At 45.7% G+C, this 57,671-nt stretch carries 57 protein-coding genes and 3 pseudogenes (2 of these 60 running past the window's edge); 17 read left to right on the forward strand and 43 right to left on the reverse strand.

From position 1 onward, the window contains the following. Positions 1-273: the 3' end of an amino acid permease gene (locus LWH95_RS03165; protein WP_032732283.1), read on the forward strand. The gene continues 1,068 nt to the left of window position 1, outside the view; the window shows 273 of its 1,341 coding nt (coding positions 1,069-1,341); its start codon lies off the left edge, out of view; it ends in the stop codon at positions 271-273. Position 274: 1 nt separating this feature from the next. On the opposite strand, the gene LWH95_RS03170 is transcribed toward LWH95_RS03165, so the two are convergent. The 3 genes from LWH95_RS03170 to LWH95_RS03180 form a co-directional block, all read right to left on the reverse strand. Continuing rightward, on the reverse strand, positions 275-1,036 hold the full coding sequence (locus tag LWH95_RS03170) for a YqcI/YcgG family protein (protein ID WP_232918938.1): 762 nt from the start codon (positions 1,034-1,036) through the stop codon (positions 275-277). A gap of 69 nt (positions 1,037-1,105) precedes the next feature. Continuing rightward, positions 1,106-1,735, reverse strand: a complete 630-nt coding sequence (locus LWH95_RS03175) for a LysE family translocator (protein ID WP_003241196.1) — start codon at positions 1,733-1,735, stop codon at positions 1,106-1,108. A gap of 73 nt (positions 1,736-1,808) precedes the next feature. Then, complete coding sequence (locus tag LWH95_RS03180) at positions 1,809-2,273, reverse strand: MarR family transcriptional regulator (RefSeq protein ID WP_232918939.1); 465 nt, start codon at positions 2,271-2,273, stop codon at positions 1,809-1,811. Between the two features lie 112 nt (positions 2,274-2,385). Here LWH95_RS03180 and bmr3 point away from each other — a divergent pair, with 112 nt between their 5' ends. Next, a complete protein-coding gene (bmr3, locus tag LWH95_RS03185) occupies positions 2,386-3,924 on the forward strand; it encodes a multidrug efflux MFS transporter Bmr3 (RefSeq protein WP_232918940.1) in 1,539 nt (512 codons plus the stop codon). A gap of 41 nt (positions 3,925-3,965) precedes the next feature. Here bmr3 and LWH95_RS03190 read toward each other — a convergent pair whose 3' ends face one another. The 5 genes from LWH95_RS03190 to LWH95_RS03210 all read right to left on the reverse strand — a co-directional run bounded on the left by LWH95_RS03190 (position 3,966) and on the right by LWH95_RS03210 (position 11,042). Next, on the reverse strand, positions 3,966-5,591 hold the full coding sequence (locus LWH95_RS03190) for an L-lactate permease (RefSeq protein ID WP_232918941.1): 1,626 nt from the start codon (positions 5,589-5,591) through the stop codon (positions 3,966-3,968). Positions 5,592-5,622: 31 nt separating this feature from the next. Next, positions 5,623-6,588 carry an L-lactate dehydrogenase gene (locus LWH95_RS03195; protein WP_232918942.1) on the reverse strand — a complete coding sequence of 322 codons (966 nt, stop codon included), beginning with the start codon at positions 6,586-6,588 and terminating at the stop codon, positions 5,623-5,625. Positions 6,589-6,762: 174 nt separating this feature from the next. After that, on the reverse strand, positions 6,763-8,742 hold the full coding sequence (gene amyE, locus LWH95_RS03200) for an alpha-amylase (protein ID WP_232918943.1): 1,980 nt from the start codon (positions 8,740-8,742) through the stop codon (positions 6,763-6,765). Positions 8,743-9,001: 259 nt separating this feature from the next. Then, positions 9,002-9,493, reverse strand: a complete 492-nt coding sequence (locus LWH95_RS03205) for a DUF6773 family protein (RefSeq protein ID WP_044453429.1) — start codon at positions 9,491-9,493, stop codon at positions 9,002-9,004. A gap of 115 nt (positions 9,494-9,608) precedes the next feature. Beyond that, on the reverse strand, positions 9,609-11,042 hold the full coding sequence (locus LWH95_RS03210; protein ID WP_232918944.1) for a YfcC family protein: 1,434 nt from the start codon (positions 11,040-11,042) through the stop codon (positions 9,609-9,611). Positions 11,043-11,190: 148 nt separating this feature from the next. Here LWH95_RS03210 and LWH95_RS03215 point away from each other — a divergent pair, with 148 nt between their 5' ends. Continuing rightward, positions 11,191-12,342 carry a M20 peptidase aminoacylase family protein gene (locus LWH95_RS03215; protein WP_232918945.1) on the forward strand — a complete coding sequence of 384 codons (1,152 nt, stop codon included), beginning with the start codon at positions 11,191-11,193 and terminating at the stop codon, positions 12,340-12,342. A gap of 40 nt (positions 12,343-12,382) precedes the next feature. Here LWH95_RS03215 and opuAC read toward each other — a convergent pair whose 3' ends face one another. Genes opuAC through opuAA form a run of 3 tightly spaced genes read right to left on the reverse strand, consistent with a single transcriptional unit; the run spans position 12,383 to position 15,370 of the window. After that, complete coding sequence (gene opuAC, locus LWH95_RS03220; RefSeq protein ID WP_119913362.1) at positions 12,383-13,264, reverse strand: glycine/proline betaine ABC transporter substrate-binding protein OpuAC; 882 nt, start codon at positions 13,262-13,264, stop codon at positions 12,383-12,385. Then, positions 13,264-14,112, reverse strand: coding sequence for a glycine/proline betaine ABC transporter permease subunit OpuAB (gene opuAB / locus LWH95_RS03225; protein ID WP_003234703.1), 849 nt, complete (start codon positions 14,110-14,112; stop codon positions 13,264-13,266). Before opuAB ends, opuAC begins: the two co-directional genes overlap by 1 nt. Before the next feature lies 1 nt (position 14,113). Beyond that, complete coding sequence (gene opuAA / locus LWH95_RS03230) at positions 14,114-15,370, reverse strand: glycine/proline betaine ABC transporter ATP-binding protein OpuAA (protein ID WP_019257400.1); 1,257 nt, start codon at positions 15,368-15,370, stop codon at positions 14,114-14,116. A gap of 289 nt (positions 15,371-15,659) precedes the next feature. Between opuAA and LWH95_RS03235 the strand changes: the two genes are divergently transcribed. Both LWH95_RS03235 and LWH95_RS03240 read left to right on the forward strand, forming a co-directional pair. After that, on the forward strand, positions 15,660-15,962 hold the full coding sequence (locus LWH95_RS03235) for an ArsR/SmtB family transcription factor (RefSeq protein WP_080010733.1): 303 nt from the start codon (positions 15,660-15,662) through the stop codon (positions 15,960-15,962). A gap of 68 nt (positions 15,963-16,030) precedes the next feature. After that, a pseudogene (locus tag LWH95_RS03240) lies at positions 16,031-17,196 on the forward strand (MFS transporter). A gap of 29 nt (positions 17,197-17,225) precedes the next feature. Here the strand turns inward: LWH95_RS03240 and niaP are convergent. The 7 genes from niaP to LWH95_RS03275 form a co-directional block, all read right to left on the reverse strand. After that, complete coding sequence (gene niaP / locus LWH95_RS03245) at positions 17,226-18,428, reverse strand: niacin permease NiaP (protein WP_003241231.1); 1,203 nt, start codon at positions 18,426-18,428, stop codon at positions 17,226-17,228. A 121-nt stretch (positions 18,429-18,549) separates the two neighbouring features. Next, positions 18,550-19,641, reverse strand: coding sequence for a toxic anion resistance protein (locus LWH95_RS03250; RefSeq protein ID WP_119913360.1), 1,092 nt, complete (start codon positions 19,639-19,641; stop codon positions 18,550-18,552). Between the two features lie 15 nt (positions 19,642-19,656). Then, positions 19,657-21,270: a YceG family protein gene (locus tag LWH95_RS03255; RefSeq protein ID WP_232919012.1), complete on the reverse strand. Its 1,614-nt coding sequence runs from the start codon at positions 21,268-21,270 to the stop codon at positions 19,657-19,659. Positions 21,271-21,353: 83 nt separating this feature from the next. Next, on the reverse strand, positions 21,354-22,127 hold the full coding sequence (locus tag LWH95_RS03260) for a TerC family protein (protein ID WP_003241239.1): 774 nt from the start codon (positions 22,125-22,127) through the stop codon (positions 21,354-21,356). Between the two features lie 51 nt (positions 22,128-22,178). After that, positions 22,179-22,757, reverse strand: a complete 579-nt coding sequence (locus LWH95_RS03265) for a TerD family protein (RefSeq protein WP_003241242.1) — start codon at positions 22,755-22,757, stop codon at positions 22,179-22,181. 35 nt (positions 22,758-22,792) lie between these two features. After that, positions 22,793-23,374, reverse strand: coding sequence for a TerD family protein (locus LWH95_RS03270; RefSeq protein ID WP_003241245.1), 582 nt, complete (start codon positions 23,372-23,374; stop codon positions 22,793-22,795). 24 nt (positions 23,375-23,398) lie between these two features. Next, complete coding sequence (locus tag LWH95_RS03275; RefSeq protein ID WP_003241247.1) at positions 23,399-23,998, reverse strand: TerD family protein; 600 nt, start codon at positions 23,996-23,998, stop codon at positions 23,399-23,401. A gap of 283 nt (positions 23,999-24,281) precedes the next feature. Here LWH95_RS03275 and LWH95_RS03280 point away from each other — a divergent pair, with 283 nt between their 5' ends. Then, positions 24,282-25,277, forward strand: coding sequence for an LLM class flavin-dependent oxidoreductase (locus LWH95_RS03280; protein ID WP_232918946.1), 996 nt, complete (start codon positions 24,282-24,284; stop codon positions 25,275-25,277). A 37-nt stretch (positions 25,278-25,314) separates the two neighbouring features. Here the strand turns inward: LWH95_RS03280 and znuB are convergent, their stop codons facing one another. From znuB to rapJ, 6 genes are all read right to left on the reverse strand, one after another. Continuing rightward, positions 25,315-26,157, reverse strand: a complete 843-nt coding sequence (znuB, locus tag LWH95_RS03285) for a zinc ABC transporter permease ZnuB (protein WP_003241251.1) — start codon at positions 26,155-26,157, stop codon at positions 25,315-25,317. After that, the gene (znuC, locus tag LWH95_RS03290) at positions 26,115-26,810 is read right to left on the reverse strand and encodes a zinc ABC transporter ATP-binding protein ZnuC (RefSeq protein ID WP_003241253.1); all 696 of its coding nucleotides are present in this window, start codon (positions 26,808-26,810) and stop codon (positions 26,115-26,117) included. Before znuC ends, znuB begins: the two co-directional genes overlap by 43 nt. Before the next feature lie 54 nt (positions 26,811-26,864). Next, entirely contained in the window at positions 26,865-27,833 is a 969-nt protein-coding gene (locus LWH95_RS03295; RefSeq protein WP_232918947.1) for a metal ABC transporter substrate-binding protein, read from the reverse strand. 182 nt (positions 27,834-28,015) lie between these two features. Continuing rightward, positions 28,016-29,707: a glycoside hydrolase family 13 protein gene (locus tag LWH95_RS03300; protein ID WP_232918948.1), complete on the reverse strand. Its 1,692-nt coding sequence runs from the start codon at positions 29,705-29,707 to the stop codon at positions 28,016-28,018. Between the two features lie 24 nt (positions 29,708-29,731). After that, complete coding sequence (locus LWH95_RS03305; protein ID WP_232918949.1) at positions 29,732-30,508, reverse strand: SDR family oxidoreductase; 777 nt, start codon at positions 30,506-30,508, stop codon at positions 29,732-29,734. Between the two features lie 107 nt (positions 30,509-30,615). After that, positions 30,616-31,737, reverse strand: a complete 1,122-nt coding sequence (rapJ, locus tag LWH95_RS03310; RefSeq protein ID WP_232918950.1) for a response regulator aspartate phosphatase — start codon at positions 31,735-31,737, stop codon at positions 30,616-30,618. A 122-nt stretch (positions 31,738-31,859) separates the two neighbouring features. Between rapJ and cwlK the strand changes: the two genes are divergently transcribed. Next, positions 31,860-32,363, forward strand: a complete 504-nt coding sequence (cwlK, locus tag LWH95_RS03315; protein WP_003241264.1) for a peptidoglycan L-alanyl-D-glutamate endopeptidase CwlK — start codon at positions 31,860-31,862, stop codon at positions 32,361-32,363. A gap of 6 nt (positions 32,364-32,369) precedes the next feature. On the opposite strand, the gene LWH95_RS03320 is transcribed toward cwlK, so the two are convergent. Together LWH95_RS03320 and LWH95_RS03325 are read right to left on the reverse strand one after the other, a co-directional pair. Continuing rightward, positions 32,370-33,731, reverse strand: coding sequence for a YcdB/YcdC domain-containing protein (locus LWH95_RS03320; protein ID WP_232918951.1), 1,362 nt, complete (start codon positions 33,729-33,731; stop codon positions 32,370-32,372). A gap of 185 nt (positions 33,732-33,916) precedes the next feature. Beyond that, positions 33,917-35,332: a YcdB/YcdC domain-containing protein gene (locus LWH95_RS03325; RefSeq protein ID WP_232918952.1), complete on the reverse strand. Its 1,416-nt coding sequence runs from the start codon at positions 35,330-35,332 to the stop codon at positions 33,917-33,919. A gap of 173 nt (positions 35,333-35,505) precedes the next feature. Between LWH95_RS03325 and LWH95_RS03330 the strand changes: the two genes are divergently transcribed. After that, complete coding sequence (locus tag LWH95_RS03330; RefSeq protein WP_119913350.1) at positions 35,506-35,613, forward strand: hypothetical protein; 108 nt, start codon at positions 35,506-35,508, stop codon at positions 35,611-35,613. A 45-nt stretch (positions 35,614-35,658) separates the two neighbouring features. After that, positions 35,659-36,723, forward strand: coding sequence for a DUF4352 domain-containing protein (locus LWH95_RS03335; RefSeq protein WP_019257388.1), 1,065 nt, complete (start codon positions 35,659-35,661; stop codon positions 36,721-36,723). A 39-nt stretch (positions 36,724-36,762) separates the two neighbouring features. Here LWH95_RS03335 and LWH95_RS03340 read toward each other — a convergent pair whose 3' ends face one another. From LWH95_RS03340 to natA, 3 genes are all read right to left on the reverse strand, one after another. Continuing rightward, positions 36,763-37,695 (reverse strand): aldo/keto reductase, encoded by a 933-nt coding sequence (locus tag LWH95_RS03340; protein ID WP_003241274.1) that lies wholly within the window; start codon positions 37,693-37,695, stop codon positions 36,763-36,765. A gap of 135 nt (positions 37,696-37,830) precedes the next feature. After that, positions 37,831-38,991: a sodium ABC transporter permease NatB gene (gene natB, locus LWH95_RS03345; protein ID WP_232918953.1), complete on the reverse strand. Its 1,161-nt coding sequence runs from the start codon at positions 38,989-38,991 to the stop codon at positions 37,831-37,833. Further along, on the reverse strand, positions 38,992-39,732 hold the full coding sequence (gene natA, locus LWH95_RS03350) for a sodium ABC transporter ATP-binding protein NatA (protein WP_064815247.1): 741 nt from the start codon (positions 39,730-39,732) through the stop codon (positions 38,992-38,994). It lies immediately after the preceding gene. Between the two features lie 143 nt (positions 39,733-39,875). On the opposite strand from natA, the gene natR reads away from it, so the two are divergent. Together natR and LWH95_RS03360 are read left to right on the forward strand one after the other, a co-directional pair. After that, positions 39,876-40,577, forward strand: a complete 702-nt coding sequence (gene natR, locus LWH95_RS03355) for a two-component system response regulator NatR (protein WP_003241280.1) — start codon at positions 39,876-39,878, stop codon at positions 40,575-40,577. 12 nt (positions 40,578-40,589) lie between these two features. Beyond that, positions 40,590-41,546, forward strand: a complete 957-nt coding sequence (locus tag LWH95_RS03360; RefSeq protein WP_232918954.1) for a sensor histidine kinase — start codon at positions 40,590-40,592, stop codon at positions 41,544-41,546. 39 nt (positions 41,547-41,585) lie between these two features. Here the strand turns inward: LWH95_RS03360 and LWH95_RS03365 are convergent, their stop codons facing one another. After that, the gene (locus LWH95_RS03365) at positions 41,586-42,665 is read right to left on the reverse strand and encodes a helix-turn-helix domain-containing protein (RefSeq protein ID WP_232918955.1); all 1,080 of its coding nucleotides are present in this window, start codon (positions 42,663-42,665) and stop codon (positions 41,586-41,588) included. A gap of 233 nt (positions 42,666-42,898) precedes the next feature. On the opposite strand from LWH95_RS03365, the gene LWH95_RS03370 reads away from it, so the two are divergent. After that, complete coding sequence (locus LWH95_RS03370; protein ID WP_225516534.1) at positions 42,899-43,282, forward strand: RDD family protein; 384 nt, start codon at positions 42,899-42,901, stop codon at positions 43,280-43,282. 37 nt (positions 43,283-43,319) lie between these two features. Here the strand turns inward: LWH95_RS03370 and lipA are convergent, their stop codons facing one another. Together lipA and LWH95_RS03380 are read right to left on the reverse strand one after the other, a co-directional pair. Next, complete coding sequence (gene lipA / locus LWH95_RS03375) at positions 43,320-43,958, reverse strand: lipase LipA (RefSeq protein ID WP_003241287.1); 639 nt, start codon at positions 43,956-43,958, stop codon at positions 43,320-43,322. Positions 43,959-44,129: 171 nt separating this feature from the next. Further along, positions 44,130-45,263: a type II asparaginase gene (locus tag LWH95_RS03380; protein WP_232918956.1), complete on the reverse strand. Its 1,134-nt coding sequence runs from the start codon at positions 45,261-45,263 to the stop codon at positions 44,130-44,132. A 218-nt stretch (positions 45,264-45,481) separates the two neighbouring features. Here LWH95_RS03380 and LWH95_RS03385 point away from each other — a divergent pair, with 218 nt between their 5' ends. Both LWH95_RS03385 and lmr(B) read left to right on the forward strand, forming a co-directional pair. Further along, entirely contained in the window at positions 45,482-46,048 is a 567-nt protein-coding gene (locus tag LWH95_RS03385; protein WP_232918957.1) for a TetR/AcrR family transcriptional regulator, read from the forward strand. Positions 46,049-46,102: 54 nt separating this feature from the next. Continuing rightward, the gene (gene lmr(B) / locus LWH95_RS03390) at positions 46,103-47,542 is read left to right on the forward strand and encodes a lincomycin efflux MFS transporter Lmr(B) (protein WP_080010729.1); all 1,440 of its coding nucleotides are present in this window, start codon (positions 46,103-46,105) and stop codon (positions 47,540-47,542) included. A 59-nt stretch (positions 47,543-47,601) separates the two neighbouring features. Here the strand turns inward: lmr(B) and LWH95_RS03395 are convergent, their stop codons facing one another. Beyond that, positions 47,602-48,714, reverse strand: a complete 1,113-nt coding sequence (locus tag LWH95_RS03395; RefSeq protein ID WP_232918958.1) for an aminotransferase class V-fold PLP-dependent enzyme — start codon at positions 48,712-48,714, stop codon at positions 47,602-47,604. An 80-nt stretch (positions 48,715-48,794) separates the two neighbouring features. Between LWH95_RS03395 and pcp the strand changes: the two genes are divergently transcribed. Next, positions 48,795-49,442, forward strand: coding sequence for a pyroglutamyl-peptidase I (gene pcp / locus LWH95_RS03400; protein WP_232918959.1), 648 nt, complete (start codon positions 48,795-48,797; stop codon positions 49,440-49,442). Here pcp and tatC read toward each other — a convergent pair. The 7 genes and pseudogenes from tatC to LWH95_RS03435 all read right to left on the reverse strand — a co-directional run bounded on the left by tatC (position 49,439) and on the right by LWH95_RS03435 (position 55,041). Next, on the reverse strand, positions 49,439-50,164 hold the full coding sequence (gene tatC / locus LWH95_RS03405) for a twin-arginine translocase subunit TatC (protein ID WP_019257374.1): 726 nt from the start codon (positions 50,162-50,164) through the stop codon (positions 49,439-49,441). The genes pcp and tatC overlap by 4 nt on opposite strands. 60 nt (positions 50,165-50,224) lie before the next feature. Continuing rightward, positions 50,225-50,437, reverse strand: a complete 213-nt coding sequence (gene tatAD, locus LWH95_RS03410; protein ID WP_003223835.1) for a sec-independent protein translocase protein TatAD — start codon at positions 50,435-50,437, stop codon at positions 50,225-50,227. 13 nt (positions 50,438-50,450) lie between these two features. Then, the gene (phoD, locus tag LWH95_RS03415) at positions 50,451-52,202 is read right to left on the reverse strand and encodes an alkaline phosphatase PhoD (RefSeq protein WP_133488614.1); all 1,752 of its coding nucleotides are present in this window, start codon (positions 52,200-52,202) and stop codon (positions 50,451-50,453) included. An 18-nt stretch (positions 52,203-52,220) separates the two neighbouring features. After that, positions 52,221-52,397 (reverse strand): annotated as a pseudogene (locus LWH95_RS03420) (hypothetical protein). 79 nt (positions 52,398-52,476) lie between these two features. Continuing rightward, positions 52,477-53,208, reverse strand: coding sequence for a vWA domain-containing protein (locus LWH95_RS03425; RefSeq protein WP_232918960.1), 732 nt, complete (start codon positions 53,206-53,208; stop codon positions 52,477-52,479). Positions 53,209-53,291: 83 nt separating this feature from the next. Further along, on the reverse strand, positions 53,292-53,720 hold the full coding sequence (cwlJ, locus tag LWH95_RS03430; protein ID WP_003241308.1) for a cell wall hydrolase CwlJ: 429 nt from the start codon (positions 53,718-53,720) through the stop codon (positions 53,292-53,294). 82 nt (positions 53,721-53,802) lie between these two features. Next, complete coding sequence (locus LWH95_RS03435) at positions 53,803-55,041, reverse strand: serpin family protein (RefSeq protein ID WP_232918961.1); 1,239 nt, start codon at positions 55,039-55,041, stop codon at positions 53,803-53,805. A 112-nt stretch (positions 55,042-55,153) separates the two neighbouring features. Here LWH95_RS03435 and LWH95_RS03440 point away from each other — a divergent pair, with 112 nt between their 5' ends. Further along, positions 55,154-55,540 carry a YndM family protein gene (locus tag LWH95_RS03440; RefSeq protein WP_003241312.1) on the forward strand — a complete coding sequence of 129 codons (387 nt, stop codon included), beginning with the start codon at positions 55,154-55,156 and terminating at the stop codon, positions 55,538-55,540. Continuing rightward, positions 55,500-55,633 (forward strand): annotated as a pseudogene (locus tag LWH95_RS03445) (hypothetical protein). Before LWH95_RS03440 ends, LWH95_RS03445 begins: the two are co-directional and overlap by 41 nt. Here the strand turns inward: LWH95_RS03445 and LWH95_RS03450 are convergent. The 3 genes from LWH95_RS03450 to LWH95_RS03460 form a co-directional block, all read right to left on the reverse strand. Then, complete coding sequence (locus tag LWH95_RS03450; RefSeq protein WP_148982914.1) at positions 55,594-56,280, reverse strand: ABC transporter permease; 687 nt, start codon at positions 56,278-56,280, stop codon at positions 55,594-55,596. The pseudogene LWH95_RS03445 and the gene LWH95_RS03450 overlap by 40 nt on opposite strands. 18 nt (positions 56,281-56,298) lie before the next feature. Then, positions 56,299-57,222 (reverse strand): ABC transporter ATP-binding protein, encoded by a 924-nt coding sequence (locus LWH95_RS03455; protein WP_232918962.1) that lies wholly within the window; start codon positions 57,220-57,222, stop codon positions 56,299-56,301. Positions 57,223-57,316: 94 nt separating this feature from the next. Then, a protein-coding gene (locus LWH95_RS03460; protein ID WP_232918963.1) for a HAMP domain-containing histidine kinase crosses the window boundary here: on the reverse strand, positions 57,317-57,671 show its 3' end. Its footprint extends 581 nt past the window's final position; the window shows 355 of its 936 coding nt (coding positions 582-936); the start codon falls outside the window, past its right edge — the gene reads right to left on this strand; the stop codon is at positions 57,317-57,319.

Genomic DNA, 57,671 nt, shown 5'->3' on the forward strand with positions numbered 1-57,671 from the left:
GAGCACATGACGACAGCAGCGGGGCTTATGCTTTTATACACTTGGCTGTTTATCCTGTTCTCCAGCAAAAAGCTGACTGATCCTGAGGGAATGGGCAAAACGCAAATTTATTTAGCGATGATTCTGATTGCTGCGGCTGTGTCAGGTACATTGTTTGAAAAATCAAGCCGGCCCGGTTTTTTTGTGAGCATAGGTTTTCTCGCGATTATTGCCGTCGTTACCATGATCTATCAAAAAAAGCAGGGACATAAAGACCGCCCTGCCAGCTCGTGATTTATTTCATTTTGTTGAACATGTTCTTTAAATAAGAAAACGGACACTTTGATACCTGTTTTTCGTCGTCACGGAGGAAATACTGTTTCCATTCGCGATTATCCTTTCCTCCGTACCAGCCTAATTGCGGGTGAATCGGAGCTTGATCGTAGGCCTTTAAACGGGATCGGATCATTCTGCTCATGTTGCGGCCGGATACAGTTGAACCATTTAGGTCATCAAACACCCACCTTGGCTGAAACGCGATCATAAAATAGGGAAAGCTCCGGCTTCTTCTCGCCTCGTGCCCCGGTGTAGCGCACAGAATAAAGTATGGCTCACCGTCAAAACAAAACTCCCATTTATAATGCTCGGGATCGGCCGGAATGTCTTCCGGCCACTCTTTTTCATCTTGATGACTCAGTCTATTTAAAAAGCTCCAAAACAGCTCTTCATACGCTTCAATCGAATAGTGCTCAGCCAAATCTTCCGGTGTATCAAACAACACAACGAGAGATGCATACTTTCCAGTGTCCCGCGATATCTTTCCGTACTCCGCAAGCAATGGAGCCAGTTCCTCCGCCGTTCGGTTTTCCCGCGGATCTCCGGCAAAAGCAATGCGAAGCTGATCATTCAGAAATGACTGGCGTCCGGGAATGCATGGAAACGTATCCGCGTCATCCGCCACAGTTTCTGCCAGCAGCTCAAAAGCGATTCTTTGCCATTCAGGAAGCTCATCTTGATTACGTTCCAGAAAACTTTTGGTGTAAATCCCATTCACCATTGATCCACCTCCAGTATCATCTGGATACTATATTAAAACTGGAGGCGGCAGGTGACTGTCCTTCATGAATCAGCCCAGTAACTGTTTGATGCCCTGATAACCGAAGTAAAAGCCAAATACAAGGAGGGATACACCAGCGATTCCGGTCAATCCCCTCAATAGCTTTTCATGAAGCAGATTTCTGAACATGCTGGCTGTGATAGCCATGCAAAAATCCCAGATTAAAATGCCGATCATGATGCCGGAGCTATAGATAAGAAGCTGATTCATATTGTAGGCCTCTGCTGTTTTCGCAAGTATGCTTCCGTAAATCCCAAGCCAAAAAAGGATGCTCAATGGATTTGACAGTGAAATGAGAAAACCCGAAGCGAACGTTTTCCTGTATGACGCTTTTCCCCGTGAGCTTCGCACATTCATCGGTTCTCTGACATTTTTCAGTGTTTCAATTCCGGTATAGGTCAGAACAAAAAAGCCGAAGAGCCACAAAAACGTTTTCACAAACGGAGCAGTCAAAAACTGCGACAGCCCGAAATAGATAAAAAGCATGTACAGTCCGTCCGCTGTCATGGCGCCTAAACCAAAAATCCATGCATGCCAAAAACCGTTTTTAATTCCTTTGTCTATTTGCGCCGCATTTACTGGTCCCACAGGCGCAGACAAGGACAGTCCCAGCACAATATAGCTCAAAAAAATGTTCACCGGCCCGTACTCCCTTCTCTTACGTAACTTGTACAATTTATTCGGGAACGGGCCAAGCTATGCACAATTTCGCTTACTGTTTCAGACGTTCAAGCTCTTCCTCCATAATATCGGCAGCTTTGCCTACGAAGCTGAAAATGAGTTCCAGTTCCTCTTCCGTATACTCGCGGCACAAATCTATCGTCGACTCTGACAGAGAGCGGAACAAATCCTTTACATGTTTTTTCGAAGCGGTCAAAGGGACGATCATGACTCTTCTGCGGTCGTTCGGGTCCTTTTCACGAGCCACATACCCCGCTTTTTCTAACCGATCAACAAGCGCTGTGACAGAACCTGTGCTGAGGCCTGTCTTTTTCCCCAGCTCTCCGGCCGTCATCGGTCCCGCTTCATTTAAGATGTCAGCTGATTTCAAATCGGTGGGAAACAGACCGAGAGCCTGAGCGGCTGCCTGATGAAACAGAACCGTTCTTGTGCCCAATTTCCGAAAAAGCTGAACGGCAGTCTTTTCCAACTCACTTCTGGAATTTCTTGTTGACAACTGACAGTCCTCCCTATAGAATCGAATTTATCTTGATAATCGAGATATTCAATGATCAAACTATTATCATGATATCAGAACTTACATAGAAAAGTAAGAGGAGGTAGAACAAATGGACACAACATCAGCAAAACAGGCTTCCACCAAATTTGTGGTCCTCGGTCTCCTGCTGGGCATCTTGATGTCTGCAATGGACAATACGATTGTTGCGACGGCGATGGGCAGCATCGTAGCGGATCTTGGAAGCTTTGATAAATTCGCTTGGGTGACGGCATCCTATATGGTGGCGGTCATGGCTGGAATGCCGATTTACGGCAAGCTTTCCGATATGTACGGCCGAAAACGCTTTTTCCTGTTTGGACTTATTTTTTTCTTAATCGGGTCGGCTTTATGCGGAATTGCACAGACGATGAATCAGCTGATCATTTACCGGGCCATTCAAGGGATTGGAGGCGGCGCGCTCCTGCCGATTGCCTTTACCATTATCTTTGATTTGTTTCCGCCGGAAAAACGCGGAAAAATGTCCGGCATGTTCGGTGCTGTATTCGGATTATCCAGTGTTCTTGGGCCGCTGTTAGGCGCGATCATTACAGATTCGATCAGCTGGCACTGGGTGTTTTACATCAATGTGCCGATCGGCGCATTGTCATTGTTTTTCATTATTCGCTACTACAAAGAATCTCTGGAGCCCAGAAAGCAGAAAATTGACTGGGGCGGCGCGGTTACCTTAGTCGTATCCATTGTATGCCTGATGTTCGCCCTTGAGCTTGGCGGCAAAACATACGATTGGAATTCCATTCAGATCATTGGCCTGTTTATTGTATTCGCTGTTTTCTTCATTGCCTTTTTTATTGTGGAGAGAAAAGCGGAAGAGCCGATCATTTCTTTCTGGATGTTTAAAAACCGTTTGTTTGCCACAGCACAGATTCTCGCTTTCCTGTATGGCGGAACATTCATTATTTTAGCGGTATTTATTCCGATTTTCGTTCAGGCGGTATACGGCAGCTCAGCGACAAGCGCGGGCTTTATTCTGACGCCGATGATGATTGGATCAGTCATCGGGAGCATGATCGGCGGGATCTTCCAAACGAAGGTCAGCTTCCGCAATTTGATGCTGATATCTGTTATCGCTTTCTTTATCGGCATGCTGCTTCTTTCCAATATGACGCCTGACACAGCACGGGTATGGCTGACCGTCTTTATGATGATTTCAGGATTTGGTGTAGGCTTTAACTTCTCCCTGCTGCCGGCGGCTTCTATGAATGATCTTGAGCCTCGTTTTCGGGGAACGGCCAACTCTACAAATTCATTTTTGCGGTCATTCGGCATGACCTTGGGCGTCACCATTTTCGGAACGGTGCAAACAAACGTATTCACAAACAAGCTGAGCGACGGCTTCAGCGGCATGAAAGGCTCAGCGGGCTCAGGCGCCGCGCAAAATATCGGCGACCCGCAGGAGATTTTCCAAGCAGGAACACGTTCCCAAATTCCTGAGGCGATTCTGAATCGCATTATTGACGCGATGTCATCAAGTATCACATATGTCTTTTTGCTCGCTTTGATTCCAATTGTCCTCGCGGCGGTTACCGTTTTGTTTATGGGAAAAGCCAGAGTGAAAACAACAGCGGAAATGGCGAAGAAAGCAAATTAACAAAAAAGCAGTACATGGCTGACATGTACTGCTTTTTTCGATTACAATCCTAATCTTGCAAGAATAAACGTCCATATACAAATGATCAATAACAGAATCAGACTGTACGCCACTGTACGCTTAAACAGTTTAGATTCCTTGCCAGTCTGGCCGACCGCTGCGGCGGCAATGGCGATAGACTGAGGAGAAACGAGTTTCGCCATCACCCCGCCCGCCGTATTTGCAGCTAACAGCAAATCAGAACCCGCACCGATCTGCGCTCCGGTGACAACCTGCAAATGTCCGAACAGAGCGTTATTGCTGACAACAGAACCGGTAATGAACACGCCGATCCAGCCGAGAACAGGACTGACAAACGGGAACAAATCTCCTGTTTTCGCCAGTGCCAACCCAATTGAAGAGCTGAGCCCTGCGAAGTTGGCCAGATTGGCAAACCCCATTACGAAGCAGATCGTGATAATCGGCACCCACAGCTCTTTTCCTGTCTCCTTCAAGGAAGCAAAGGCATCCCGATAAGAGAAATTTTTGCTGAACAGCCCTGTCACGATGACTGCCGCTAAAATCGCTGTACCAGTCGCTGACAGCAGATCGACTTTAAAGACTGCATCTAACGGCATGGCAGATGGCGCAATCGGCGGCATTTTCATAATTTCCTGATGTAGAAAAGGCATTTTCAATAATAGTGTTGTCTGATATAACAGCCCGCCTTCTTGGAATAGCGCTTTGAAGGCAGGAAGGCTCCAGATTGTGATCGCCGCAGTTAAAATGTAGAAAGGGGACCATGCTTTCGCAATGTCAGCGGCACTGTATGCCTTTTTCTCACCAGTCTCGCCGGCTCCTTCCTCCCGGTAAATCTCTTTCGGCTGCCATTTGCGGAGGAAGAGCGCAAGCCCGCCCATGCTGAATAAGGCCGCCAAAATGTTTGCTAATTCCGGTCCAAGCACCGCCATTGTCAGTGTCTGAACCGCTGTATACACACCGCTCACAACCAACAGGGCAGGCCATGTCTGTTTGATTCCCTTCATTCGATCTAATAGGAATACAAGCAGAAACGGAATCAAAAATGAGATCATCGGCAGTGTCCACATCAATGTCCGTGACAGCTCAAGAGCAGACAAATCACCAATCTGTGCCCCTGTGATTACAGGAATTCCAATCGCACCAAAGGCTCCAGAGGCTGCGTTCGCAATCAAACAGAGCGCCGCCGCTTTTAACGGTTTAAAACCAAGTTCGACGAGCAACGCCGCACTAATCGCAATCGGAACACCAAAACCGGCCGCGCCTTCCAAAAACGCGTTAAAACAAAAACCAATTAATAATAGCTGTATTCTTTGGTCAGGCGAAATGCCGGCTATGCTGGAACGAATAATGGTAAATTTCCCGGTTTTCACTGCAATTTTATACAGCCACACCGCCATCAGAACGATGTAGCCAATCGGCCACAAACCGCTCCCGATTCCTAGTAAAATAGAAGAAATTGCTTTTTCAACCGGCATATGAAATGCCAAAACGGAGACGAAGAAACTGACGGCTAGGGTAAGAAATGCCGCAAGAATGCCTTTCATTTTAAAAACGGTTAAAGCCAAGAGAAAAAAGAGAATCGGAGTGAGCGCCACAAGTGCGCTCACATACTCGTTTCCAAACGGATCATACAACTGCTCCCACATTGACAATCAGCCCTTTACTCTATAGTTGCGATTAGTTGATCTTTTGTTCTGCAAAATGCGGTTTTAAGATGTTTTTAAGGACGCCGGCGCTGTGAAGGAACTGTTCTTTTTCTTTCTCATTTAAGTTCAGCTCAGTGATGCCTGCAACTCCTCCGCGGTTTACGACAGCCGGAACGCCGATGTACACGTCATCTGCGCCGTATTGTCCGTCCAAATATGTGCTGACAGTTAAAATGCTGTTTTCATTATGAAGAATGGCTTTTGTAATGCGGGCAAGGCTCATCGCAACGCCGTAATAAGTCGCACCTTTTTTCTCAATGATATGGTAAGCGGCGTTTTTCACGTCATCTACGATCTGGTCAAGCTCCTCTTGTTTGTACGCATCGTTATTCTCAACGAGTTCACTGATTGGCACTCCGCCGACATTTGCGTGACTCCAGACAGGAAGCTCTGTGTCGCCGTGTTCTCCGATAATATGCGCGTGCACGTTTTGAGGGGCTGCGCCAAAGTATTCGCTCAGCATGTAACGGAATCTCGCAGAATCTAGTGTTGTGCCGCTTCCGATCACCCGCTCTTTTGGCAGGCCGCTGAATTTCCATGTAGCGTAAGTCAGAATATCAACCGGATTTGTCGCGATTAAGAAAATGCCGTCAAATCCGCTCGCCATGACTTCACTGACGATGCCTTTGAAAATCTTTAAGTTCTTTTCTACTAATTCTAGGCGTGTCTCACCAGGTTTTTGGTTTGCTCCGGCGCAGATGCAGACAATATCAGCATCCTTGCAGTCTTCATATGTTCCGTAAGATGTTTTGACCGGTTGCGGCGCAAACGCCTTTCCGTGGTTTAAATCCATTACATCGCCCATTGCTTTTTCTTTATTTAAATCAATGACCACAAGCTCATCTGTGATCGCTTGGTTAATTAACGCAAATGCATAACTGCTACCAACAAAACCCGCTCCGATTAAAGCTACTTTATTTACATGTTTATTCATCATTAATCATCCTTCCAGGGTATGTTTTTCTTCGATGTCTGTTTGTGAAGTATTTCACATTTATATTGTGCAACATTTCACAAACTATTGCAAGAGAAAAGTTTTGTCTGATTTATGAACAAAAATAGAAACCATCTAGGATGGTTTCTTGGGGATTTTTCCTCTGATCGCTTGCCCTCAATGAGGCAGAGAACCGCTTAAGCCAGAGTCGTTATATAAACCATTTTGCACGTAATCAAAGCCAGGCTGGTTCTGTCCAGGCACTTGGGCGCTGCCATTATTAAAAATCACTTTGGCGTTGGTTGTATCCGTATCCGCCGGCAGCGTCAGCGTGTAAATTCCATCTGCATTCTTAGTCATTGCTTTTCCCGGCCAAGATCCGGTCAATTCTATTGCCCGGCCTCCATCATGTTTATAGATATAAGCATTTACTTGGCCCCAATGATTCGGATTTTGATAGCCAATTGTTTTGGCCGCAGACGGGTCTCTTTTTACAAAGCTGTACTCTTGGGCCCTCGTTACACCATCACTGTTCGTTCCTGTTAACGTGATGTCGTATGTTGTGCCAAATGGATCTCCTTTTCCGATCGTTAATTGGTCTCCATCCTTAAACGCTGTCTCTTGCCCATTATTGATTTGATACACGGCTTTTGCTGTATTCGCATCTGCACGCAGGGTGATCGTCAATTGATCATTGAAAGAATGGGTTACCCCTGTTTTGACATTCTCAAGGAAGACATGAGGCGCATTTTCAATATCGTCAGGATAAAGAACAACCACTGATCTGGCATTGATCGTGCCTGTCAGTTTACCGTCCGTTACTTGAAATGAACCATCCCCAGCTTTATTAGCATAGCTGCCATCAGGTAATTTCGTTAAAGCATTGATGGTGACAGAAGATGAACCTGCATTTGCCAACACAACGCCATGTGAGCCGCGCTGATTCATGAATATCTGGTTATTTCCATTCGGATTCGAGAGTTCCTCAGGCTGTCCAGCCATTACATTGTGAAATGTATTGACCGCAGCGATAGCCTGATCTTCAAATAAAGCACTTCCGCGGTCGCCTATTTGGCTTTTCCCTGGGAATCTCACACCATTTCCGCCGCCCTCAGGTCTGGAAAAGAAGAGAGGCGTACTGCCTGAGCGAGAAGCAATCATTGCCCAGCCTAAACGAATATCGTCATCACTCATCCATGTAGACTCTTGATCATCATTGGCATACGTATCATGCGATTCCACCCATGTGACTAACTTGTCCGCAGCCACATCAGATGCATAATGGGAGATATTCGACACGCTCAGATTACGATTCTTTAAAGCGGACCTTATGGAATGTCCATAGTTAGATGCTGTCACATTCATATAATTCGCATATGCGGCATCTCTGGAGGCACTATCTTGCAGGATTTCTCCGTATTGGAACTCCGCAGATGTATTTGTGATATTCGGCCAAAATTGACTGCCGTAATTCCCTTCATCCGGAAGTTCTATATGTTTGGCGGCATCAAATCGAAATCCGTCTGCCCCGTCATTCAATGCTCTTTCTAAGAAACGTTTCAGATAGGACTGTACTTGTGTATTCTGTGTATTCCAATCATACAGCCCGAGCAATGAATTCTGCGTGACATCCCATCGATCTGACCAGTTTTTAATTTGTGTGTTTCCATGGGTCCAGTTTGGAATACTCTTAATCTCATTGGAAATCGCAGCATAGTCACTGGTGGTATGATTGATGACCGCGTCAACAATGACCTTTACGCCATATTCTTCAGCGGCTGCACACATTTCTTTAAATTCTTGTTCAGTACCTAAGTAACGATTGCCAATTTGGTACGATGTCGGCTGATACAGCCAGTACCAGTTTGACATGCTTTTATCTCCTTGATTCCCTTCCTTTACTTGGTTAATCGGAGACGTCTGAATGGCTGTATATCCTGCATCATGAATATCCTTCATATTATGTTTTAGCGTATTGAACGACCAATTCCATGCATGAAGAATGGTTCCGCTTTTGATCGACGGTGCTGTAAGCTCATTCGATTTGTTCGCCGTTTCAGCACTCGCAGCCGCCGGTCCTGCCAGAACCAAATGAAACAGCAATAAAAATCCAGCGAATAACGGCAGTAAAGAGGTTTTGAATCGTTTTTCAAACATTCTTGACACTCCTTATTTAGTTTTTGAAGACTTACTGCGGAGTCAAAAATCCCTCTTACTTCATCCTTCCGCTTCCTCCTTTCAAACGAATGTGAAGACTGGAGAATTTTGTTAACGCTTACATTTCAAATTATCACATTCACCCTATCAAAACAACTTGATAGAGAGAATTCAAATCTATATTCCTATCCTAATAAAAATGCTGCCCCGAACTGTGAGCCATTCCCCTCACTTTACAAACAAAAAAAGAAACCATCTATCAAGATGATTTCTTTTCTACTTCTTCTTTTATCGCTCTTCTGTAAGCCAGCTTCACAATCACGTATCGAAGCAGAAACAAAGCGCCGCCGCAGACGATAAAAAGAAGGACCATTTTCAGCCAAGCGAAGAATGTATGGGGAATCCCCCTGTCGTACATCGTAAGCACCACTACCGCAAAGGCGACCGCAATTGACTCTATTCGCTGCTGCTTCACCCGTTTTTGCAGTTCTTCTTCGGTGTCTATTCTCGGCATGAGCATCCCAGATGCTGCTGCCCTGATGCAGTAATATAAGATGATGATGAACAAAAACACAAGGCTTGCAGCCCATTCTTTAAACGGAAATTCAAACATAATGCCTCGAATGATCACATCAAGAAGCGCAAAAGCACCCGCTATTATCCCAATCTCCGACCAGATTTTTTGTTCATTTTCTTTTACTCTCTTATTTTTCCCATTCACGCCTGAAAGTCTATTACGCAGATTATTCATGACCTTCCTCCCGCACTTTTACGAATGGCTTATGGCTTACATGTTACAATAACAGCCTGCGCTTCTGCAATGATTAACTCAAAAGCCCGCCGTACAAGCCGGCGGGCAGCAATCGTTAAAACGGCCCCCAATTGATCATGACGCCGATCACAATAAAGACAAGCCCGATCAAAAACCAAATCAAAGCAAGCGGCACCATAAACCGCAGCCACTTGATATACGGAATGCCGCTAGCGGCAAGCACCGCCATAAGGACGCCGGATGTCGGATTCACACAGTTGACGACTCCTTCTCCAAGCATAACCGCCTCCACTGCAACCTGTCTCGTAATTCCCATCAAATCAGCGAGCGGCGCCAGAATTGGAATAAATACAACGGCCTCTCCAGACCCTGAAGAGATGAGAAAGTGAAGAAGCGCACTGGCGATATACATACCGATCGCGCCGGCAATCGGGCTGAATCCGTCCAAAAGCGAAGCCAAGGCATTGACGACTGTATCGAGGAGCTTTCCATTTTCAAGAATGACGGAAATACTTCGTGCCATCCCGACAATCAGCGCCCCGTATACAAGGCTTTGGCAGCCCGTAATGAAGGTTTTAGCAATATCGTTTGCCGCAAGCCCGCCTATTAAACCGGCAAGGACAGAAATAAAAATAAACGTCGCAGCCATTTGGGAATCAGACCAGCCCAGCTTTAAAGCGCCGTACAAAAATCCGATCAGCGACAGTCCCGCCACAGCCAAAATCAGCTTATGGCGAACGGTAAACGGCATTGACTGATCTTCTTCTTTACCCGCTTCACCCATTCCTGCCGCCGGGAACCAATTTGTTCCTAACACACTGGCATCCTTTGATTTTTTTAATTTTCTCGTATACAGATAGATATAAATAATAGAAGAAAGCAAAAAGCATATGTATATCACAATACGCAGGCCGATCCCCGAAAAGAGCGGCAGCTCCGCGATTGATTGCGATAAACCGAGCGGGGACGGTGATAAAATAGTAGAGTTAAATCCAGCGTAGCAGCCGATGTAAATAACAGCGGCGCCCGCAACAGCGTCCCATTTTAAGGATCGTGCGACTATGAGGCCGATGGGGATAAATCCGATAACTGAATTTACGACAATTCCGGTTGTTCCGAGAATGGAGAACAACGCGCCGACAATACAAATAAATACTAATTGCTTTGTGCGGAATTTGCTGATGACATTGTAAATCAGACCGTTGATGGCGCCCGTTTTTTCTAAAATGGCAATGGTACCGCCTGTGAACAAAATCAGAAAGATGATTGGTGCTGATCCGACCATTCCATCTTGAAGAGAAGTAAAAAAGCTGATCAGGCTGACCGGAGACTGTTCAATTGAATGATAGCTTCCCGGAACAGCAGTCGTGACATCTCCCTTTGTCACGCGGTCAAATTCTCCCGCCGGCACAATATACGAAGCAATGGCGCAAATGAAAGCAATCATAAATAAGAGGACATAGGCGTCAGGCATTTTAAATGTCGTTCGTTTTTTCTTAGGTTGTGTTTCGGCCGCTGGCATACTCATATTTCGATTCATCCCCTCTGTTTGAAAATATTAATTATTCTGAAAAGTAGCAATATGTGCTATATTATATACAGCCTATCTTCCTGTTTCAATATAAATAAAGTAAAGAAGGTAAAATTCATTTTGATAGAAGGAGGTACTTCTTCCCATGCAAAGGCTTTCCGAAGACATGAAACAAACCGTTATGGATATCTTCGAGCATCTGCATGCGAACCCTGAAGTCAGCTGGAAGGAATATGAGACAACTGCATTTCTCAAACAAAAGCTTGAGGATTTGGGATGCCGGACGCGCACTTTTTCAGACTGCACCGGGGTTGTTGGCGAGATCGGTTCGGGCTCGCCGGTTGTAGCTGTTCGCGCTGACATTGATGCGCTATGGCAGGAGGTCAACGGCACATTCCGCGCCAACCATTCCTGCGGCCACGATTCACATATGACAATGGCGCTGGGCACGTTAATGCTGCTGAAAAAACAGCCCGAGCTTCCAAAGGGCACGATCCGTTTTATCTTTCAGCCGGCTGAGGAAAAAGGCGGCGGCGCCTTGAAAATGATAGAAGAAGGCGTGCTTGATGATGTCGACTATTTGTACGGCGTTCACGTCCGTCCGATTCAGGAAACACAGAACGGGCGCTGTGCCCCTTCCATCCTGCATGGGTCAAGCCAGCATATTGAGGGAACGATTATCGGAGAGGAGGCCCATGGCGCCCGCCCGCATCTCGGGAAAAACACCATTGAAATTGCGGCATTTCTCGTACATAAGCTCGGACTCATTCATATTGACCCGAAAATTCCGCATACCGTTAAAATGACAAAACTTCAAGCCGGCGGTGAAAGCTCTAACATCATTCCAGGAAAAGCGTCGTTCAGCCTTGATTTGCGCGCTCAGACCAATGAAGCCATGGAGACGTTAATCGCCGAAACAGAAAGAGCCTGCGAAGCGGCCGCCGCGGCATTCGGCGCGAAGATCGAACTGCAAAAGGAACACAGCCTTCCTGCAGCAACACAAAACAAAGAAGCTGAAGCGATCATGGCAGAAGCAATTACAGATATCATCGGGGCTGAGCAGCTTGATGAACCGCTTGTCACAACCGGCGGTGAGGATTTCCATTTTTATGCGGTGAAAGTGCCGAACCTGAAAACAACCATGCTCGGACTCGGCTGCGGACTTCAGCCGGGACTCCATCATCCCCATATGACCTTTGACCGAAACGCGATGTTCAACGGCATTCATATTTTAGCGAATGCCGTACTCAAAACGTTTCAGAAGGCGGAATCACCCGCTGCCGCTAACGCTTCTTAACAAATAAAAAAAGCAGCCTGGCTACAGGCTGCTTTCTTCATTATTTCTTCAAATCTTCAATTGAGTTGACGTTTTTCATATATTGAGGCACAACAAGACCCATCTTCACGCCAGTCATACTGGTGCCTATATCGTCATATTTGCCTTTGTATTTAGCGGCGTATGCTTTATGGGTATTCGGCAGCCATGCGGAAAGGGATGCGTCGGCGCTTCCCGTCGCAACCGCGGTCCACATTGGACCGGCCTCTACCTGAGTAAGCGTGACGTCATAGCCCAAGTCTTCTAAGACTTTGCCAACCACGTTTGTACTTGCAATCTCACTGTCCCACGCCACATAGGCAAGGTTGATTTTGTCACCCTTCACCTTTTGAACGCCTTTTGTCCACTCCGCAATCTGATCTTTGTGTTTCTTCACATACTCAGCTGCGGCTTTGGCAGGTTTTTCGCCTTCTTCCACCTTGATCATGACTTCGCCCATGTCGTCTTGCGACCATTTAAACTGGCTCAGTAGCTTTACGGCATTCGGCTGTTCTTTGCTGAAGCCTTTGCGCGTGATCGTATGGATTTCCTCTGCGCTGCCATAAGATTGTTTCGGATCATCGAGATATTTCAGCTTATATCTGGAGAACATCCAGTGCGGTGTCCATCCTGTAATGATGATCGGTTTCTTACGATCGTATGACTTTTTAAGCGTTGCAGTCATCGCGGCGCTTGACGCCGAAATCAATGTCCAGTCTTTCAGGTCATAATCCTTCATCGCTTTATCGGTCAGGGCCATAATCCCTGAACCGGGGTCAATCCCGATGATGGTCTTATTCACCTGTTCAGCCGCGGTTGCATTTTCATCGCTTTCCGACCCGCAAGCCGCAAGTGAGAGCGCCAGCATGGCGGAAACGCCGATACCGATGATTTTTTTAAGCATCAGGCATTCCCCCTGCTTTTCTTCTTCACTTTAATATTTTGAGTAATGCGGTCCAGCGTAATGGCAACGATAACGATGGCGATACCGGCCTCTACGCCGACCCCGGTTTTCAGCTGTGTAACGGCACTGTATACTTCAGAACCAAGTCCAGGCGCACCGACCATTGCGGCGATAACAACCATTGATAACGCAAGCATGATGCTTTGGTTGATTCCGGCCAGAATGGTTTTTGTCGCAAGCGGAAGCTGAACTTTAAACAATCGCTGAGCTGTTGTAGAACCGAACGCCTCAGTCGCTTCAATCAGATCCGCCGGCACTTGTTTAATACCGAGAACAGTCATGCGGATTGTCGGCGGCATCGCGAAGATAACAGATGCAACAACACCCGGCACAACACCGATGTTGAAGAAGAAAATCGCCGGCAATAGATATACGAAAGCAGGCATTGTCTGCATTAAATCAAGAATAGGCGTTACAATACGGCGAACTGTTTCTTTCTGGGACGCCCAAATTCCGATCGGAACCCCGACCACAATCGAAATAATCACAGATGTCAAAACAAGCGCCAATGTTTGCAGCATTGGGTCCCAATATCCTAAATAATCAATCAGGAGGAATCCAATCAATGTAAATAACGCAATTCCCCTCGTACTGATCCACCACGCAAGTGCGGCGAAAATAATCGTTAACAAAATAGATGGGATAAATCCAAGTCCGGTGACAATTCCATTTACAAAAGCGGCCAATCCGTTTGCGATTCCGTCGAAGAATCCGCCAAATGTCATCGTAATCCAGTCAACAAAACGGTCAATGATATCTGCTAAAGGTATTCTAGGCAGTCTATCCATCTTACTTCACCTCCTGTACAGAAGGATCTTGTGTTTGTTCGTCAGTGCCTTCAGCATTGATATACTCGTTATTGCCGGCAAGCGCGCCAATCAGTGCGCCTTTTACGACAATCCCTTTCATTCTTTGCTTCTCATCTACAACCGCAATTGGAATATTCGCGTCAGAAACAACGTCAAAAATCTCTGTCAAATACGTATCCTCTGGTACAGTCGTAAATTCTGTATTCAAGATATCTTGAAGTGACAAATCAGATTCAGCCGCTTTTTTCGCATCAGACGCATAGATAACACCTAACAATTTCTTTTGTTTATCCACTGCGTAAATTGAAGAAATTCCAAGGTTTTTCATCAGCGTCAATGCCACGCGAGGCCCTTTATCAATCCGCACTGTTTCAGCGCGCTTCATAATGTGGCCTGCTGTGAGGACTTTAGATAAATCAACATCCTCGACGAATTTCTCAACATATTCGTTAGATGGATTCATCAGGATTTCTTCAGGCGTGCCGATTTGAACGATGTTACCGTCCTTCATCAAAACAATTCTGTCGCCGATCCGCAACGCTTCGTCCAAGTCATGCGTAATAAAGATAATCGTTTTTCCGACATTATCGTGAAGATCAAGAAGTTCATCCTGCATATCTTTACGAATCAATGGATCGAGCGCACTGAACGCTTCATCCATCAGAAGAATGTCCGGATCATTTGTCAACGCGCGGGCAAGGCCGACACGCTGCTGCATCCCGCCGGAAAGCTGGTCAGGATATTGGTGTTCAAACCCTTCAAGTCCGACGAGCTTTAAGGACTCAAGCGCTTTTTGCTGACGCTCTTGTTTGTCTACACCTTGAAGTTCCAGTCCGTATTCTGTATTTTCAAGTATCGTTCTATGCGGGAACAGAGCGAACTTTTGGAAGACCATGCTGATTTTCTTCCGGCGGACTTCCCGGAGCTGGTCTTTAGACATATTTGTTATCATGTCACCATCAATGTAAATATTTCCGGCAGTCGGTTCAATAAGCCGGTTTAACATCCGTACTAAAGTTGATTTACCGCTCCCTGATAGACCCATGATGACAAATATCTCACCATCATATACATCAAAATCAGCCTGATTTACCCCAACGGTTGATCCAGTCGCTTTCAGGATCTCTTTTTTTGTCTTTCCGTTGGCAAGCATTTGAACTGCTTTCTTTGTTTGTTTCCCAAAAATTTTAGAGACTTTCTCGACTTTTATCTTAATTGGTTTCTCATCTACACTCATATTTTCCCTCCATATTAAGCAATCTTTATTACCGTAACATTTATGTAACATCCCACACAAACAGCATATTCTCTTTTATTCTGTACCATTTCTTTATAAACATCCATGTAACGGCATGACCTTATTTATGCTTCTAAATGCTCTGTAATCCTCCTTTATGATTGTATTTTACGGGTGATATTTCGCCCATCTTTAGTTGAAAACGCTTTTACTGCATATGAATTCCTCCTTCCTTTTATGACTTCCTGCTCCTTTACTGGAAAAATAAGTTGCTTTTCCAACCCTGATTTTGTATTATAGTTTCATGACTATGAAACAAACAGATGATCAAATCAGAGCCCAAATTTTTAAAGCCCTGTCTGATGAATCGAGGCTTGCCATTATTCGTACGCTTTATTACAGCGGAAAAGAACTCAGCTGCGGTGAAGTAGGTGAAAAATGCAATATTGTCAAAACCACAGCATCTTATCATTTTAAAACGCTGCGTGAAGCGGGGTTGACGGCAACCCGGAAAGATTCGCGGACAAAATATGTCAGCCTGCGTGAAGACACATTTCAAACATACCTCCCAGGCTTTTTGGAAACCCTCTAAAACAGGGTTTTCTCTATACATATCTGTTTCATAGTTTCAAACTTATAAAACTATAGGAGTGACAAAATTTGAAACATATTTGGCTTTTTTTCAGTGTGATGTTTGTCATTGGCACGGATACCTTTTTGCTTTCGCCGCTTCTCCCGCTTTTACAGGAACAGTTTCATGTCTCTACCGATTTGTCAGGCTGGATGGTCAGTGCTTATGCGCTCGGTTATACGCTGTTCGCTTTGGTTGCGGGCCCGATCTCAGACCGGCTTAACAGGAAAACAGTCATGCTGTGGGGACTTGCAGGCTTTATCGTATCCACGTTTTTATGCGGCATCGCTCCCTCTTTTGCCGCCATGTGCCTGTTCCGTTTTGCCGCAGGCGTTAGTGCTGCGTTTGTGACGCCTCAAATTTGGGCGTCCGTCCCTGTCATCGTCCCGCCTTCTCAGATCATAAAAAGCATGGGGATTGCGACAGCAGGATTGGCCGCTTCACAAATGCTGGGACTTCCCATCGGAGGGTTTTTCGCTTCCTTTACATGGCATACGCCATTTTTCGTTCTGTCAGCTTGCTCGCTTGTTCTTCTATTGATTCTGGCGGCGGCCATGCCTGATATTCGTCCTTCTTCACCCCGTCCGTCAATATTGAATCCATATCGGGAGCTGTTTTCACTGCCGAAAACAACGGTCATCCTGCTTGCCTATTTTCTCTTTCAAACCGGAAATTTCGCTTCGTTCAGCTTTCTAGGCACTTGGCTTTCTGCGGATTATCATTTAACCGTTTCACAAATTGGCGCTGCTATGCTTGTACTCGGGCTGGGGAATATGCTCGGAAGTCTTATCGGCAGCCGAATCTCAGCAAAGCTGGGCATGATCAGACATTGATCGGCGGCATGCTGCTGATGGGGGCTCTCTATTTCTGTCTCCCTTTCTTTCCTCACTTATTTTTAGTGGAAATGAGCTTTTTTCTCACTTTCTTTACAGCTGGCATTATCTTTCCGTTAATGATGGGTGTCTTTCAATCCATTTCACCAAACGCTCGAGGAACCATTGCTTCCCTTTCCAATGCCGCTATGTATGCAGGAACCACTGTCGGCACATGTGTTGCAGGTTTTTTGTATCAAAGCACACAGCATTTCGGAGCCGTCACAGGATTTACTGCCATTCTGTTCATACTGTCTATGACGCTCTACCAGACAATCAGAAAAACCGGAAAACGCCAAACTGAAGCCAGAGTGCAGATGTAAAAAAGCACCTCATTCACGAGGTGCTTTTCCTATTCAAGCTCCGTTTGTTTTGTTTCTTTTCCCATAATCAAAATACAAACAACCGCGAGCAAGATTGCGATGCAAAAGATTGAAAAGATGACTGAAAATGAAATATGACGGGCTGCGAGCGTTCCGACGAGCAGAGGCCCGAAGATGCCGCCGATTCTTCCGAACGCCGCTGTCGTTCCTGAACCTGTTGCGCGAATCGCTGTCGGGTATTGCTCCGGTGTATAGGCATACAGCACGCCCCACGCCCCAAGATTGAAAAACGATAACAGCATTCCAGCTGTAAGCAGAAGGCCTAAGGAATCCGCCGTTCCAAAGAAATAGGCGCTACCCGCTGTACCAATCAGGTAAATGACGAGTATCCACTTCCGGCCCGCTTTTTCGATCAGCCAGGCGGCAGAAAAATAGCCCGGAAGCTGAGCAAGCGTCATCAGCAGGACATATTCAAAGCTTTGAATCATGCTGAAGCCTTTTAGCAGCATGACACTCGGAAGCCACAGGAACATGCCGTAATAAGAAAACACCACGCAGAACCAAACGATCGACAGCATCACTGTCGCCCGTATATACTGTCTTGCCCAGACGCTTTTTACATTCTCCCACACCGATTTCTTTTTGGCAGAAAGCGACTCATATTTCGGTGAATCAGGCAGACTCGTCCGCAAGTACAGAGCGTAAAAAGCAGTCAGCGCGGTTAACAGCAAGGCAGCCTGCCAGCCGAAGCTCGGGATCACAAAGTAAGAAATCAGTGCCGCTACGAGCCAGCCAACAGCCCAAAAGCTTTCCAGAAGCACAATCACTCTGCCCCTCTTTTCAGGCACAACCGCTTCCGAAACGAGTGTTGAAGCGACTGGAAGCTCGCCGCCAAGCCCCATTCCGATCACGAAACGAAGAATAAGAAATGCCGATAAGCTCGTCACAAAAGCTGAAATGCCGCTTCCGATCGAAAAACACAAAAGGGTAATGATAAACACTTTTTTCCGGCCGATTCGATCAGCCAGCAGACCAAACAAAAACGCACCCGCAGCCATGCCGATGGAATTGACGCTTCCGATCCATTTCATTTCTTCGGGCGACAGATTCCACTCCACATGGAGCGCGGCGATAATAAACGATAATATTCCGACATCCATTGCATCAAACAGCCACCCCAAGCCGGCGACGCCCAGCAGTTTACGCTGGGATATAGGCTGTTGTTTTCCCATTGCCAACACCTCTGATATGCAAAATAATTACCGTTTAAGTTTACACCTGTCTTTACACATTGTCATTAACTAAATGATGTAAATGAAAAACCCCGCTTATGTTTCACAAGCGGGGGGTTTTTTATTGCTGCAATGCTGCTTTTTTAATATTATCCTGCAGCTGGGCAATACGTCTTGCGCCGTCTTCGCGAAGGCGTTTGTTTTCTTCTTCGATTTGTTTTGTTTCCTGCATGCCGCTGACGATCGTGTTCCAAGACGATTCGATCGTTTCAATATCTATGCTCGGTCTGCCGGCCATTCTGGCAATTTCAACACTTTGGCTCGAGATGTTTTCAGCATTTCGTCTCAGCATCTCGTTTGTCCGGCGGTCAAGCTCGCTCATGGAGTCAGCCACAAGCTTTTGGCGTTTCACGGTAACGGCCTGAATAATGCCGTTTTTGAAAATCGGAATGGTGATGATGAACGCGGAGTTGATCTTCCCGATCAGCTTTGCATTTCCGCGCTGCAGGAGACGGATTTGAGGTGCCGTTTGAAGAGCCACCATCCGTGCCATATCCAGATCATACACCCGTTCCTCAAGCGCCTGAATGCCGTTTCGAAGTGTATCGAGCTGCATTTGCGCCAGCTGATTTCCGCTTGCCGCTTTTTCTTCATATGAAGGAAGGATCGACTGCATCTCTTCCAGCTTCATTTGTCCGGCAACGACGTATTTTTCAAGCTCCATATAGTATTTGATATTGTTTTCATACATTTCATCGAGCGTGTAGTTCGTCTTCGTCATCTCATCTTTGTATTTCGAAATCTCAACGTTGATTTTTTCAATCTCTCCGCCAAGCGTCTGGTACTTTTTAAAGATTTTTTCAATCATGCTGCCGCCGCGTTTGAAAATTTTCGCCATCAATCCCTTTGGCTCATCAAAATCATTTTTGTCAAAGCGGTCCATGATTTTCCCAAGCTGAGTCAGCATTGTGCCGGAGTCTGTCACGCTTGTTGTTTTCATCATCCCTAAGATGCGGTCAGAGAACTTGGAAATTTCAACGGCCGGCTCCTTTCCGTACTCAAGCAGCTCCATTTGGTTTTTGACGTCAATTTGCTGTGCAAGCCGCTTCACCTCTGGTTCTTGACGGAGCTGGAGACGGATATCGTCAGCTTTTTGCTGGGAAATTTCTTCGTTTTTATCGAGAACAAGCGGGTTTTGATTTTCTGTTGTCATGCTTTTCTTCTCTCCTTACTTTTGTGTAATCGTTCTGAACAGCCTTCTCACAAGCGAAGGCTCTTTATAGTCCTGCTGAAACACCATGTCGTCCAGCCAGTGGATATCATACTGATCCTCTTCAATAAACGGCTCAATGTCTTGATGGCCGGGTGGGTTATAAATGATGATATCGATTCCGATTTCATTCAGGAACAGCAGGGCTGCAGCATCTGAACGCGTGAGTCCGCCGCTCATTTCCGTATGATATAAAACGAGTTTCGGAACGGTTTGCGCATAATCGAACATTTGAATCAATTTCAGCAGTTTAGCAGGCAGGTTTGTTGTTTGTTTAAACAAGTAAATTTGAACATCCTTGACTTGCTCCTGATGCAAAGCCTTAAGCCGCGGGTGCCTGCACATTCTCGAAATCGTTTTGGCAATGGCAGTCTGAACGCCCGCCGGAAGCTGCTTGTACTGCCATACATTGCTTGCCATCAGCTTGTCAGGGTCAATGTTCCCCTCATGGTCAAGCGCGTGGCTGTAATGAAATTGATAGTTTGACTTTATTTCTTCTGTAAACGGAAAGCTTCTTACCATTTCTGTTTCCTGATAATCTGCTAATGTATGAAGCCTGTTCCAATATTCTTTATTGTCTTTCGACACACCCATTACCTTAGCAAATACATTCGGAATCTCGATGGAATGTTTTTCAGCTTTGAAATTCGGCCGAATAAAGGCACGCTCTTTCGTGATTAAAAACAGTTCATCATAGGTCGTTTTCAGCGTAACAGACATCGGCGTGTGATCTCTAAATTGCCATGGCTTGTACAGCATGGATTCCTCATGATTCAGCATATGTTCAATTTCCTTTGTTGAGCGGTAGGCCACTGTTGATTTCCGGTCCGGTTTTTCTTTCGGAAACGGCTGAAGCTCCGAAACATCCGGGAGTTTTTCCGTAAAACTGAGCTCCTGCATCGGTTCGACAAGCGCCAGCTGATCGGTTCCCGCCGGATGGAACAGCAGAACATCGCAGCCGACTAACATCAGATAATATAAGAAATAGAGCTGGCTTTTCGTCGCATCTCCGTACCAAACAACCTTTGGCATCTCCCGCTCTATATCGGTTTTTTCCAGCCAAGGATTCAGGTGATTCAAAGAAAACTTCGAGACATCAAGCAGCACTCTGCGAAAATCAGGATGATTCAACCCCTGCTCATGACTGTCTGCAAAGGTATGTAAAAGCGTCATCAGCGCTTTTCTTAAATGGCGTTGCATCAAGGGTTTCGAGTGCTTCGCAATCAGCCTTTCCCCGTCCAGAAAGGCAACAAAGCGGCTGACCGACAGCCCTTTTTCCTGCTGGTTGATGGAATGAATATGCTGGAGCTTTTGAAATGTTTCCGGCTCGATGGTTTTATCAAGCGTTTCACTCAGAATGGTAATGCGATCGTTTACAGACAGCTCATACAGCTCGTTATAGTAGTCCGTCTCATCAATAGGCGTACCCAATATCTGCCCGGCAAGACGAGAAAAAGAAAGGCCTTGTTCTGTTTCATAGTGATCCCGCTCGGGCAATGGCTGAAACAGCAGGCTTTTCCAATCCCCATCAGCCGGGACCGCTTTATGAATGGTTAGTTCTTCTTGTCTCATCATATCCTCCTTTCCGGTTTGTCATCGGACGATATTTCTGTAACAAAAAAGGAAGGATATTGAACCTCCCTCCTTGTTTTGTTTTATTCTTCTTTTGAAGCGGCTGTTTGTTCACGCACCTGCTTTTGTTTGTTGATGTAGTGAATGATAAAGGTTACCGCAAATGCAGCGATAATGATAATGAAGAATACAGAGTGCGGCATTTCGTAATGGAAAGCACTTGCCGCCATTTTCAGCGCGATAATTCCGATTAACACGAATGCTGTGTTTTCGAGCTCAGGAATTTTATCAATCAGGACAAGGAATACTTTTGCCACTGTACGCATCATTAGAATACCAAGCATACCGCCGATCAGAAGCACCCATACTTTTTCAGACACCGCAAATGCGGCCAGGATGCTGTCCACAGAGAAGGCAAGGTCCATCAATTCAACTGAAATAACAGTTGCCCAGAAGATACCGAATGTGCGGACCATCCAAGAGTTTTTCTTAATGCCGTCCGCTTCCTCTTCTTTTTCGCCGATCCAGAAGTGCTTAATGACGAGCCAAGCGAGATAAAGCGCGCCAAGCACCTTGATCCACCAGAATTTAATGAGGAGCATACCGAGCCCGATGAAAATAAACCTGAAAATATAAGCTCCAAACAAACCATACGTTAACGCTTTTTTCCGCTGTTTTTCCGGCAGGTGTTTGACCATCACCGCAAGAACAAGCGCGTTATCGGCCGATAAAAGGCCTTCCAGAACAACAAGGGAACCGATCAGACCCCAGGAAACAGGATCAGACAATACCTCTCCCCACATTTTCCAATCGAAAAATGAAGCATACGTAGACATGATATGATGTAAAAAGTCCAAGTTTTTTCCTCCTATTAATTTAAAACGGTGACTTCTCTATTTGTCACTCGCTTACACTTGCAAACCGTAGTTCCGGCACAATGCAGCCAGCCCGCCCGAAAAACCGCTGCCAATCGCATTGAATTTCCACTCGCCGCCGTGTCTGTAAAGCTCACAAACGACAACAGCTGTTTCAATGGAGAAGTCTTCTCCCAAGTCGAAGCGAAGAAGCTCATTCTGCGTCTCTTCGTCCACAACGCGCACAAACGCATTGGAAACTTGTCCAAAGTTTTGGCTGCGTGCTTCTGCGTCGTGAATGGTCACTGTGATGCCGATTTTCTCAATGTGAGCAGGGATTTTCGAAAAATCAACGATAATCTGCTCATCATCTCCGTCGCCCTCACCCGTGCGGTTGTCACCCGTATGGATGACACCGCCGCTCGGATGTTCAAGGTTATTATAGAAGACGAAATCGAGATCATTCACGCAGTTATCATGCGCATCAACTAAAAAGGCTGAAGCATCCAGGTCAAAATCGTGCCCGCCGGAGTACTTGTTTGTATCCCAGCCTAAGCCGATCACCGCTTTTGTGAGTCCCGGATTTGTTTTCGTTAAATCAATGCGCTGTCCTTTTGATAATTGAATGGCCATACTGCCTCTCTCCTTTCTGCTCTTCGTAATTGGTCTTAACCGACTTGCAAACCGTAGTCTGTTGCGATGCGGGCAAGACCGCCTTGGTAGCCTGAGCCGATAGCGGAGAATTTCCACTCGCCGTTATGTCTGTAAAGCTCCCCTGCAATGATTGCCGTTTCAATAGAGAAATCTTCCGCAAGGTCATAACGGATGAGCTCTTCATTTGTTTCTTCATTTACGATGCGAACGAACGCGTTTGATACTTGTCCAAAGTTTTGGCTGCGTGCTTCCGCTTCGTGAATTGTGATAACAAATGAGATTTTATCAATGTTAGCCGGCACAGCGCTGAGATTCACCTTTACATTCTCATCGTCGCCTTCGCCTAAGCCTGTCAGGTTATCGCCTGAGTGGACGACTGAACCGTTGCCGCCTTCAAGCTGATTGTAGAAAATGAAATCGTTTGGAGACGCGCATTTCCCTGCTGCATCTAACAGAAATACACTTGAGTCAAGGTCAAAGTCGTGCCCGCCGTCATACTTATTCGTATCCCAGCCTAAACCGACAACAACCTTTGAAAGACCCGGATTTGTTTTTGTCAAATCTACTTTTTGTCCTTTTGCCAATGAAATTGCCATGTTCCATCCACTCCTTTTTTTCTTTTACGCGTATCGGCTGATAATATCTTCTAATCTCGTATCATTTGTGCCTTCACCGATCGCCGCAAACTTCCACTCGCTGCCGCTGCGGTAGATTTCTGCTGTAATCAAGCTTGTTCTGCCGGCATAATTGTCTCTCAAATTGTATTTGAGCATTTCTTCATGATTCGATTGATCAACCACACGGATAAACGCATTTTGAATCATGCCAAAATCTTGTTTTCTTCTGACACAATCATAAATATTAACAACAAATACAAGCTTATCGATGTTTGCAGGCACTTTTTCCAAATCTATCATAATTTGCTCGTCATCGCCTGCACCGTCGCCTGTCAGGTTGTCGCCTGTGTGCTTTACACTGCCACAGCGGCTTTTCAGATTGCCGAAATAAATGACATTCTTTTTATCGGTGAATTTTCCGTTTTCCAGCATCAGTACTGAAGCGTCACAGTCGATATTTGCACCGCCTCCGCCAAGCAGTTTGCTGAAAAACCCTCCGCCTGAAGAAACCGGGTCCCAGCCGAGACCGACCATCAATTTTGACAGACCGGCTTTTCCTTTTGTTAAATCAATTCGCTGACCTTTTTCTAAAGAAATTGCCACACGATTCACTCCTACTCATCGAAATGTGAATATAGTCACATTTATTTTTAAGCTCACATGGAAAATAAGCCGTAAATTATTAATATATACGTTTGTTATTATATCAAAGTTTCGTTAAAGTTAAGAATAATTGACGAAAATCCTCGAAAAAAACCTTCCATATTTGCTATATGTTTTGCAAATGCTATGAAGTACACATCTTAAACAAACCATTTGACGTGAGCGAGTCATTTTGCCTATTCTTGTGTCACATTCTAAAAACAGACAGAAAGGAAGCGGCCTTTTGATTCATTTAAGCATACTTGATCAGGCACCTGTTTCTAAAGGAAAAAGCCCTGTGACGACTCTTCAGCATTCGGTTGAGCTAGCCCAATTAAGCGAACAGTGGGGCTATAAACGTTATTGGTTTGCTGAACATCACAGCACGAAAGGACTGGCAAGCACAGCGCCTGAAATCATGATCGCCCGCATCGCAGCACAGACAAGCACGATTCGGGTCGGGTCAGGCGGCGTGCTGCTGCCACAATACAGCCCGTTTAAGGTGGCCGAAACCTTTCGCCAGCTTGAGGCCCTGTATCCAAACCGGATTGACCTTGGCGTCGGGCGTTCCCCCGGCGGCACGACAAAAACCCGTCTTGCCTTAACGGACGGGGTGAAAAAAAGCTTAACCGATTTTAACAGACAGCTGCAGGATGTCTCTTATTTTCTCACGGATTCGCTTCCTGCCAGGCATCCGTATGCCGGAATCAAAGCGGCGCCCCTTATTGACACTGCACCGGAGCTGTGGGTGCTCGGTCTCGGTGAAAACAGCGCAAGACGCGCGGCGCACCAGGGCATTGGGTATGTGTTTGGGCATTTCATTAACCCCGAACGAGGAGAAAATGCGTTTCGCGTCTACAGGGAAAGCTTTCAGCCATCAGCCCATTTCTCGTCCCCGTCCGCCTTGTTTACGATTTTTGTCATTTGCGCAAAAACAGATGAAGAGGCAGAAGAGCTCGCATTAAGCCAGGATTTATGGCTTCTTCGCGTCGGAAAAGGCTTGGACAGCCGCGTGCCGAGTATCGAGGAAGCAAAAGCGCATCCCTACACAGAGTCCGATAAAAAACTTATAGAGGAAAACAGAAAGCGGATGGTGATCGGTTCTCCAAACACTGTCAAACAGCAGCTTTTAGAGCTCACAGACCACTATGAAACAAATGAAATTATGGTTCTGTGCAATGTGTTTGATTTTGAGGTGAAAAAAGAATCTTATGAACGTCTTGCTGAATTGTTTCTATAAAAAAAGCAGTTTTCCCTAGGGAAAACTGCTTTTCATGTTACTGGCGCCCTTTTTTACGCTGGGCTTCTTTTTTGATAAACATCCAAACTCCCTGAACCACAAATCCGATCAGCAGGAGAACGATCAAAAGCAGGGTAATGGACGGCCCTGGCGGCGTTCCGAGCTGATAAGATGATGTCAGTCCCATAAATACGCTGAATAACGAAATGAGTATGGCTGTGATAAATACCATGTTAAAGCCCTTAGCAATTCTGATGGCGAATGCTGCCGGCAATACGAGCAGGGCTGATACAAGAAGAACCCCGATGATCGGAATAATGACCGAGATCGCAAGGCCTGTGACGATACTGAATGACATCGACAGAACGTTTGTGTTTATTCCGGATGTTTTTGCTGTTGCTTCATCAAACGTCAGCAGGTAGAGCGGTCTTTTCAGTACGATAAAGTAAAGCAAAATCAGCAACGTAATGATGCCGATAATATACACCTGCTGCTGGTTTACTGTCACGAGCGAACCAAATAGATATTGATCGATGCTCATATTGGCGGTGCCTTTTGAAAGGCTGATTAAAAACATCGCGAAGGACAAACCAGCCGCCATTAAGATGGCAATGGATACTTCTGAATACGTCCGATATGCCCGCCGCATGTATTCAATCCCGATTGCGCCGATGGTCACGACGACTATGCTCGCCGCGGTAATATTGGTGCTGAGGAAAAAGCCGATGGCAACACCCGACAATGAAATATGCGAAAGTGTGTCAGCCATTAAGGCCTGTCTTCTGAGAACGAGATACACCCCTAAAATCGGGGCCATGATGGCAATCATGCCGCCTGCTAGAAAAGCTCGTCGCATGAATTCCAAGTCAAACATTTCCATCCGCCTTTTTCTCCTCTCTCTAATCGAATCACTTTATCTAAAAATTGCTGTACTTCATTTTGTTCGTGAGTAACCATCACAACTGTGCGGTTGTGATTTTTCACGAGATGGTGCATAAATTCGTAAAATCCTTTTCTGCTGTCATAGTCAACGGCTGTTGTCGGTTCGTCCAGCATTAAGAGGTCCGGATTGCTGGCAAGCATTCTGGCGATACAGATTTTCTGCTTCTGTCCGCCTGATAAGTCGCCGATTTTCCGATGGCGAAGCTCCCACATTTCCACCATTTTCAGCGCTTTTTCCACTTCGATATGATCTTCTTCATTTAAACGTTTAAACCATTTCCCTTTTGTATAGCGGCCTGACTGAACAAGCTCCAGCACCGTACTCGGAAAGCCGGCGTTAAATGAAGAAATTTGCTGCGGGACGTACCCTATTGTCAGGCGTTTTCCTTCTGTATTCCTTTTACTGATCGTCACCGTGCCTTCCCACGGTTTCAGCATGCCAAGCATCACCTTCATGAGCGTCGATTTAGAGGCGCCGTTTGGTCCCGTGATGCCGACAAACTCACCGCTTTCAATATCAAGTGATACTTTATCCAAAACAGGCGTGTGGGAATAGCCGAAAACGATATCTTTCAATGAGACGAGATTCATGTCAATCTTCCTTTCTCACAAAGAAATAGTGTGCACCCTCCGGCGCACACTATCTTATGATTTAACCAATAGTGAATCTTTCAGGGCATCGAGGTTTTGTTTCATAATGTCGATATACCCTAAACCTTTATCCTGTTCTTCTTTGCTTAAGCCTTCCAGTGTATTAAGCACTTCTGTCTTCGCGCCGATTTCACTGGCGAGCGTATCTGCGACCTTTGAGGATGCAATTTCTTCAAAGTAAATAACTTTTACGTTATGTTCTTTGGCATACGTTTTCAGCTTTGCCAAGTCGGCTGCGCTCGGTTCTTGGTCAGGCGAAATCCCTGCAATCGGAACCTGCGTCAAACCGTACTCTTTTGCCAGATAGCCAAAAGCTGTATGCTGCGTAATGAACTCTTTCTTCTCCGCTTTTTTTACGGTTGTACGATATAGTTTATCAAGATCCTGCAGTTTTGCAATATATTCTTTACTATTTTTCTCATAGTATTCTTTGTTATCCGGGTCCTGCTTTACGATTTGCGCCGTAATATTTTTAACTTCTTTCTGCGCCAGAACAGGACTGAGCCATACGTGAGGGTCCATTGCATGGCTGTGCTCATGCTCCCCATGTTCATGTTCCTCGTGCTCTTCATGTTCTTCTTCAGAGCCTTCCATTAAATCAATGCCTTTGCTCGCATTAACGAAAACGGCATGGCCTTGGCCCATGCTTTTTTCAGTTGACGGCACCCACGTCTCCATGTACTCACTATTATAAACGAACAAATCGGCATCTTGAATGTTGGCAATGTCTTTCGGCGTCGGTTCCCAATCATGAGGCTCGACGGAAGATGGAATTAACAGATCCACATCTCCTTTGTCTTTTACAATTTGTTTCGTAAATTCATACATCGGGTAGAACGTTGTGACAATGTGCAGTTTATCACTCTTCGAATCCGCTGACCCTTTTGTTGATGAGTTGCCGCATGCTGCCACTAATAAAAAGCACGCTGCAATCACAAACAAACCGCTCCATTTTTTAAACATATTGTATATCCCCTCTTTTTCATAGTGACTTAAATCAAAATGATAACGATTTTGTAATCCTATATCATAATAAACCGAAGTCATTACGTTTTGCAAGATTAATTTTCATTTTGATTTTATTCTTCCCGTCTATGGTGCGAATATATGTACTTAAAAAACCCGGCTGAAAAAGCCGGGATGAGTCATTTGACTGTTTTGTCGAGAAGATACACTCTGCTCTCGTAAGGCTGAAACACCATTTCATCAGCAAGATCACCGTTGTTTTTATAATTGCTGAGAAGCAGGGATGATTGCTCCTTGCCGCAGTGCTTAGGCCACCGGAAAACAGCTTGGTCTTTTGAAAAGTTATTGACCGACAAAAGCTGCTGTTTGCCGTTTTCTCTCATGTATACAAACAGCTGCGGATCATCCGGAAGCAAAAGGTCATAGCTCCCTTTGATGAGGTCAGCGTACTGCTTTCTCAGGCTGATCAGCTTTTTGTAATAGGTTAAGATCGAATCAGGGTCTGTCTGATCTTCCTCCACATTGATGGACGAGAAGTTCGGGTTGACCTTCAGCCAGGGCGTGCCGTCAGTAAATCCGGCATTCTTGCCGCTGCTCCACTGCATCGGTGTCCGGGCGTGATCCCTGCTTTTGGCTAAGACTGATCTCATCACATCTTCTGGATCATAGCCTTTTTCAAACACCCGTTTATGATACATATTGATCGTTTGGATATCTTTGTAGTCCTCAATCCGGGTAAACGGCGCGTTTGTCATCCCAATTTCTTCGCCCTGATATATATACGGCGTGCCCTTCATGAGATAAAGAACGGTGGCCAGCATTTTCGCGGATGCTTTGCGGTATTCCCCATCGTCTCCGAATCTGGACACAATCCGGGGCTGGTCGTGGTTGCACCAATACAATGTATTCCAGCCTTGATGTTCAAGCTTCTTTTGCCATGTTGTCAAAACCGATTTTAAATCAGAAAGCTCAAGGGGTTTCAGATCCCAATGTTCTTTTCCGGGCTGCTGGTCAAGCTCCATATGCTGAAAATGAAAAATCATATTTAGTTCATGCTTATCAGTTCCCGTATACTTCAGCCCTTCCTCCGGTGTGACACTGCCAACCTCTCCGACAGACATCACATCGTACCGGGAAAATACTTCATCTGTCATTTCTTTTAAATAGTCATGGATTCGTTCGCCATTTGGCTGGAAAGGCTTCGGCTCTGCCTGCTGATTGATATAGTCCTCATACGAAGGAAGATATTCTTTCTTAGAGATGAGATGGAGCTGATCAATGCGCAAGCCGTCCACCCCTTTATCGAGCCAAAATCTCATCATGTCAAATACCGCTTGGCGTACCTCAGGATGCTCCCAATTTAAATCAGCTTGTTTGACAGCATTCATGTGGAGATAATATTCCCCCGTATGCTCCTCGTATTGCCAAACCGGGCATCCATAGTCAGACACCCAGTCCGTCGGCGGGCCGTTCTTTGTGCCGGGGCGCCAAAAGTAATAGCTGCGGTATTTACTGTTTTTGTCCAGCTCCGCTTTTTTAAACCACGGATGCTCGACCGAGGTGTGATTTAACACAAAGTCCATCACCAGCTTTAACCCGCGATGGTGCACCTGGTCAAGCAGCTCGTGAAAATCATCCATCGTTCCGTAAGAATCCATAATCGTCTTATGGTCCGTCACATCATAACCGTAATCAACATTCGGAGAAGGATAAATCGGGCAAATCCAAATCACATCTGCCCCGAGTTCCTTTATGTAGTCAAGACGGGAAATGATCCCCCGCAAGTCTCCAATTCCATCTCCATTGCTGTCCTGAAAGCTCCTTGGATAAATTTGATACACCACCGCATCCTTCCACCACTCTGTTTTCATCCCGCAGTCCCCCTGTTTTGTGTTCTATTCAAGCTGAGACGGATAAAGTGTCATTCCGCCATCGACGAAGAGTGTTGTGCCGGTCACATAGCTTGCTTCCTCAGATACGAGCCAAGCAGCTGCTGCCGCCACCTCTTCCGGTTTTCCGAAGGCTTTCATCGGGATTTTTTTCAGTTGTTTTTGCCTGCTCTCTTCCTTTTTCGTATCAACATTTGATTCTGTGGCAATGGTGCCGGGTGCTATCGCGTTGACGCGGATTCCTTTATCCGCATAGTTGAGCGCAAGCGTTTCTGTCATCATCTTGATACCGCCTTTGGACGTGGAATACTGAACGTTGACGGGGCGCGGGATCTGCTGGTGAACACTCGAGATATTCAGCACATTGCCTTTGATATTGTTTTTCATCATGTGGCTAAGCGCTGCTTTTGCTCCCATAAAGGTTCCGGTGACGTTGACATCAATGACTCTCTGCCAATCTTCAAGGCTCATCTCATGCGGCATGGCCTCCGCGCCGTTAAAGCCGGAGTTGTTCACCATCACATCAAGTGTGCCGAAATGCTCTAAAGCGGCGTCCAAGAGCGCCTGAATCCCTTCTTCTTTTGACACGTCCGCCTCAACTGCGACGGCCTGCCCTCCGTTATTCTTAATGATGTCCACAGTTTCATCGGCTCCCGACGGATCGCTGTGATAGTTCACGACAACATTCATTTTCTCTTGTCCGAACCGTTCCGCAATGGCTCTCCCGATTCCTTTTGAAGAGCCTGTCACAATCGCTGTTTTTCCGGTTAAGTCTTTATACATAAACGATATCCTCCTCTGAATTTTCATTATGCAGTGGAAAATACCCTATTTTTCCGGGTTGGAAACAGCATAAAAAAGCAGAGAACCTGTATGTTCTCTGCCATCTTCTATTGAAAACGCTGCTCGGCAAGCGTTTTTTTAATGTTCATCAGCCTGCGGTAAAAGAATGCGGCGGACTCGTAGCGTTCTTGCTGATTGAAGCGTTCCGCTGTATCATGCAGCAGTTCTTCAGCATCGGCAAGAAGCTGGCGGGATTCCAGCAGGTCAAAGCATTCTTCAAGCACGCTCCGGTCGCCGTCGCCAAGATACAGCTCATGAATGAGGCGGAATTTCGTTAAGTACATGTCATCTTCCCATTCAGCCGCGCTCTTTATCCCGCGGCCATACATCTCTAACGCTTTGTCGTATTTTCCCTGTTTACAGTAGATATGGGTCAGTGAAAAAACAGCTTGAACGGCCTGCTGAAAGTTGTGCTCCTCAAAAATGGCTGCGGCTCTTTTGAAATAGCCCTCTGCTTCACTGAAATCGCCCAGACTGTATTTGCAGTGTCCGACATTATAATGGGCAGCGGCAATCATATACGCTTCCTCAAGCTGTCTTGCATGATCTAAGGCGCTGCACAAGTGTGTCAGCGCTTTTTCATGATGATAAACATCGGTCAAATTTCCGGCGATGATAAATTCACACTGTACGCGGCGGCGCCCGTACAGTTCATATTTCGTATAAATATCAAGCGCCTGGCTCGCATAATTCATGGAAAAATATGTTTGTTTGATGTGATAATACACTTCGGCAACCTTAAAAAGAAACTCAGCTTTTTCGATCTCATCCTCGACATACTCGAGCTTTTCCTCGGCATGTTTATAATGGTCAATCGCTAATATAAAATTTTTCTGCTTAAATTCGTACATTCCTCTGAAATAATAAAAGTAGTATTCCAATAAGCCTGTGAGTTTTTGCTGATTGCTTTCAATTTCTTTCAGCATATCAGAGAACGGAGGCTTGGTGTCGCTGTCTTTCACCGGCATCAGCTTATCGAGCATGATTCGATGCCGGAATTCCATCAAAGAAAAATATAAAAGCAAGTCCTGATTTTCTTCCATGTCTTCTAAATCGTATTCAATCTCCTGCTTTAACGCTTCTGCTTGATCTGCTTCAAATGCGCGAATGAGCTTGTACCATTCGTTTAGCTTTACTGCTACTTCTTCAGATGGAATCTTTGCTCTCATCGGTCTGCCTCCTTCCTCCTGCTACTATTTATGTTATATTTTATCATAGCTGTTCTCTTTTAGAGAGAGTCAATCTCTTAAAAGCGTTAACATTCAACACATCATGAGAAAGTGAGACCGATATGAAATTATCCGCAAAAACATCCGTTATCTTATGTATTCTGTTTCTTCTTGATCTGTGTTTTAGTTATATACGGCACGAATGGCATTCTCAAAACGCCCTGCAGGATATGCCCGTTCCTTCGGCTCTTCATCCGATTGTGAAGCAGAATGCCGACGCTCTAAAGGCCGCAGCAGCGAATAAAGGCATTAGCGTTGTCATTACAGAAGGATTCAGGTCCTTTAAGGAACAAGACGAATTATATAAACAGGGACGTACAAAAAAAGGGAATATTGTCACCTATGCAAGAGGAGGGGAATCGTATCATAACTATGGTTTAGCTATTGATTTCGCCCTTCAAAAAAAGGATGGCAGCATCATATGGGATATGGAATATGACGGCAATCAAAACGGAAAATCAGATTGGCTGGAGGTTGTCGAGATTGCTAAGAAACTCGGTTTTAAGTGGGGCGGGGACTGGAAACGATTCAAGGACTACCCCCACTTGGAGATGATTCCTGACTAGACACCCTCACAGCCTTTTCTTTTTCCTTATGTGCGCATCAATATAGGAAGGATAAACCGGCTTATATACAAGTTTGTAATGCTGACCGCTGCCTGCTGTAAAATCAGGCTGCCATTCCAGCTTCACATCAAAAGCGGCTAAAAACGTTTCTCTCGCTTCTTCAGCTGAAACATCCGGCCTGTGATTTATTGTTTCTAATTGTTCAGGGTCAATATCCGGCGCCATAAAAGCGTCAATCTTTCCGGTTTCCGGATTGACAATGATGCGGGCAGCGCCGAACCGCAGCGGCACTTCTTTATACCAGACAGAAAAATGATTGCGGACCCTCCCTCTTTCATCAATTCGGACGGGATTCACTTTGAAAAACTCAGCCGCTCTCGGATAGAGGGCATACAAAAATTGAAGCGCTGTCTCCTGGCATTCTTCCGTTGAGCATTGGCGGGTGTTCCGCTGGTCCATAAAAGAGATCGCCGCTTTTAATTTTCCTGTTCTTTTATCAGTCTTCATTTTGATTGTGTTTTTATTTCTCGTTTCAAAATAGCTTCCTATGCTTAAATCCCTCCGCTCCGGCGCAGTGCCTTTGCGCCACGTGCTTCCCATTTCTTCTCCAAAGTCCTTTTCACTGACTTTCTGCATATCAGAGGTGAGGCCCAGCATGGCATATATATCGATTTCGTCCGTGTTCTGAAGCGGCGGCAGGGGCGCCCCGTTTTCTATTCTTTCATCTGCAATATGCTGGTCGGGCACGATTTCGTCTACATCCGCGGGATAGCTGTATCCCGGCAGAATCGGTTCATACACAAGCCTGGGTGACTGTTCGCCATCAATGACATCGTACATCAGCTGCAAAGACATTGTATTTAAGTAATGAGACACAACCTTCTCTTTTGCTACAAATTCCTTTGGAACTTCGGCTTTATGCTCTTCTCCGTAATATAAAAAATGGACAATCTGTCCGCTGCGTGTCATATCAATTAAAAAGCCTGAATTGGGAAGCGGAAGCCCCAGTTCCATTTTGGTATAGACAAAACGGACGTGCTGCCCCCGTTCTTCCTTGCCTTGAAAATGAAATTTCATAAATGTGCCGGGATGGTTGGCAGCAGCAAACTGAAGAGCCGTCAGCTTCAGCTCGGCATCTGGAAGTTTTTTGTCTGCCTCAGAGCGCACGGTTGTTGAAAAGGTGAGTAAAGCACCATCATTTCCGAGTTCAACTATAATGTGCTTTTCCGGATCTTCAGGGTCCTTCCAGATGAAATATGCCTGCCCCTTCTTCTTTTGCTTCTGGTCGTAATCTTCTATCTCAAGCTCATAATGAGGCGGTACATTCCCGATCTCTTGCGCCTTCTTTTTCAGCTGTTTAGTAACCAATGAAGTCATCCTTTCAAAGAGTCTACGACAAAGAGAATCCTGTTTATTATATAAAAAGACCTTTCTTCATTTAAAGTGAAGAAAGGTCCTTTTCTATTATTGTCATTGTTTTTCAATATCCTTTCTGCTACTTTCATCACATATCACCTTTTACAACTGCGGCATTTATGTGACTTTTGATTGTTTTACCATGAACTGATAACGGGCTCTCCTGTATGGGCTTCAATAAAACGCGGATACACCGGTTTGTAGACGAGCCGGTAGGTGTGTTCTTCATCATCACGGTATTCTCTCTCCCAGCCCAGCTCAACTCTAAAATGCTGCCAAAAAATAGACTTGGCTTGTTCTGCAGAAATGGACGGAACGGGATGAATGGTTTCCAGCTCCTTTGGGTCAATATCCGGTCCCATATAAACGGTAATGTGCCCTGTCTGGCGGCTGACGCAGATTCTGATCTGCCCAAACCGGAGCGGGACCCCGTGACAGTGCGCTTCAAATGTAAAACCAGCGACTGCGTTTTCTTCTTTATCCGGTTCATCGTACCTGATCTTAAAATATTGATCGGCATTCGGAAATAAAGCAAACAGGAAGCGAAGCGCAATTTTTTCGCACTCTGCCTCAGTTACTGTCAACGGCCCCTTTTTCTCCATAAATGACATGACGTCTTCGAGTTTTCCGGTTTCTTTGTTATGGATGGTTTTCAGCACTTGATGAGTCCGCCCTTTCAACCAGCTGTCCATGCTTTTATCAGCCGGTTGATACACAGGATCATCCGGATTCCGCCAAACGGTCCCGATTCTCCCATCTCCCAAATCCGTTTCCCGCTCTTTGACAAAACCTTTTTCGATACCGATCATGCTTCTAGGATCAGCCTTTTCGTGAATGTCCTCGAATAAAGGGAGAGGAAAGCTTTCCCGCTCCCTGTCATCGTCTTCATCAAATTCTTTTTCTTCTTGAACCAAATCCGCAGGTACGGTAATGGCCCTGCATTCAGGCTCATACACCAAATGCGGCTGATCGTCCCCGTTTTTGTAAACAGAACGATGGAGAACCTCAAACAAAAGGTCGAACTCCACGTCCTTCTTGATGAAGGCAAGCGCCTCTTCATAATTCGCGACCCGCTTTGGCTTGATGATGCTGCCCGCTTTGCCATAATAGCGGAAGTAAATGATCTCACCTGATAAGGAAACTTCAGCCATAAATCCGCTCATGGGAAGAGGAAGCCCGTCTTCTATTTGAACATATGAAAATCTCACTTTATCGTCGTATGTACGGTCATTTTCTTCACGGACAAAGGCAGAGAGCGCGCCGGGATAATGAGTCTCGACAAATTGGCGCATGATATCCTCCAATTGCTGCTCAGACAGCCTTTCTTCGCTTTCAGGCTCAATATCACGGGAAAGGGATTCCGGCTGCCCGTCCGTCCCAAGTTCCACGATAATGCCGATGTGTTCATCCTGAGGATCTACCCAACAAAAATGTGCTCTTTTCTCATCATCGCCATAATCTTCAATTTCCAGTTTTAAGTGTGTCGGCACCCGGCCGATTTCCAGTGCTTTTTGTTTCAGTTCCTCTTTTTTCACCAAGACGGCTCCTTTCATTATTCTTATGTCCCCTTCAACTAATCAAAAAGTAGTAGTCTAAAATACACAAATTTCTGAGTTTACCAGTTTTACCAGAACATTTTTCACCAAAAATAGTATGATGAACCTATTCAATATAAAAGCTAATAATCTTAAAATTAATTCCGTTGTAACTTTTTATAGGTCCATTCATGACAAAGAAGGGCGGAGTTTCCAGAAAATCCGGTGAAAACCGTGAGAAAAGAACTGATTTTTTTGGTTATATGATGCTAATCCATTCAAAAAGATCCATTTCTTAAAGACAAAAGACTCCCTTCCCTAAACCATTTGAGGAGGAAAAATGAATGTTTCAGAAAAAAACGTACGCTATTTTCCTAATTCTTCTGCTGATGTTGTTTACAGCTGCTTGTTCCGGAAGCAAAACAAGCGCGGAGAAGAAAAATTCAGAAACAGAAAAAAGCTCAGATATAGCTCAAGTCAAAATCAAAGATGTCTCTTATACACTTCCGTCCCAGTATGATAAGTCCACTTCAGATGACCAGCTTGTGTTAAAAGTCAATGTCGCTGTGAAAAACACAGGAAAAGAACCGCTTAATGTAGACAGTATGGATTTCACTTTGTATCAAGGTGATACCAAAATGTCTGACACAGATCCTGAAGACTATAACGAAAAGCTTCAAGGCAGCACGATTAACGCTGACAAGTCCGTTGAAGGAAACCTTTTCTTCGTTGTAGATAAAGGCGAGAAATACGAGCTTAACTATACACCTGAATCTTACGGTGATAAAAAGCCGAAATCAGTTACTTTCAAAATTGACGGAAAAGACAAAAAAATACTTGCGACAGCAGACCAGCTCCAAGACTCTGCAAAAGCGTTATCAGCTTATGTTGATGTCCTTCTTTTCGGTAAAGACAATGCTGATTTTGAAAAAATCACCGGTGCCAACAAAAATGAAATTGTAAATGATTTCAACGAGTCCGCCAAAGACGGCTATCTCTCAGCTTCCGGCCTTTCCAGCACATATGCGGACAGCAAAGCGCTTGATAATATCGTGAACGGCATTAAAGCGGGATTAAGCAAAAACTCTTCCATTCAGGCGAAAACAACTTCGATCTCCAAAGACGAAGCGATTGTTGAAGCCACAATTAAACCAGTAGATGCATCTTCACTCTCAGATCGCATCGAAGACAGAGTGAAAGACTACTACAGCAAAAATGCTGGCGCAAGCTATGAAGAAGCTGTGAAATACGCGCTTCAAGTATATCCTGAGGAATTCAAAAAGCTCGGGCCGGCTTCATCTGAAAAAACGGTTGAAGTGAAAATGAAGAAAAATGACATCGACCAATGGCAGCTTGATATGGACGATTACAGAGCAGCAGAATTAGTCGAAGCATTCATTAAAGAATAAAACCCCAAAAGGAAATAGCCTCCAAGGCTATTTCCTTTTTTATGTGAAAATCTCACTGATGAAATTCGACTCATCTTCGGTCAGTTCTATGTTCAAGGTTTTCAGGTTATCCTTCAGCTGTTCCGGACGCTTAGCACCTGGAATGATGGCGTCTATCGCCGGTCTCGTTAACAGCCACGCCAAGGCGACATGTGCCGTCTCCGCTTGTTTTTCCTCCGCTACCGCTTTCAGCTTGTCTACTTTTTTGAGATTGTGAATAAACGTTTCTCCCTGAAATTGCGGCTTGTCCTTTCTAAAGTCTTCGAAGACCGTGTCTTTCGTGAATTTTCCTGTCAGCAGTCCGGACGCGAGCGGAAAATAAGGAATAAAGGAAATGCCGTGTTTTTCACAGTACGGAAGCAGCTCCTTTTCGGCATCACGCTGAATAAGCGAGTATTCTGCCTGAAAGACCTCCAAATAGCCGTCTGCATTACATTCCTGCAATTGCTGATAGTCGAGGTTCGAAGCGCCGATCGCTTTGATTTTCCCCTCATCCTTCAGCTCCTTCAGCGTGCCTGCCACTTCAGCGAGAGGCGTTTTGCCATCCGGGAAATGAACATAATACAAATCAATGTAATCTGTTTTCAGCCGCTTCAGGCTCTTTTCCACCTCGCCGCGAAGAAATTCACGGCTGTTGTCTAGTTCAATGCTGCCGTTCACTTCTTTATGGGCCCCTTTGGTAGCAATAATGAGATCATTCCGCACGCCGCGTTCCCGCACGACCTCGCCGATTAGTTCTTCGGAACGCCCCAGTCCATATATAAAGGCGGTGTCGATAAAGTTCACGCCGCCATCCAATGCCGTGCGCACCAAATCTTTCCCTGTTTCATCATTCAGGTTCGGAAATAGATTATGCCCGCCGACCGCATTCGCACCGAATCCGATCCGCTTCACCTGCAGCTTCGTCTTGCCAAGTGTACGTGTTTGATCCATTGTTCCTTCTCCTTTGAAACCAATTTTGATGAAAAATAGTGCAGGGTCACTTTCTGTATTAGATATCCTTTTTCTATTTTCCTTCTTTTTTCAGGATATACAAAAAGGAGAAAGTGTATTTCTCCTTTTGCAAGTTTATTTTGGCAGAACCCATTTATCTTTCAAGAAACAGGCTCTGGCCAGTAAATAGAAAATGGCGATAAGCACGGCAATGGTTCCTGACGTGCACAAAATGGCAACCGGGTCAACCATCCCGAATAAAAGCTGTTTGAATAACGCATGCAGGTTCAGAAACGGGATGACAAAGTACGATAAATCAAATTGGTTCGGTGCCTTGCTGAAGATGAAAAACATCGGGAACATAGGCAGAAAGACGACGAGAGACATATAGCTTTGCGCTTCTTTTACCGAGCTGGAAATGATGCTGATGAAAAGCTCCATCGCAGAGATCAGCAATGCAGAAAGCACAATGATGAGGGCTGAAGCGCCGATTACACTCCACATATGATCTCCGAGTTGGAAGGCCGTCTTTAAATTTTCGGTAAATAACACGGTGGACAAAATCAAAAACACCAAAGCCAATACACCTGAGGCAACTCCAAAAGTAGAAACCGCAAGCCACTTGCCGACCAGCACTTTGTTTCTGCTGACTGGCGTCAACAGCAGCGCCTCGATTGATTTCCGGTCCTTTTCCCCGGCCATGATATCAAGAGCAATCGGCATTGCGCCGGAAACAATGGATGTTAGGATCAGCATGGGCAGAATGGCAGAAATCATAATAGCGGAAGCCCCTTTCTCCTCGTCCGCTTCCTTTTGCTGAATCGTAAACGGCTGGATCACCGATTGATCAATATGTTTATCGGTTAAACGTTCCTGCACAATTTCATTTTTGTATTGATCTAAGGCAGACTGCACAAGCTGCATGGCATTTGACGACCCTTGATCGATTGAATTGCCATACACATCAACCTCAAAAGGCGTCATGCTGTTGACATATGAGTTGAACTCTTTCGGGACGTTCAAATAGGCATCTGCTTTTCCATCATCAACCGCTTCTTTAGGCTTTGCAAATGTTTTTACGCTGATCTCGTCAATCGCATTGAGCTTGTTTTCCAGTGCGGGCGGCAGAGAATGGCCGACAGCCAGTGTGTATTGCTCCCCTTTGTCGGACAGCATGCTTTCATAAAAGAAGACAAGCCCGAGCATTGTAATCATCGGAACTAAGATCGTGAGTAAAATCGTTTTTCTGTCGCGCAAAGCGTCGATCATTTCTTTTTTATAAATGTGGCTCAGCATTTAAGAAATCCCCCTGACAAGCTTAGACATAAAGATGTAATTCAAATCCTCGCTCCGCTCGCTCTCGTATAATGATTCAAGCGCTCCCCGGTAAATCACCTCTCCGCTGTGAATCATGATGACACTGTCACAGAGCGCCTGCACTTCCTCCATAATGTGGCTGGAGAAAAGAATGGTTTTTTGTTCTCTTTTCAGCTGCTGGATGAATTCGCGAAAGATGTTGCTGGATGTAATATCAAGCCCTGTTGTCGGCTCATCAAATAAAATGATGTCAGGATCGTGAATCAGCGCCCTGGCTATCGCGACTTTCTGCCTCATGCCTTTCGAAAACCCGCCCACTCTGCGGTTCATATAATCGCGCATGCCGAACCGTTTCGATAAATCTTCTATTCTGGCTTTGATCTCGTGACGGTTCAGTCCGTACAGCCGGCCGAAATATTGCAGATTTTCTTTAGCGGTCATCCTGTCGTAAAGTCCGGTTTCTCCTCCGAATAAGACGCCGATTCTTTTTTTGACCTCGGCCGGCTGCTTGACCGTGTCAAAGCCGGCTACTGTGATTGCACCCTGTGACGGTTCAAGCAAGGCAGCAATCATTCTCAGCATCGTCGTTTTGCCGGCACCGTTTTCTCCGAGAATGCCGACGACTTCTCCTTTTTGAATTGTTAGGCTTACATCTCGCACCGCTTTGACTACTTTTTTCTTATCATGAAACCTGCGGCTGCAATCGGTCAGTGTAATCATGTCACAATCTCCCTTTTCGTTATTTCTAGTAATGACTATATACGAAATACTGGATTTGTTGGATAAAGTTGTCGCGAAGAGTTCTTTTTATGTCGCGAAATGGGATAGAATAAAGATGATTCTATGTAACTAGGGGAATGATAATGGTAAAAGTCGGACTTGTCGATGACTATCGAGTAGATTTAGAGAAACTGGAAGCGATTGTATCCAGAATGCAGGATGTCGAAATTGTCTTTTCCACCGATTCAGCGGAGGAAGCCTACAGCCGGGTGAAGACCGGAGACATTGATCTGCTGCTTGCCGATATCGAGATGCCTCATATGTCTGGTTATGAGCTTGCTGATTTGATCAGATCCCATTCGCTTGATGTGGATGTGATTTTCGTCACCGGCAACGGCGGCTATGCCGTTCACGCCTTTGACCTGAATGTCCATGATTATATTATGAAGCCGTACCATGCCGACCGGCTGAACGCTTCCTTCGAACGTTATTTGAAAAAGAAAACGGAAACGAGTTTGAATGGGCGGATATTGATTAAGCAAAAATCTGAAATGCACGTGCTGCAAAAAAAGGATATCATTTTCGCAGAACGGACGGGACGTTCGACGACGATTGTGACAACCGCCGAAGAAGTGCAGACGTATCAAACATTAAATGATATTAAAGGCGATCTGCCGGAGAAGGATTTTCTCCGTTCGCATCGTTCCTTTATTATCAACATTCATTACATAAAACATTTTTCCGCTTATACAAAGCATTCGTTTACGGTTTCCTTTGAGGGAACGCCTAAAAAAGCGATGATCACCAAGCAGCAGCTTGATTATTTTCAAAACTACTATTTTTGAGGAGTTCAGGACGTGATTACCCTTTTTCAATGTCTTTATCTGTTTTTATTTAGTTTCATATTTTATCAGGGGGCTGCTGCTCTTTCGCACAGTACAGCCGTCTCTTGGCTCGCCGCTGCTTTAGGCGCAGCGGCAGCAGGATTGTACCTATGGAAAACGAAGCGGGTGTGGGACCGCTGTTCCTTCCAGCTTTGCGCGTGGATTGCCGTTATCCAATTGATGTCAGCGGCGGCGGTGCTGAATAGCGTGACTATACTGCCGGCATTGTTTGTGATCGTGATATTTGCAGCATGTGAAGGGCTCCGTATCGGACAGTCTGCTTCGCTGGCTAGGTTTTCTGACAAAATTGTTCAGCTGACTCAAGCGGAACAGCATGCCAATCGAATGCTGATGGACGTCAGAAGCCGGAATCACGACACAATGAAGCATATAACAGCGATCCGTTCAGCGCAGTCCAAGGCAGATACACAAGCATATATTCAAAACTGGGCGGATCAGTACAGTCAATATGACCGGTTTTTGAAGGGAGAGAATGCGTACGTTGCAGGAGTGCTTTATGATTTTCTTGAAAAAGCACGTGTTTCAGGTATCACGGTTTCACTGCATATGCATACACCGCTTTCTTCACTTCCGTTTTCACCAGCTGATCAGGTCAGCTTGGTCGGCAACATATTGGAAAATGCGCTCGACAGCGCGGCGGAGACCCAAGAAAAAGCGGAGATTAAGCTGGAAACTTCGCTGCGAAGCGGGCTTTATGTGCTGATTTGTGAAAACAGCACGCCTGGCATGGACCCAAAAGTGCTCGATAGACTGTATCAATCGTTTGGCCGTTCCACGAAAAGCGGCCCTCATGAAGGCATGGGCACGTATATCATTCAAAAACTGGTGAAGAGCGCTTTTGGCAGGCTGGATTTTACCTACCGCCACCCCGTCTTCCGGTTAGAAATCAAAATTCCGTTTCAGAAATAAAAAAACCTTGAAAAGCTCGGCTTTTCAAGGTTTTTTTCATTATGAGGATAACGCTTGTGCAAAACGGTCCGCTTCATCCTGCAGTGTGCTTTCAATTTCTTTGTAACGACTGGAAATCGTTGATGCGCTGACGCCGTATTTTTTTGCCAGTTTGGCTTGAGAAACGGACGCGCCGTTAAGAGAAATCGCATTTACATAATATTCAACTGCCGCCGCAAAAGCTTCCGGTTTTCTGATGACAGGTGATTTTTTCTCGCAGAATGTTTTCCAGATATCAATGACAGCCGGAATCAATTCAGTCGGATACTCATCTCCGCTCAAGCCTTCTTCGATAGCCGCAGCTGTTTCTTTCTCCATGTCGTTTGCCCACTCAACACTGCTTTCTTCCGCTGCTGTCTCTGCTTGCGGCTCTTCATCTTTCTCCGTTAACAGCGCGAACAGAACATTGTTGAATTCCTGCTTCATGAAGTCCTCCGGCGTTTTGCCGTTCTTCACAGCGGCATCCGCATATTTCTTCACCTTGCTGATCAGTGCTTCTGTTCTCTTCACCGGGAAGATCGTGAACTGCATGAAGAATTCCGCTTTTTCCGCTTCGTGGATTGGATATCCGAGAATCAGGCTTCCCACTGGCGGGAGGTCTTGGTTATTGGCGTCCATTTCCACTTCGAATTGTTTTTTCGTAATGACATCTTCAAAGTGAATGACACCTTCTTTCAGGTCTTGCAACAGCAATAAAGCAGGCGTCATGCTCTTCCATGATTCAACGATCTCACGCGTTTTCGGACGAGTGATCGAATCGCCTTTTTTCTGAAGGTACTCTTCGAAGATTGTCTTTTCACCAGCAAGCTGATGGAAGAAGATTCCCCAGATTCCTAAGTTAAATACGCTGATGTCTTTCGTCTGTCTGTCCATAGCAGAAAGAAAATCATGCTGGTTGATAAAGCCTGAAATGCCTTCTCTATGTACTGTGAAGGCATACTCCACTAAGTCTTCCTGAATTTGTTTTGCTTCTTTTGCCGCTAGTTCTGTCGGGAAGTCGACAACTTTACTTCCGCAGCATTTTTTATATTTCTTGCCGCTGCCGCATGGGCAAGGGGCATTTCGTTTCACTTTTCCCACAATAAACCCTCCGAATTCTGTTGTAACTTTTCTATTTTAACAAAAATAACTTCTGAGGGCTTGGTTTCGGGCTAAAAAAGAATTTGGTAATATGATAAGTTGGCTGATGATGTCAATTTACCTATGACTTTTACACCAACTTTTGTGATTTAAGACTTATAACCTATTCCCACTTTAGGCCCTCTTTTTTACAATGGTTAGGTATTTATGTAAAATTTTAAGGAGTGTTTATGTTGGAACCAGCTGGTTTTATGCTGCGCGCCTGCGCTCTTTTACTTGATGTGATCATTGCCGCAGCAGTGATTTTGGCAGCCGGATTTACGTTTGGCGACGGGTCCGCCGGCGTCATTATTATCGCCATATTGATGCTGCTTGTGTATCCTTTGCTGATGCCGCTGACAAATTGGAGGGGTACACTGGGCAAAAAAATCATCGGGCTGCAAATCGTGCGAGACGAAACATATGAAAAAATATCCGTCCCACAGGCGATTGTCCGTTACCTGATAGCGTGGGTGCATGTGTTCTCCCGCCTGATCTATTTGACAGCCGCATTTACGAAGAAAAAACAAGCCGTTCATGATATGGCTGCGAAAACAATTGTGCAGAAAGCAGAATAACCTTGAAGAATAGCATTCTTCAAGGTTATGTATCTCGTTAGTTCGTATTTTGGCCTCCGCCGTTCAGTCCTTCTTTAATCAAGCTGTTGACTTGGCTGTTCATCAATAAACCGATGTGCCCAACACCATGAATTTGAACGTTTTTAGCACCGTCTAATCTTGATAAATAATTCATGACAATCATATCGGCACTGCTGTAAATGGATGTGTATAAAATCTTTTGATTCGGATCTGTTCCTGGGAGCGCCTTGTTTGTCACCAAACGGTTCGCGCCGCCAAGCGTTACGACATTTTCAATTTTATTTCCGCCGTCCAAATTTTTTATGTAGTAAAGTGTGTTCGCGCCCCCCATGCTGTGAGCGACAATATCCACCTTTTTCGCACCCGTTTCATCCAAAACCTTTTGCACAAATCGTGATAATACCGGGCCATTGTTATAATTCGTGCCTGTCTTGTCCCAAAAATCAACCGCATACAGCTTGTCCCGCGACCAGCCTTGAGACGCCAAATAACTCTTAATTCCCGCAAAATTGAATGACGCTCCTCCAATACCGTGAACCATCACGACTGGATTGTGTTCAGCGGCTTTTGCTGACGGCTGCATCGCAAACAGCGATGTGACTGACAGCATCAAAATTGTTACAAGTGCAATGAACTTACTTTTTACAAATTTCATAATATCCTCCTTTTTTTGTAACAAATTCTTCAATTATATTACTTTGCCAAATTAATTAAGTAAAGGGTAATTTTTACTTAATTTTAATGAGATTTTAAGGTTCAGAGGAAATTTTGCTGTTTTTTGATCCTGAAATGCCCAAAAAAAGAAGGCCTATTCGCCTTCTTTTCTTTAATACTCATTGAAATAAGCTTGGATCTTGTGTGGATCGTCTGTTTTGGTGAGCGCCAGCATCAGCAATATCCGTGCTTTTTGCGGGTTTAAAGAGTTCGATGCCAGCAGGTCTTTTTCCGCATAGTCTTGGTTTGGTGTCACGGCACCATTTCCCGTACGGGTTGAGCGCACCACAGTGACGCCTTTTTTGACTGCGCTGACCGCTCCTTTTTCGGCTGCGTCAGATAAAGACCCGTTCCCAGAACCAGCATAGACAATCCCTTTTGCTCCGGCTTTCACAGCCGCGTCAAACAGGTAGCTTCCGTCATTTTGGTATCCGTACATAATATCTACTTGCGGCAGCTGATCAAGATTAGAAACTGAGAAATCGGTATCCTTCGTATGCCTGCGGGTGATTTCATTATTAAAATAGATATCATCAGCTATCGTTCCGACGTATCCCATTTCTTCTGATTTAAATGTATCCGTTGCGGTTGTGTTTGTTTTGGTCACATAGCGGGCTGAGGCAATGCGGTCGTTAAGAACGACGAGCGCCCCTTTTCCTTTTGCCTCAGGTGTGCCTGCCACTTTAACTGCATTGTACAGGTTAGACGGCCCGTCGGCGCTGATGGCTGTTGACGGTCTCATAGAACCGACAACAACAACCGGTTTATCGCTTTTCACAGTGAGGTTCAAAAAATAAGCTGTTTCTTCCAATGTATCGGTTCCATGGGTCACGACGATTCCATCTACATCATCTGAAGCGAGCAATTTGTTAATGCGTTTCGCCAGCTTCAGCAATATTTTATTATCAATGTTTGTGCTGCCGACGTTAACAATCTGCTCGCCGCTGATGTTCGCAATGTCCTTCATTTCCGGAACCGCCTCGATCAGTGATTCAACGCCGACGACACCTGATTTATATTCAGTGGTCGAGGTTTTCGATTTATCGGCCCCTGCAATCGTGCCTCCTGTCGCTAAAATTTTAATGTTTGGCCGGTCCTTTTTTCCAGAGGCGGAAGCCGAAGAGACTTTTTGCGTCTGCGGTTTTTCTTTCGGGGATTCTTTTGTTTCAGGAGATTGTGAGCATCCGGTAAAAGCCAGCAATAGTGCGGTAAAAAGAGTGAGTATGAGCAATCGTTGTTTTTTCATCTGTTTCTCTCCTTACGTCCTTATGATGTTTAATGATTGAATATTTTATTTATTCAGTCAAAAAACGTGTCAGCTTTTCTCTCTGCTTTTTTCAAGTTGTCATATACTTCTTTTTTTGTTTTTTCATACAAAGAATTTTTCTTGACAACTGATGGTTGAATCAAGATAATAGACCAGTCACTATATTTTTGATTGCAATTCAGTAAGGTGGGAATGTTATGGGTTATGGAGATTCCCGTGAAAAAATCCTTTCGGCAGCTACCCGGCTTTTTCAGCTGCAGGGGTATTACGGCACGGGGCTGAACCAGATTATAAAGGAAAGCGGAGCGCCTAAAGGTTCTCTTTACTACCATTTTCCGGGCGGTAAAGAACAGCTGGCGATCGAAGCAGTGAATGAGATGAAGGAATATATCCGCCAGAAAATCGCGGACTGCTTGGAAGCCTACAACGATCCAGCGGAAGGCATTCAAGCCTTTTTGAAGGAGCTCTCCTGCCAATTTTCATGCACGGAAGACATTGAGGGCTTGCCTGTCGGCTTGCTTGCGGCTGAAACGTCATTAAAAAGCGAACCGTTGCGGGAAGCCTGCCATGAAGCCTACAAAGAGTGGGCCCTAGTGTATGAGGAAAAACTGCGGAAGACAGGCTACAGCGAGAGCCATGCTAAGGAAGCCGGCACCGTAATTAACGCGATGATTGAAGGCGGTATTCTTTTATCTTTGACGGCAAAAAACAGCACACCGCTCCTTCAAATCTCCAACCGCATTCCTGGTCTGCTGAAGAGATAAAAATGACATACTTATACAAGCTGAATGAATACATTCAGCTGACAGAGAGGGGTAATAATTTTGGAAACAGCAGCTAAAGCATCTCAGCAATACAAAGTGATGCCGATTATGATTTCCTTGCTGTTGGCCGGTTTTATCGGCATGTTCAGTGAAACGGCCCTGAACATTGCGTTAACCGATCTTATGAAGGAATTGAACATTACAGCGGCAACCGTTCAATGGTTAACCACAGGCTACCTGCTTGTACTCGGTATCCTCGTTCCTGTATCAGGATTGCTATTGCAGTGGTTCACAACAAGACAGCTTTTTATCGTATCGCTTATCTTTTCTATCATAGGCACGTTGATCGCGGCGCTTGCGCCAAGCTTCTCGTTTTTATTAGCGGCGAGGATCGTTCAGGCACTCGGAACCGGGCTTTTACTGCCGCTGATGTTTAACACGATCTTGGTGATTTTCCCGCCTCATAAACGGGGCGCGGCGATGGGAACGATCGGGCTTGTCATTATGTTCGCGCCCGCCATCGGCCCGACTTTCTCCGGATTGGTTCTGGAGCATCTCAACTGGCACTGGATTTTCTGGATCTCTCTTCCGTTCCTAGTGCTGGCGCTTGTTTTCGGTATTGCATACATGCAAAATGTATCTGACATTACAAAACCGAAAATTGATGTTTTGTCTATCATTCTGTCGACGATTGGTTTCGGCGGCATTGTGTTCGGATTCAGCAACGCGGGTGAAGGCTCCGGCGGATGGTCCAGCCCGACTGTGATCGTCTCACTGATTGTCGGCGTTGTCGGTCTTATCCTATTTTCAATCCGCCAGCTGACGATGAAGCAGCCGATGATGAACCTCCGTGCATTCAAATACCCGATGTTTATTTTGGGTGTTATTATGGTGTTCATTTGCATGATGGTCATCCTTTCGTCTATGCTGCTTCTGCCGATGTATCTGCAAGGCGGCTTAGTCCTGACGGCATTTGCTTCTGGTCTTATTCTCTTGCCGGGCGGCATTTTAAACGGATTTATGTCCCCCGTTACAGGCCGTTTGTTCGACAAATACGGACCGAAATGGCTTGTCATTCCCGGATTTGTGATTGTTACTGTTGTCCTTTGGTTCTTCTCAAACATCACGACCACTTCAACGGCTGCGTTGATTATCATCCTGCACACTTGCTTGATGATCGGGATCTCTATGATCATGATGCCTGCGCAGACAAACGGTTTAAACCAGCTTCCGCGCGAGTTTTATCCAGACGGCACCGCCATCATGAACACGCTGCAGCAAATGGCGGGCGCTATCGGAACAGCGGTTGCGGTCAGCATTATGGCTGCAGGCCAGCATGATTATATGAGCACAGTCAAAAACCCTGCCGATCCGTCAGTCATCCCGCAGGCTTTGACAGCGGGCGTGCAGCACGCGTTTGTGTTTGCGATGATTGTTGCGATTATCGGTTTAATTGGCGCTTTCTTCTTGAAGCGGGTTAAAGTCGACCATTAATATGAAAAGCCCCTGATCACAAGGTCAGGGGCTTTTGTATGTTTACATGTGATCCGCAATCAGCGCGCGGCTAAAACCGCTGCGATTTCATCAATCGCATGACGCAATTCATCCTTCGTGTTATAAAAGTGAGGAGCGAGACGGATGACAGTGTCCCGCGGCGCGCAAATCACTTTTTTCTTCCTCAGCAGCGCCGCCGTTTCTGATGCCTGCTCATCCCGAATCGCAACCATGCCCGGCTGCTCTCCCGCTGATGCTATCGCTAGCTCCAGGCCTTTTTCAGCAGCATATTGAACTGCATCGGCACAGATCATTTTTACATGTTCCCGGATATGAGAAACCCCGATATGATTCAGCAGTGATAAAGCCGCTGCCGCTGCGTATACGCTGATAAAAGCAGGGGTGCCTGTCTGAAAACGCCGCGCGCCTTTCGCATAAGAGGCGCCATCCCCGTTTTCCCGCCCGAACCAAGCAGATGATTTTGGCTTCAGTGCATCCGCCAGCTCCTTTCTCACATAAAGAAATGCCATGCCCGGTATGCCGAGCAAATACTTTCGGGTGCCTGCCGCCAGCATATCTACGCCCCACGCCTTCACGTCAATGGGAATGTGCCCCGCTGATTGATAAGCATCCACAAATAACAAAGAACCTTTTCTCTTAGCGAGGGCTGCGATGGCCTTTACATCCTGAATGCTGCCGTCACGGTAATGAACGTGCGGAACACATGTCAGCACTGTCTCATCCGTAATATGCGTTTCATATTGTTCGAGCGGCAGCTCACCGTCTATTGAAGGGATCACAGATACGTTATAATCGGATTGTGCCTGCAAAATATGAGACACAGCCGGAAAATCCATCTCTGTATACACAACATGCTTCTTTCTGAAAACAGACAAGGATGATGCTGCAGAAACCAGCGCATCAGAAACTGACGGCACAATCGCAATTTCATCCGGTTCAGCCCCTATCAGCTTTGCAAACTCGATTCTGGCACTCTCTGTTTTTTCGATCGCTTCATTCCAGTTCGTCCCCATGTGCAGCAGGCTGTCATGATAGTCTTTGATCGCCCTTGATACAGGCTCTGCCAACGCGCTCTGTGAGCAGCTGGCAAGCATGGTATGTGTCTGCACGATTGGGAACAGCTGGCGATACTCCTGCGGCAAATGCTCCATTGTGATTCACTCCTTTTCATTATTTTGATGAAAAACCCATAAATAAACAATAGAATAAAAGGAAAAAAGGAGATGGGAAGATGAGAAAAAAAGTGCTGATCACAGGCTTCGACCCTTTTGACAAAGAAACCGTCAATCCATCATGGGAAGCGGCGAAACGGCTGAATGGCTTCGAGACGGATGAAGCAATCATCACAGCAGAACAAATTCCGACTGTTTTTAGAACCGCTTTGGACACTCTGCGGCAAGCCATTCAGAAGCATCAGCCGGATATCGTGATTTGTGTCGGCCAAGCCGGAGGGCGAATGCAGGTCACGCCGGAACGGGTGGCGGTCAACCTTGCAGACGCGCGCATCCCTGATAATGAAGGACAGCAGCCGATTGATGAAGAGATTTCTCCTGAAGGCCCCACCGCTTACTGGACAGGACTTCCCGTTAAACGAATAGCTGCAAAGATGAAGGAAAACGGCATTCCTGCCGCGGTTTCCTATACAGCGGGCACATTTGTATGCAACTATTTGTTCTACGGGTTAATTGATCACATTAGCCGTACATCCCCGCACATTCGCGGCGGGTTTATTCATATCCCTTACATTCCTGAGCAAACCATCGACAAAACAGCGCCGAGCCTCAGTCTGGACATGATTGTCCGAGCGTTAAGGATCGCCGCTGTTACGGCCGCACAGTATGATCAGGATTTGAAATCACCAGGCGGTACGCTGCATTAAGCGGCCGCCGTTTCGCTCGTCAGCCTTTTTTTGTAGACAAACGCCGATAGGGTGACACTTACTTCAAACAGGACAAGCAGCGGGATCATCACGAGAAAATCAGAAATAAAATCAGGCGGTGTAATCAATATGGACACGACGATCAGCAGAAAATAGGACAGCTTTCTCGCTTTGGCCAGCCTGTAGGGATTTAAGATGCCCAATCTTGTTAAGAACATCACCACCAAAGGCATTTCAAACAGAAAGCCGAACGGCAGGCTCAAATTCACCATAAACCTGAAATAGCGGTCAGCCGTAAACATCGTTTCAAAATGGCCGGAAGACAAATGAGTCAAAAAGCTTAGCACGATCGGAAACAAGACGAAGTATCCAAAGGAGATGCCCGCCAAAAACAATGCAAACAACCCGGGTATGTACATGAGCGTCACCCTGCGCTCTGTTTTCGTGAGCGCCGGCGCAACGAAACGCCACAGCTGGTACGCGGCAACAGGGATGGAAGCCGCAATGGCACAAATGCCGGCAAGCATCATATACACCCAGAGGATTTCACTCGGGCCAAGTACAGCCAGCTTTCCGTCCAAATCTCTGATCAGCCAGTCATAAATGTCCTGCACAAACAAAAAAGCCGTGATGAGAAATAGAAGAAATGCCGCGAGGGTCACAATAATCCGGCGGCGAAGCTCTTCTAAATGCCCGATCAAATGGGTTTCTTTTTTATCCATTCAAAAAAGCCCTCCCTTTCATAAAAAAAGAGGCAGACCCGGTGTCTGCCTCATCAGCACTCAGCCCGCGTTTTTGTCCTGCTTTACCGCTGTCAGCTCAGCTGATTTTTCTTCTTTTTCATCACCAGACACAAGTGATTTTGTGGCGCTTTTAAATTCCAGCAGTGTCCGTCCGGCTGCACGCCCGATTTCCGGCAGCTTGGAAGGGCCAAAAATAATGAGGGCGATGACAAAGATCAGAATCAAGCCCGGTATACCAATGTTTGAAAACATGTTTTTTCACTCCTTATTTCGTGATTTTTGCCCGTTTCTTAATCATTTGTTTTTCGTGGGCTTTGTTGTGAGCAAAGAAACGATCCTCCTCGACCTCATCGGATTGCTTCACACCGCCTTGGATCGTTGTCGATGATACCTTTCTCAACCCGGTTTGATCTTTCTGGTAAACGAATGAAGCACGTGTTGAAATGGCTGCGCCCGGCTCTGTCACAAACGGTATCACCCGGTAATCAGCTTTCCATTGGTGAGGCGTCACTGTACAGCGGACATAGCCGCGATAATCGTTAAAGAACTTGATATGCGGATTTTCCTTTAAAATTTGATCAGTATCCGCCCGCTTATCCGCTCCGTTTCCTCCGGATGTGATTGAGGTGCCGACAAATTCAGCTCCGAAAATTTTTGAGCTTGTTTTATTAAAATCGACATGCAGATTCGATGCCCAGCTTGCGTGTACATCTCCTGTCAGCACGACAACGTTATTTAGATTTTTGCTATTAATGAAATTGACGACCCGTTCGCGCTGAGCCGGGTAGCCGTCCCACGAATCCATGCTGTAGATCGGGCTTGCACTTGTCCCGAAATTCCACTTCGCAAAGAAAATCTGCTGCGCCAGCACATTCCAGTAGGCAGTCGAGCTGCTCAAATTGTTGAAGAGCCACTGCTCCTGTTCTTTTCCTAACAGAGTCCGATTCGGATTGAGCGATTCATCAGAAGGCGGCTTATTGCCGTCGTTATTGGCTTGGTCATCCCTGTACTGGCGGGTATCAAGGACATTGAAGGACGCCAGGTTTCCGTAGTTAAAGTGCCGGTACAGCTGCATATCCGGGCCATTCGGCAGAGAGGAGATGCGGAGCGGCATATGTTCATAGTACGCCTGATACGCAGCCGCACGGCGGAGCACGAATGCTTCAACCGACTGTCCTTTTTCCGGTATTTTATTGGCGTAGTTGTTTTCCACTTCATGGTCATCCCACGTCACAACCCAAGGGAACGCTGCATGAGCAGCTTTTAAATTGGCGTCAGAACGATATTGGGCATGGCGGTTCCGATAGTCTTGCAGCGTAATGATTTCCGCGCTGCTGTGCGTGCGGACATTGCCTGTTTTTGATACATATTCATTTGGGCCGTATTCATATATGTAATCACCGAGATGGAAGACAAGATCAAGTTTTTCCTTCGCCATATGCTTGTAGGCTGTATAATATCCATGCTCATATTGCTGGCAGGAAGCAAACGCAAAGGTCATTTTCTCCACATTGGCGCCAGGGGCAGGAAGCGTTTTTGTTTTTCCGACAGGGCTTAGTTCATGACCGGTTTTGAAACGGTAATAGTACACTTTGTTTGGTTCAAGCCCGTCCGCTTCCACGTGAATGGAGTGGGCGAGACTTGGTTTGGCCATTTCAGTGCCCTTTCTCACGATCTTGCGGAAATGCTCATCCTTTGCGACCTCCCATTTGACTGGGACCGCCTGATTCGGCATTCCCCCTCCGTTCAGCGGATCTGGCGCCAGGCGCGTCCAAAGCACGACACTGTCAGAAAGCGGATCTCCAGACGCGACCCCTAATGTAAACGGATAGCTCGAGAACTTAGGCGCAGCATTTACTTCAAATGCACCAACTGACTGAGCAATGGTTAATCCAAGAGAAAGTCCTGCAATCTTCCCCGCTCCTTGAATAAATTTGCGGCGGTCAAACGTACTGTTTTGAAAGCTTTCCTCTTTTAGTTTCTGTACCCATTCATCAAAACGACTGTCGTATGCCATTCAAGATCCCCTCTCTTCTCATTGATCGCCTCCATTATAGGGAATCATTGTTAAATGGCTGTGAAGAAGTGTGAACCGATTGTAAGCGCTGAACTACAGAAACAGGTCTTCACTCACAAGCCTGCCGCTGAAACATGCCGAAAGCTGGCTAAACGGCGCGTTTTCTGCATATTCTGTCGTTTGCAAGCCGCCCATTTGGACTATTTTTCTTCACATGATCTTAAAAAAACAAAAACACCGAGCCATTTCGCAAAATGACTCAGTGCCGTATCAGTTATTTCAAAAACAATCGGCTGAAAAAGCCCTTCTTTTTCGGCTTTTCAGCAGGAGGCTCTTGATCTCTTACAATTCCTTTTTCCTTCGCTTCTTTCAGCCAAAATGGAAATTCAGCAAGCAGAGCGTCGTAAAGCTCATCATCAGAAATGCGATCAATCTCTTCGATATGCAGGAAGTTTGTGTTATCAACTGCACGTCCTTCTAACGTATCCAATGTATTGAGAAAATCGAAGTTTCCGTTTTCGATGCCGACAAACTGCCAAAACACCGGTTTATCAGAGGAAGCTTCAATGATCGGTTTGATCGACTTTTTACAGCCTCCGTCATTGATAAAAACGATGAAAGCGGGATATGAACTCGGTTCCTCCGCAACATATTTGCGCAGCACGTCTTTCATGACCGGCGGCTCATCATTTCTGCCGAATTTATGCAGACGGTCATTATTCAAAATTTCACGATCAACATAGCCCGAAAAATCTTTTTCAGAGACTGGCTTTAATCGGGAGAATTCATTATCATACACCCATACATCCAGCAAGCCGTTATCATCAAACTGATCAGCCACTGCCAAAATCCGTTCCACCACGTTTTGAACCGTTCCGTTTTTGTAGAGTGTTCTCATTGAACCCGTAATATCAAGCACCAGTCCGACACGAGCCGTCACCTTCGTTAATTGCTTTTTCTCCAGTACGATCTTTACGCTTTTCTTTTGCAGGTCGATTGTTGCCATTCTGTCATCTCCGTCAGCTCTTTTTTCTCCATTGTATATCTTTTCAAAGAAAAACACCGTTCAATTTGAACGGTGTCCTGTCTCTAAAATGTGTTATATACATTTTCACACGTTTCCGCTGTCGGCTGATAAAAGCAGTGTGACTTAAATCTGGCCACAAACGGCTGGTTATACCACTGGGATGGACAGTTTCCCTCCGGCCTGAAGTACCACAAACTAAATTTTGCAGGCCAGCGCCTTTCACCGTTTATTGACCGGCGTGCCAGGCTCCGCTCGCTTTCCCGTGCTCTTTGATAAAAATATCCATGAGTTACAGCCTCAAACGCGTGCGGCTGAAAAATCATCTGCCTGATGGTCCGGAGGCCTTTAAAATCTGAGCAATTTGCCCGCAGCCGATTGATTCCCACGTTGCCTACAAGCAACATCCCCTGCTTGCCTTCGCCTTCCGCTTCTGCTCTGAGCAGCCTTGCCAGCAAATCGACATCCGCACTCGTTGCTTTCACGACCGCCATCACGTCACCTCCCCTTGATCTCCCTTCATCATATTTCATTACTTCAAAAGTGATGACGGAGGGACAAGAGAAGTTTTTAAATTTATTCATTCGGATTTGCGACAAAGCCTAAAAACAACAGGCATTTTGTTTGTTCATCTGTGATGATAAAGAAAAATGGGCTATCCGCCGTCAAGGTAACATCTGGCGTGAGTGCGGACTCAACAATTTCAGCTGACGAGGCAGCCGCAGCCTCGGTTCCTGCTTCATCCACCTTGATAAATGTATGGTGATTCACATCATCGATCGAAACACCGCGGCCATCAGTAAACATGCTGGAAAAGTCAGCATCAGAAAAGACGGATTTCATCCCCATATCGCGAAGAGCATGTTTTACGTTATACTTTCCTTTCAGCGTAAAACGGGGCAGGCTCAGCTCTACTGTTTTTGGCTGAAATGCGCTGTCCCATGCTTTTATGTTTTGATACGTGAAGAGAGACAAGAAAGAAGCCGGCTTTTTCTTCGGCAGAAATAAAGTGAAAGAAAGATGTTGATCTTCATATGGAAGCTTGACTGCTTGGAACAGTTCACTTTCTAGGTATTCGAGGCGTGCAGTCTGCTTCATCAGCAGCAGTTTTTTGGCCGATCCGTCAGGCAGAAAAAAATGCTCCTCAGCGGTCACATGCTGGTCAAACGGCAGCGCCCACTTTTCTTGAAAGTAAACGGCGTTTACCAAAAGAGAAACAGCTTCCGGCGAAAGATGATCCGCTATGTCGTCAATATGCCCTTTTGTTTGGTGGGCCGTCCACTGATTGATCGAGTCCTCCGCGGTCTGAATATTGTCATCCATTTTAAAGATACTGCCGGAGAAGAATTGATTAATCGTTTGTTTAAAGTCTGGCTTGGCTTCAAGCCTTGTCCATACAGCATTGGCCGTCAGCAGATCACCTTCAGGCAAAGACTCAAACCTTTTCATGAGCGCCAACGATGACTCATTTATGGCGCGATCATGAATGTCCGACAAATATAGAGCAGCTTTCATTTCTTTTAATGTATCTCCCTCCGCTCCATTTGCAGCCATCAGCAGCACTTGCTGCAAGCTGTATGGGGAGATCAGCAGATTGTCCGTGAATCCGTCTTTATCTGACATGTTTTGAAACAACACGGTTCCGAATATACGCTCCGCTTCAATAAAACCCTCATGAATGTCGTAAGCTTTGTTTTTTGCAGCATCAGATGAAGCAGGTGATTGAGCAGATGATGCCGGTTCTTCAGCAGGTGGTTTGCATCCGCCCCCGAAAAGCATAAACATCAGCAGCACTGTGAACATCTTTCCTTTCATACAAGCGATTCACTTCCTTTACATGGACTGTAAAAACACAATCTAAGGTTTAACTTTCTGCATTTGAGGAATCATACATAACAAATCGAATCACAGAAGGAGGTACTTTGGAATGACACATGTGAAAGCGCTCGCGATTAAAGGTATTATGACGATTATTGTGTTGTATCTAGTGCTTGGTTTGGGCTTTGGTTTCACATTTGGTGATACGCTCTTAATGACGATTGTGTTAGGGGTTGTTTCTTATTTGCTGGGCGATCTTTATGTATTGCCGAGATGGAATAATATGATTGCGACGTTAGCTGATTTCGGTCTGGCCTTTCTCGTCATTTGGCTGATGGGCATGCCGCTTTCTATGGGGATGACTGGCGGTGAAGTTGCATTGGCGGCTTTATTCGGCGCGATCGCCATGGCAATCGGTGAATATTGCTTCCACTTCTATATGATGAGCAAAGAGATTGGCAAGAAGCATTATCTTGAAACAAGAACAGATTCATAGTAGAAAGGCCGGTGCTGGCAGCATCGGCCTATTATGATATTGGGCGCCTTTGTTTACGCATCCTGCTTGTCTGCGTTCCTGATCGCCATGTAGGAAAAAACCAAACCAAAAGCCGCTAAAGATAATGGGATATAAACAACAGACGAAATGGAGAAACCCGGGCTTGTTGAACTGATGAGCATAACAATCACTACAGACGAAATGATGGTTGCCGGAACCGAGTGTTTACGCATCCCAAAAAAGATGGGAACTAAACTGGTTCCAGCGGCGCCAAAAGCGAAAACCGCCATTTTTATGGCCTGCTGAGAAATGATCTCGGAAGTAAGCTCTCCCGGTATGAAATGGTAGATCGAGTTCAGCCAAAAGAAGCCGGTGGCAATGAGTATGTTCGAAAGTAAAATCGTGATAAACGTCAGTCCGCCCGCAATCATGAGCTTAGCAGTGAGCAGTTTCTTACGGCTGATCGGGTACGTAAACATCACAAGAATGGTTTTGTTTTTATATTCCGAAATCACCAATTTTGCGATCAGCACTGCGCCAAAAACGATAAATACCGCTCTGACAAAAGTGCCGATGATGAGAAACGCTTCCTCCATGCTTTGGAACGAAACCCCGCCCTCGGCTTTTTCTGAATAACTGATCAGCCACAAAAAGCCCATGATGATCAGGTTGGCAATGAGAACACCTCTGACATACCAGCCCACCTTCATTTTTCTTAATTCAATTTTGATCAAATTCATCAACGTGTCTCTCCTCCTTTACGCACTGATGCTATTGCCGTTGATCAAGTTGATAAAATAATCCTCCAGCGACGTATACTTTTTGTTCATTGATTCAATGTCTACATCATTTAAAATCAACGCTTTGGATATGGCAGCCTGAGAGGCTTCAGTCTCGTAAATTCGAATCGTTTTCTCATTTAACATTTTAAAGTTAGTTAAATGCAGCTCTTTCTCCAGCACAAAGCAGGCCTTTGTCTGATTCGGCGTGACAAGCTCGATATATTCAGTGTTCTGGCCTCTGATATCTTCCATTGACACCTCTTCAAGCAGCCTGCCGTCCCGAATGACACCGATCGTGTCCGCAATTTGTTCGATTTCACTCAGCAAGTGGCTTGAAATCAGCAGCGTCATACCGTACTCTTTGCTCAGCACTTGAAACAGTTGCCTGATCTTTTTAATGCCGATAGGGTCAAGACCATTCACCGGCTCATCCAAAATGAGCAGGTCCGGCTTCGTGAGGATGGCACGCGCAATCCCAAGGCGCTGCTTCATACCGAGCGAAAATGTTTTGACGGGCTTCTTGTCGATTTGTTTTAAATTCACCATATCCAGCACTTCTTGAATGGCTTTTTTATTGTGGTACCCCATGTATTCACAATGCAGATCTAAATTTTCTGCAGCTGACAGGTTTTCATAAAAAATCGGATATTCAATCATGCTGCCGATGTTCCCCAGCACCTCGTATGACGTGTGGGTGAGCTTATTTCCTAGGATGCTGATTTCACCGCTTGTCGGTTTGACAAGACTCGTCAGCATTTTCATAATGGTTGTTTTCCCTGCTCCGTTTGGGCCGAGAAAGCCATAGATTTCGCCTTTTTTAATATGCATGCTGACATTGGAGACGACTTCTTTGCCCTCATACGTTTTGGTCAGTCCGTTTGTTTGTACGATATAAGTCAACTTTGTTTCTCCTTCCCTCTCTTTTCCTGTTTTCTATTGTAGAGGCGGGCCCTGTCATTTTTATTTCTCAAATCTTAAGAAATTCTTACGTTTGTTAATATGTCATGCGTTTCAATGTGATCGTAAATGCAGTCCGTTCGTACGGCTTGCTTTGAACGGATATGGCGCCTCCCATTTTTTCTATAAGCCGTTTCGTGATGGTTAAACCGAGACCGCTTCCTTGAAATGCTTTATTTCTTGATTCTTCAAGTGTGTACAGCCTCTCAAACACACGGTGCTGATCGGTTTCACTGATCCCTTTTCCCCGATCCCATACGGTGACGGCGATGTTCGTTTCATCATACGACAGCGTCATGCCGATAAACTTACCGGCCGCGCCATATTGAATCGCATTGGATAATAGGTTTTGCAAGATTCTGTCCAATGCCTCTTCATTCGCCTGCGCATAC

Source organism: Bacillus sp. G16 (genome assembly GCF_021282335.1).
GTDB lineage: Bacteria > Bacillota > Bacilli > Bacillales > Bacillaceae > Bacillus > Bacillus inaquosorum.

What these genes read in the sequence shown, in the direction of transcription:
- LWH95_RS03295 (WP_232918947.1), bottom strand. Translation starts at nt 27,833, where the DNA reads ATGTTTAAAAAATGGAGCGGTTTGTTTGTGATTGCAGCGTGCTTTTTA.
- LWH95_RS03305 (WP_232918949.1), bottom strand. Translation starts at nt 30,508, where the DNA reads ATGTATAAAGACTTAACCGGAAAAACAGCGATTGTGACAGGCTCTTCA.
- znuC (WP_003241253.1), bottom strand. Translation starts at nt 26,810, where the DNA reads ATGAATCTCGTCTCATTGAAAGATATCGTTTTCGGCTATTCCCACACG.
- LWH95_RS03205 (WP_044453429.1), bottom strand. Translation starts at nt 9,493, where the DNA reads ATGAATAATCTGCGTAATAGACTTTCAGGCGTGAATGGGAAAAATAAG.
- LWH95_RS03340 (WP_003241274.1), bottom strand. Translation starts at nt 37,695, where the DNA reads ATGGATCAAACACGTACACTTGGCAAGACGAAGCTGCAGGTGAAGCGG.
- LWH95_RS03250 (WP_119913360.1), bottom strand. Translation starts at nt 19,641, where the DNA reads ATGACAACAGAAAATCAAAACCCGCTTGTTCTCGATAAAAACGAAGAA.
- LWH95_RS03440 (WP_003241312.1), top strand. Translation starts at nt 55,154, where the DNA reads ATGACACATGTGAAAGCGCTCGCGATTAAAGGTATTATGACGATTATT.
- cwlJ (WP_003241308.1), bottom strand. Translation starts at nt 53,720, where the DNA reads ATGGCGGTCGTGAAAGCAACGAGTGCGGATGTCGATTTGCTGGCAAGG.
- LWH95_RS03395 (WP_232918958.1), bottom strand. Translation starts at nt 48,714, where the DNA reads ATGGAGCATTTGCCGCAGGAGTATCGCCAGCTGTTCCCAATCGTGCAG.
- tatC (WP_019257374.1), bottom strand. Translation starts at nt 50,164, where the DNA reads ATGGATAAAAAAGAAACCCATTTGATCGGGCATTTAGAAGAGCTTCGC.
- znuB (WP_003241251.1), bottom strand. Translation starts at nt 26,157, where the DNA reads ATGGAAATGTTTGACTTGGAATTCATGCGACGAGCTTTTCTAGCAGGC.
- natA (WP_064815247.1), bottom strand. Translation starts at nt 39,732, where the DNA reads ATGATTACACTGACCGATTGCAGCCGCAGGTTTCATGATAAGAAAAAA.
- opuAC (WP_119913362.1), bottom strand. Translation starts at nt 13,264, where the DNA reads ATGCTTAAAAAAATCATCGGTATCGGCGTTTCCGCCATGCTGGCGCTC.
- amyE (WP_232918943.1), bottom strand. Translation starts at nt 8,742, where the DNA reads ATGTTTGAAAAACGATTCAAAACCTCTTTACTGCCGTTATTCGCTGGA.
- tatAD (WP_003223835.1), bottom strand. Translation starts at nt 50,437, where the DNA reads ATGTTTTCAAACATTGGTATACCGGGCTTGATTCTGATCTTTGTCATC.
- LWH95_RS03425 (WP_232918960.1), bottom strand. Translation starts at nt 53,208, where the DNA reads ATGGCAACAATCGACCTGCAAAAGAAAAGCGTAAAGATCGTACTGGAG.
- cwlK (WP_003241264.1), top strand. Translation starts at nt 31,860, where the DNA reads ATGAAATTATCCGCAAAAACATCCGTTATCTTATGTATTCTGTTTCTT.
- LWH95_RS03380 (WP_232918956.1), bottom strand. Translation starts at nt 45,263, where the DNA reads ATGAAAAAACAACGATTGCTCATACTCACTCTTTTTACCGCACTATTG.
- pcp (WP_232918959.1), top strand. Translation starts at nt 48,795, where the DNA reads ATGAGAAAAAAAGTGCTGATCACAGGCTTCGACCCTTTTGACAAAGAA.
- natB (WP_232918953.1), bottom strand. Translation starts at nt 38,991, where the DNA reads ATGCTGAGCCACATTTATAAAAAAGAAATGATCGACGCTTTGCGCGAC.
- LWH95_RS03210 (WP_232918944.1), bottom strand. Translation starts at nt 11,042, where the DNA reads ATGAGTATGCCAGCGGCCGAAACACAACCTAAGAAAAAACGAACGACA.
- opuAB (WP_003234703.1), bottom strand. Translation starts at nt 14,112, where the DNA reads ATGGATAGACTGCCTAGAATACCTTTAGCAGATATCATTGACCGTTTT.
- LWH95_RS03170 (WP_232918938.1), bottom strand. Translation starts at nt 1,036, where the DNA reads ATGGTGAATGGGATTTACACCAAAAGTTTTCTGGAACGTAATCAAGAT.
- LWH95_RS03450 (WP_148982914.1), bottom strand. Translation starts at nt 56,280, where the DNA reads ATGAATTTGATCAAAATTGAATTAAGAAAAATGAAGGTGGGCTGGTAT.
- LWH95_RS03385 (WP_232918957.1), top strand. Translation starts at nt 45,482, where the DNA reads ATGGGTTATGGAGATTCCCGTGAAAAAATCCTTTCGGCAGCTACCCGG.
- niaP (WP_003241231.1), bottom strand. Translation starts at nt 18,428, where the DNA reads ATGGGAAAACAACAGCCTATATCCCAGCGTAAACTGCTGGGCGTCGCC.
- phoD (WP_133488614.1), bottom strand. Translation starts at nt 52,202, where the DNA reads ATGGCATACGACAGTCGTTTTGATGAATGGGTACAGAAACTAAAAGAG.
- LWH95_RS03195 (WP_232918942.1), bottom strand. Translation starts at nt 6,588, where the DNA reads ATGATGAATAAACATGTAAATAAAGTAGCTTTAATCGGAGCGGGTTTT.
- opuAA (WP_019257400.1), bottom strand. Translation starts at nt 15,370, where the DNA reads ATGAGTGTAGATGAGAAACCAATTAAGATAAAAGTCGAGAAAGTCTCT.
- LWH95_RS03255 (WP_232919012.1), bottom strand. Translation starts at nt 21,270, where the DNA reads ATGAGACAAGAAGAACTAACCATTCATAAAGCGGTCCCGGCTGATGGG.
- LWH95_RS03435 (WP_232918961.1), bottom strand. Translation starts at nt 55,041, where the DNA reads ATGAAAGGAAAGATGTTCACAGTGCTGCTGATGTTTATGCTTTTCGGG.
- LWH95_RS03190 (WP_232918941.1), bottom strand. Translation starts at nt 5,591, where the DNA reads ATGTGGGAGCAGTTGTATGATCCGTTTGGAAACGAGTATGTGAGCGCA.
- LWH95_RS03325 (WP_232918952.1), bottom strand. Translation starts at nt 35,332, where the DNA reads ATGAAAGGAGCCGTCTTGGTGAAAAAAGAGGAACTGAAACAAAAAGCA.
- lipA (WP_003241287.1), bottom strand. Translation starts at nt 43,958, where the DNA reads ATGAAATTTGTAAAAAGTAAGTTCATTGCACTTGTAACAATTTTGATG.
- LWH95_RS03265 (WP_003241242.1), bottom strand. Translation starts at nt 22,757, where the DNA reads ATGGCCATTCAATTATCAAAAGGACAGCGCATTGATTTAACGAAAACA.
- LWH95_RS03270 (WP_003241245.1), bottom strand. Translation starts at nt 23,374, where the DNA reads ATGGCAATTTCATTGGCAAAAGGACAAAAAGTAGATTTGACAAAAACA.
- natR (WP_003241280.1), top strand. Translation starts at nt 39,876, where the DNA reads ATGGTAAAAGTCGGACTTGTCGATGACTATCGAGTAGATTTAGAGAAA.
- LWH95_RS03335 (WP_019257388.1), top strand. Translation starts at nt 35,659, where the DNA reads ATGTTTCAGAAAAAAACGTACGCTATTTTCCTAATTCTTCTGCTGATG.
- LWH95_RS03330 (WP_119913350.1), top strand. Translation starts at nt 35,506, where the DNA reads ATGACAAAGAAGGGCGGAGTTTCCAGAAAATCCGGTGAAAACCGTGAG.
- LWH95_RS03215 (WP_232918945.1), top strand. Translation starts at nt 11,191, where the DNA reads ATGCAAAGGCTTTCCGAAGACATGAAACAAACCGTTATGGATATCTTC.
- rapJ (WP_232918950.1), bottom strand. Translation starts at nt 31,737, where the DNA reads ATGAGAGCAAAGATTCCATCTGAAGAAGTAGCAGTAAAGCTAAACGAA.
- LWH95_RS03300 (WP_232918948.1), bottom strand. Translation starts at nt 29,707, where the DNA reads ATGAAAACAGAGTGGTGGAAGGATGCGGTGGTGTATCAAATTTATCCA.
- bmr3 (WP_232918940.1), top strand. Translation starts at nt 2,386, where the DNA reads ATGGACACAACATCAGCAAAACAGGCTTCCACCAAATTTGTGGTCCTC.